General features: G+C 60.6%; 40 protein-coding genes (1 of these 40 running past the window's edge). 14 read left to right on the top strand and 26 right to left on the bottom strand.

Annotation, left to right across the window (positions count from 1 at the left end; genetic code table 11):
• Both fdxH and fdnG read right to left on the bottom strand, forming a co-directional pair.
• Positions 1–904, bottom strand: the 5' portion of a protein-coding gene (gene fdxH / locus JWU58_RS13090; RefSeq protein ID WP_206422122.1) for a formate dehydrogenase subunit beta. 32 nt of this gene lie to the left of the window's left edge; 904 of the gene's 936 nt are visible here — the first part of the coding sequence; its start codon is at positions 902–904; the stop codon falls past the left edge of the window.
• Positions 905–3970, bottom strand: coding sequence for a formate dehydrogenase-N subunit alpha (gene fdnG, locus JWU58_RS13085; protein WP_206422121.1), 3066 nt, complete (start codon positions 3968–3970; stop codon positions 905–907). It lies immediately after the preceding gene.
• 360 nt (positions 3971–4330) lie between these two features.
• Here fdnG and JWU58_RS13080 point away from each other — a divergent pair, with 360 nt between their 5' ends.
• The 5 genes from JWU58_RS13080 (at position 4331) to JWU58_RS13060 (ending at position 9134) form a co-directional block, all read left to right on the top strand.
• Entirely contained in the window at positions 4331–5485 is a 1155-nt protein-coding gene (locus JWU58_RS13080) for a MalY/PatB family protein (RefSeq protein WP_130909639.1), read from the top strand.
• A 229-nt stretch (positions 5486–5714) separates the two neighbouring features.
• A complete protein-coding gene (locus JWU58_RS13075) occupies positions 5715–6572 on the top strand; it encodes a glucose 1-dehydrogenase (protein WP_016774822.1) in 858 nt (285 codons plus the stop codon).
• 87 nt (positions 6573–6659) lie between these two features.
• A complete protein-coding gene (locus JWU58_RS13070; RefSeq protein ID WP_016774823.1) occupies positions 6660–7271 on the top strand; it encodes a Yip1 family protein in 612 nt (203 codons plus the stop codon).
• Positions 7272–7313: 42 nt separating this feature from the next.
• Positions 7314–8657 (top strand): cation:proton antiporter, encoded by a 1344-nt coding sequence (locus JWU58_RS13065; RefSeq protein WP_206422120.1) that lies wholly within the window; start codon positions 7314–7316, stop codon positions 8655–8657.
• Between the two features lie 27 nt (positions 8658–8684).
• Complete coding sequence (locus tag JWU58_RS13060; RefSeq protein ID WP_241196164.1) at positions 8685–9134, top strand: hypothetical protein; 450 nt, start codon at positions 8685–8687, stop codon at positions 9132–9134.
• Between the two features lie 251 nt (positions 9135–9385).
• On the opposite strand, the gene JWU58_RS13055 is transcribed toward JWU58_RS13060, so the two are convergent.
• The 4 genes from JWU58_RS13055 to JWU58_RS13040 all read right to left on the bottom strand — a co-directional run bounded on the left by JWU58_RS13055 (position 9386) and on the right by JWU58_RS13040 (position 15889).
• A complete protein-coding gene (locus JWU58_RS13055) occupies positions 9386–9919 on the bottom strand; it encodes a hypothetical protein (protein ID WP_016774826.1) in 534 nt (177 codons plus the stop codon).
• A 78-nt stretch (positions 9920–9997) separates the two neighbouring features.
• Positions 9998–11917 carry a hybrid sensor histidine kinase/response regulator gene (locus JWU58_RS13050; protein WP_206422119.1) on the bottom strand — a complete coding sequence of 640 codons (1920 nt, stop codon included), beginning with the start codon at positions 11915–11917 and terminating at the stop codon, positions 9998–10000.
• The gene (locus JWU58_RS13045) at positions 11910–14240 is read right to left on the bottom strand and encodes an ATP-dependent DNA helicase (protein WP_206422118.1); all 2331 of its coding nucleotides are present in this window, start codon (positions 14238–14240) and stop codon (positions 11910–11912) included. Before JWU58_RS13045 ends, JWU58_RS13050 begins: the two co-directional genes overlap by 8 nt.
• Positions 14237–15889 (bottom strand): VRR-NUC domain-containing protein, encoded by a 1653-nt coding sequence (locus JWU58_RS13040; protein WP_206422117.1) that lies wholly within the window; start codon positions 15887–15889, stop codon positions 14237–14239. The genes JWU58_RS13045 and JWU58_RS13040 overlap by 4 nt, the downstream gene beginning before the upstream one ends.
• 195 nt (positions 15890–16084) lie before the next feature.
• Between JWU58_RS13040 and JWU58_RS13035 the strand changes: the two genes are divergently transcribed.
• Positions 16085–16309 (top strand): YgdI/YgdR family lipoprotein, encoded by a 225-nt coding sequence (locus JWU58_RS13035; protein ID WP_016774830.1) that lies wholly within the window; start codon positions 16085–16087, stop codon positions 16307–16309.
• A gap of 230 nt (positions 16310–16539) precedes the next feature.
• Here JWU58_RS13035 and JWU58_RS13030 read toward each other — a convergent pair whose 3' ends face one another.
• The 12 genes from JWU58_RS13030 to JWU58_RS12975 form a co-directional block, all read right to left on the bottom strand.
• Positions 16540–18393, bottom strand: a complete 1854-nt coding sequence (locus JWU58_RS13030) for a polyurethane esterase (protein WP_206422180.1) — start codon at positions 18391–18393, stop codon at positions 16540–16542.
• A 322-nt stretch (positions 18394–18715) separates the two neighbouring features.
• The gene (locus JWU58_RS13025; protein ID WP_206422116.1) at positions 18716–21793 is read right to left on the bottom strand and encodes an autotransporter serine protease; all 3078 of its coding nucleotides are present in this window, start codon (positions 21791–21793) and stop codon (positions 18716–18718) included.
• A 458-nt stretch (positions 21794–22251) separates the two neighbouring features.
• Positions 22252–25203, bottom strand: coding sequence for an autotransporter serine peptidase EprS (gene eprS, locus JWU58_RS13020; RefSeq protein ID WP_206422115.1), 2952 nt, complete (start codon positions 25201–25203; stop codon positions 22252–22254).
• Positions 25204–25396: 193 nt separating this feature from the next.
• Complete coding sequence (locus tag JWU58_RS13015) at positions 25397–26767, bottom strand: TolC family outer membrane protein (protein WP_206422114.1); 1371 nt, start codon at positions 26765–26767, stop codon at positions 25397–25399.
• Between the two features lie 2 nt (positions 26768–26769).
• A complete protein-coding gene (locus JWU58_RS13010) occupies positions 26770–28119 on the bottom strand; it encodes an HlyD family type I secretion periplasmic adaptor subunit (protein ID WP_206422113.1) in 1350 nt (449 codons plus the stop codon).
• Positions 28116–29891, bottom strand: a complete 1776-nt coding sequence (locus tag JWU58_RS13005; protein ID WP_206422112.1) for a type I secretion system permease/ATPase — start codon at positions 29889–29891, stop codon at positions 28116–28118. Before JWU58_RS13005 ends, JWU58_RS13010 begins: the two co-directional genes overlap by 4 nt.
• 202 nt (positions 29892–30093) lie before the next feature.
• Positions 30094–30522, bottom strand: coding sequence for an AprI/Inh family metalloprotease inhibitor (locus JWU58_RS13000; RefSeq protein ID WP_163012695.1), 429 nt, complete (start codon positions 30520–30522; stop codon positions 30094–30096).
• Positions 30523–30612: 90 nt separating this feature from the next.
• Positions 30613–32058, bottom strand: a complete 1446-nt coding sequence (locus JWU58_RS12995) for a serralysin family metalloprotease (protein ID WP_206422111.1) — start codon at positions 32056–32058, stop codon at positions 30613–30615.
• 463 nt (positions 32059–32521) lie between these two features.
• Entirely contained in the window at positions 32522–33607 is a 1086-nt protein-coding gene (locus tag JWU58_RS12990; RefSeq protein ID WP_123442400.1) for a polyamine ABC transporter substrate-binding protein, read from the bottom strand.
• A gap of 55 nt (positions 33608–33662) precedes the next feature.
• Positions 33663–34007, bottom strand: a complete 345-nt coding sequence (locus JWU58_RS12985) for a cupin domain-containing protein (protein ID WP_024013066.1) — start codon at positions 34005–34007, stop codon at positions 33663–33665.
• A 31-nt stretch (positions 34008–34038) separates the two neighbouring features.
• On the bottom strand, positions 34039–35445 hold the full coding sequence (locus tag JWU58_RS12980; protein ID WP_206422110.1) for an NAD(P)/FAD-dependent oxidoreductase: 1407 nt from the start codon (positions 35443–35445) through the stop codon (positions 34039–34041).
• Positions 35446–35497: 52 nt separating this feature from the next.
• On the bottom strand, positions 35498–36310 hold the full coding sequence (locus tag JWU58_RS12975) for a helix-turn-helix domain-containing protein (RefSeq protein ID WP_206422109.1): 813 nt from the start codon (positions 36308–36310) through the stop codon (positions 35498–35500).
• 265 nt (positions 36311–36575) lie between these two features.
• On the opposite strand from JWU58_RS12975, the gene JWU58_RS12970 reads away from it, so the two are divergent.
• Entirely contained in the window at positions 36576–36848 is a 273-nt protein-coding gene (locus tag JWU58_RS12970) for a DUF1652 domain-containing protein (protein WP_038862172.1), read from the top strand.
• A gap of 49 nt (positions 36849–36897) precedes the next feature.
• On the opposite strand, the gene JWU58_RS12965 is transcribed toward JWU58_RS12970, so the two are convergent.
• The gene (locus tag JWU58_RS12965) at positions 36898–39372 is read right to left on the bottom strand and encodes a UvrD-helicase domain-containing protein (protein WP_206422108.1); all 2475 of its coding nucleotides are present in this window, start codon (positions 39370–39372) and stop codon (positions 36898–36900) included.
• A 257-nt stretch (positions 39373–39629) separates the two neighbouring features.
• Here JWU58_RS12965 and JWU58_RS12960 point away from each other — a divergent pair, with 257 nt between their 5' ends.
• Positions 39630–40325 (top strand): pirin family protein, encoded by a 696-nt coding sequence (locus JWU58_RS12960; protein WP_016774845.1) that lies wholly within the window; start codon positions 39630–39632, stop codon positions 40323–40325.
• Positions 40326–40378: 53 nt separating this feature from the next.
• Here JWU58_RS12960 and pgm read toward each other — a convergent pair whose 3' ends face one another.
• The 4 genes from pgm to JWU58_RS12940 all read right to left on the bottom strand — a co-directional run bounded on the left by pgm (position 40379) and on the right by JWU58_RS12940 (position 46623).
• Positions 40379–42025 (bottom strand): phosphoglucomutase (alpha-D-glucose-1,6-bisphosphate-dependent), encoded by a 1647-nt coding sequence (gene pgm, locus JWU58_RS12955; RefSeq protein WP_095180093.1) that lies wholly within the window; start codon positions 42023–42025, stop codon positions 40379–40381.
• A gap of 108 nt (positions 42026–42133) precedes the next feature.
• Positions 42134–43534, bottom strand: a complete 1401-nt coding sequence (locus JWU58_RS12950; protein WP_206422107.1) for an aminotransferase-like domain-containing protein — start codon at positions 43532–43534, stop codon at positions 42134–42136.
• Between the two features lie 49 nt (positions 43535–43583).
• Complete coding sequence (locus JWU58_RS12945) at positions 43584–45050, bottom strand: hypothetical protein (protein ID WP_206422106.1); 1467 nt, start codon at positions 45048–45050, stop codon at positions 43584–43586.
• A 550-nt stretch (positions 45051–45600) separates the two neighbouring features.
• Positions 45601–46623, bottom strand: coding sequence for a zinc-dependent alcohol dehydrogenase family protein (locus JWU58_RS12940; RefSeq protein WP_041480274.1), 1023 nt, complete (start codon positions 46621–46623; stop codon positions 45601–45603).
• Positions 46624–46893: 270 nt separating this feature from the next.
• Between JWU58_RS12940 and JWU58_RS12935 the strand changes: the two genes are divergently transcribed.
• The 3 genes from JWU58_RS12935 to JWU58_RS12925 all read left to right on the top strand — a co-directional run bounded on the left by JWU58_RS12935 (position 46894) and on the right by JWU58_RS12925 (position 48616).
• Positions 46894–47808 carry a LysR family transcriptional regulator gene (locus tag JWU58_RS12935; RefSeq protein ID WP_016774850.1) on the top strand — a complete coding sequence of 305 codons (915 nt, stop codon included), beginning with the start codon at positions 46894–46896 and terminating at the stop codon, positions 47806–47808.
• Positions 47809–47951: 143 nt separating this feature from the next.
• Entirely contained in the window at positions 47952–48242 is a 291-nt protein-coding gene (locus JWU58_RS12930) for a type II toxin-antitoxin system ParD family antitoxin (RefSeq protein ID WP_076562760.1), read from the top strand.
• A 2-nt stretch (positions 48243–48244) separates the two neighbouring features.
• The gene (locus JWU58_RS12925; protein ID WP_206422105.1) at positions 48245–48616 is read left to right on the top strand and encodes a type II toxin-antitoxin system RelE/ParE family toxin; all 372 of its coding nucleotides are present in this window, start codon (positions 48245–48247) and stop codon (positions 48614–48616) included.
• 83 nt (positions 48617–48699) lie between these two features.
• Here the strand turns inward: JWU58_RS12925 and JWU58_RS12920 are convergent, their stop codons facing one another.
• From JWU58_RS12920 to gcvA, 3 genes are all read right to left on the bottom strand, one after another.
• Positions 48700–49461, bottom strand: coding sequence for an SDR family oxidoreductase (locus tag JWU58_RS12920; protein WP_206422104.1), 762 nt, complete (start codon positions 49459–49461; stop codon positions 48700–48702).
• 29 nt (positions 49462–49490) lie between these two features.
• On the bottom strand, positions 49491–50318 hold the full coding sequence (locus JWU58_RS12915) for a DMT family transporter (protein ID WP_206422103.1): 828 nt from the start codon (positions 50316–50318) through the stop codon (positions 49491–49493).
• A gap of 75 nt (positions 50319–50393) precedes the next feature.
• Positions 50394–51299 carry a transcriptional regulator GcvA gene (gene gcvA, locus JWU58_RS12910; protein WP_206422102.1) on the bottom strand — a complete coding sequence of 302 codons (906 nt, stop codon included), beginning with the start codon at positions 51297–51299 and terminating at the stop codon, positions 50394–50396.
• A 370-nt stretch (positions 51300–51669) separates the two neighbouring features.
• On the opposite strand from gcvA, the gene mexE reads away from it, so the two are divergent.
• Genes mexE through JWU58_RS12895 form a run of 3 tightly spaced genes read left to right on the top strand, consistent with a single transcriptional unit; the run spans position 51670 to position 57548 of the window.
• The gene (gene mexE / locus JWU58_RS12905) at positions 51670–52923 is read left to right on the top strand and encodes a multidrug efflux RND transporter periplasmic adaptor subunit MexE (protein WP_024013077.1); all 1254 of its coding nucleotides are present in this window, start codon (positions 51670–51672) and stop codon (positions 52921–52923) included.
• A 15-nt stretch (positions 52924–52938) separates the two neighbouring features.
• Positions 52939–56130 carry an efflux RND transporter permease subunit gene (locus JWU58_RS12900; protein WP_024013078.1) on the top strand — a complete coding sequence of 1064 codons (3192 nt, stop codon included), beginning with the start codon at positions 52939–52941 and terminating at the stop codon, positions 56128–56130.
• Positions 56127–57548, top strand: a complete 1422-nt coding sequence (locus JWU58_RS12895; RefSeq protein WP_016774854.1) for an efflux transporter outer membrane subunit — start codon at positions 56127–56129, stop codon at positions 57546–57548. The genes JWU58_RS12900 and JWU58_RS12895 overlap by 4 nt, the downstream gene beginning before the upstream one ends.
• Positions 57549–57671: the final 123 nt, after the last annotated feature.

Below are 57671 nucleotides of genomic sequence, written 5' to 3'. Positions count from 1 at the left end.
TGTGCACCGCCGGGTCGACCACGTGCACCGAGGTATCGGGTGGCGCCGGATGCTCATCCTCCTCGACACGATTCGGGCCGATGCGCACGTAGTGGAAGAACCCGGCCAGCACCGCCGCGCCCATCGCCAGCAGGCCGAGGGGTTTGCTGATGCCTTTCCACAAACCCACCAGCGGACTGATCGCCGGATGGTCCGGCAAACCGGCGTAGATTTTCGGCGTGTCGGCGTGGTGCAGCACGTACATCACGTGGGTGCCGCCGACGCCTGCCGGGTCGTACAGACCGGCGTTTTCAAAGCCACGGCTTTTCAGATCGACGATACGTTCGGCGGCGTGTTCCTTCATGTCTTCCTTGGTGCCGAAAACGATGGCGCCGGTCGGGCAGGTTTTCACGCAGGCCGGCTCCAGTCCTACCGCGACCCGATCGGAACACAGGGTGCATTTGTAGGCCTTGTGATCCTTCTGCGAAATGCGCGGGATGTTGAACGGGCAACCGGTGATGCAATAGCCACAACCGATGCAGTGGTCCTGATCGAAATCGACGATGCCGTTGGCATGCTGAATGATCGCACCGGGGCTCGGGCACGCGGCCAGACAACCGGGTTCGGCGCAGTGCATGCAGCCGTCCTTGCGGATCAGCCATTCGAGGTTGCCGGCGTCGGTTTCGTGCTCGGTGAAGCGCATCAGCGTCCACGAATCCGCCGTCAGATCCTGCGGATTGTCGTAGGTGCCGTGGTTGTGGCCGACCTCGTCGCGCAGCTCGTTCCATTCCGAGCAGGCAACCTGGCAGGCCTTGCAACCAATGCATTTGGTGGTGTCGATCAGCTTGGCAACGCCCTGCTGAGTCCTCACCGACGGCGGCACGGTGGTGGTGGCCGAGCGGGCAATGATGTCTTGGCTGGCCATTCACAGTTTCTCCACGTTGACCAGGAATGACTTGGATTCCGGGGTCTGAGTGTTGCCATCGCCGAGGAACGGCACCAGGGTGTTGGTCAGGTAACCGTGACGCGTCAGGCCGGTGAAACCCCAGTGCAGCGGGATGCCGATCTGATGCACGACCTGGCCGTTGACCTGCAGCGGCCGGATCCGTTTGGTCACCACCGCCACCGCTTCGATAAAGCCGCGCTTGCAGCTGACCCGCACGCGATCACCGGCAGCAATGCCCTTCTCGTTCGCCAGCACTTCGCCGATTTCCACGAACTGCTCGGGCTGGGCAATCGCGTTCAACTTGCAGTGCTTGCTCCAGAAGTGGAAATGCTCGGTGAGCCGGTAACTGGTGCCGGCGTAGGGGAAGTCCTTGGCCTCGCCGAGGGTTTCCCAGACCGAATCAAAGATCCGCGCCGCCGGGTTGCTGGTGGCCTTCTTGTTCTGCGGGTGCAGCGGGTTGATGCCGATCGGCGTTTCGAACGGCTCGTAGTGCTCAGGGAATGGCCCTTCGTTCATCTTGTCGACGGCGAAGAACCGCGCAACGCCCTCGGGGTTCATGATGAACGGATTCATCCCTGCTTCCGGCGGCACGTCGGCCTTGTAGTCAGGGACGTCGGTGCCGGTCCAGGCCTTGCCGCTCCACCACACCAGCCGCTTTTTTGGGTCCCACGGTTTGCCCGCCGGGTCCGCCGAAGCACGGTTGTAGAGGATTCGCCGATTCGCCGGCCACGCCCACGCCCAGCCCTGATGTTGGTGCATGCCGAACGGGTCGGCATTGTCGCGACGGGCCATCTGATTGCCGGCCTCGGTCCAGCTGCCGGCGAAAATCCAGCAACCGGACGCGGTGCTGCCGTCATCCTTGAGCAAACCGAAGCCGGCCAGTTGCGTACCGGCCTTGACCGTGACGCCGCCGGCATCGGTGAAATCGCTGACAGCGCTGCCATTGATTTCCCGCGCCAGTTCTTCCGGCGAAGGCTCGTCGGGGATCTTGTACGGCCACGACAGTTTCAGCAGCGGATCAGGAAACTTGCCGCCCTCGCTCTGATAACGCTGGCGCAGGCGCAGGAACAGTTCGCTCATGATGCGAATGTCGGTCTGCGCTTCGCCGGGGCCGTCGGCGCCCTTCCAGTGCCATTGCAGCCAGCGGCTGCTGTTGACCAGCGAGCCGTCTTCCTCGGCAAAACAGGTGGTCGGCAGGCGAATGACTTCGGTCTGGATTTCAGCGGTCTTCACGTCGTTGTACGGCCCGACGTTTTGCCAGAACTCCGAGGTTTCCGTGGCGAGCGGGTCCATCACCACCAACCACTTGAGCTTGGCCAACGCGCCCATCACGCGGTTCTTGTCCGGCAACGCGGCGATCGGATTGAAGCCCTGACAGAAGTAGCCGTTGACCTTGCCCTGGCTCATCAGGTCGAACATTTTCAGCACGTCGTAGTTGGGGATGTCGAGCTTCGGCAAATGATCGAACAGCCAGTTGTTCTCGGCGGTGGCGTTGGCGCCGTACCAGGATTTCATCAGGCTGACGTGGAATTTGCTGTAGTTCTGCCAATACGAAAGCTGCCCCGGTCTTAGCGGAACCTGTGTGCGTTTGAAGATGAACTGACCGTAGTCCTGCTCGCTGTCGCTGGGCAGCGTGAGGTAGCCGGGCAAGGCGTTGGACAGCAGACCGAGGTCGGTCAGGCCCTGGATGTTCGAGTGCCCGCGCAGCGCATTGACGCCACCGCCGGGCATGCCGACGTTGCCCAACAGCAGCTGCACCATCGCCGCGCTGCGGATGATCTGCGCGCCGATCGAGTGCTGCGTCCAGCCGAGGGCATAGAGAATCGTCATGGTCTTGCCCGGTGTCGAGCAGGTGGCGATCTCTTCCCAGATTTTCTGCATCGCGTCGACCGGCATGCCGCAGATCTGGCTGGCCAGCTCAATGTTGTAGCGGCTGTAATGCTGCTTCATCAGTTGATAGACGCAGCGCGGGTCTTGCAGGGTCGGGTCGACGCGGACGAAACCGTCCTCGGCGAACTCGTAGCCCCAGCCGGACTTGTCGGTATAGCTGCGTTTTTCCGCGTCATAGCCGCTGAACAGGCCGTCTTCGAAGCCATAACCGGCTTTGACGATGAACGACACGTCGGTGTAATTGCGCACGTATTCGTGCTGGATCTTGTCCTCGGTCAGCAGGTAATTGATCAGCCCGCCCATGAAGGCGATGTCGGTGCCGGTGCGGATCGGCGCGTAATAGTCGGCCACCGAAGCGGTCCGGGTAAAACGCGGATCGACCACGATCAGCCGCGCGGCGTTGTGCGCCTTGGCCTCGGTCACCCATTTGAAGCCGCACGGATGCGCTTCTGCTGCGTTGCCGCCCATTACCAGGATCAGATTCGCGTTGGCGATATCGGTCCAGGTGTTGGTCATGGCACCACGGCCGTACGTCGGGGCAAGACTTGCCACCGTCGGGCCGTGTCAGACACGCGCCTGGTTATCGAACCCCAGCAGGCCGAGGCTGCGAATCACCTTCTGGGTGATGTAGCCGGCTTCGTTGGATGCCGCCGATGCCGCGAGGAAACCGGTGGTCAGCCAGCGATTTACCGTCTGCCCGTTGGCATTTTTCTCGATGAAGTTGGCGTCGCGGTCGGCTTTCATCAGGTCGGCGATGCGATCGAGGGCTTCGTCCCAGCCGATACGCGTCCATTCATTGCTGCCGGGCTTGCGCACCTGCGGATACTGCAAGCGGCCGGGGCTGTGAATGAAGTCGAGCAGGCCCGCGCCTTTCGGGCACAGCGTGCCGCGATTGACCGGGTGGTCGGCGTCGCCTTCGATGTGAATGATGTTTTGCGCCACGTTCTTGCCGGCATCGCCCTGGCTGTACATGATCAAACCGCAACCGACCGAGCAATACGGGCAGGTGTTGCGGGTTTCACGGGTGTGGGCGAGCTTGAAGTGACGCACCTGCTCGGCGAAGGCCGCCGTCGGGGCCATGCCCAACGCGCCCAGGCTTGAGCCTGCAAGGCCGATACCGGCGACCTTGAAGAACTGACGACGGCTGAGATCCATCGTGCACTCCTGATCAGGTGGAACCCGGTACTTGTGCCGGGCTTTATCTGGACAATCACGGTTGCGACGCCTTGGCGCCGACTTTTTCACTGTAGACAAAGACCTTGCCGATTGTGTGAAAACCGACCGTCGGGTGTTTCATCTGCAATCTCGAGGTGTTGATCGTTCCCACGCTCCGCGTGGGAATGCCTCAAGGGACGCTCCGCGTTCCACTGGGACGCAGAGCGTCCCGGGCTGCATTCCCACGCGGAGCGTGGGAACGATCAGTCAGATCGCTATTGCGAGCAGGCTCACTCCTACAGGGAACGAGTTGCGCATAGAATGTCCGGCAGAACCAATCCCGCCTTGACGAGACCGCGCATGACTTTCGATTTTGATCAGCTGTTCGACCGCCACCACACTGGCAGCACCAAGTGGAGCCGCTACCCGGCCGATGTGTTGCCGATGTGGGTCGCTGACATGGATTTTGCCGCGCCGCCGGTCATCGTCGAAGCCTTGCAACAGCGCCTGCTGCACCCGTTGCTCGGTTACAGCGTGGCCCAGGACAACCTGCGTGAAGCGATCGTCGCCGACCTGTGGAACAAGTATTCATGGCAGGTCAAACCGCAGGAGCTGATCTTCCTGCCGGGTGTGGAATCGGGCTTCAACATGGCGCTGAAGGCTTTGGTCCAGGCGCAGCAGAATGTCGTCGTGCAAGTGCCTAACTACCCGCCGCTGCGCCATGCGCCGGGGCATTGGGGCCTGAACAAGGTCGAGCTGGAATTCAACGCCCAGGCCGATGGCACCTACGCCACGCCATTGGACGCACTGCGCGAGTCGCTGAAAGGCGGCGGCGCCCTGCTGTTGAGCAACCCGCACAACCCGATCGGCAAGGTCTTCGCCCGCGAAGAATTGCAGGCAGTGGCGGATATCTGCGCAGCGCAGGACGCGTGGATCATCTCCGACGAGATTCACGCCGAACTGTGCTTCGACGGCCGCGTGCACATTCCCACCGCATCGCTGAGCCCCGAGATTTCCAAACGCACGATCACCCTGATGTCGGCGAGCAAGGCCTACAACATCGCCGGGCTCAAGACCTCGTTCATGATCATCCAGGACGCCGGTCTGCGCGAACGCGTCAACCACGCTCGCTGCGGCATGGTCGACAGCGTCAACCCGCTGGGCATGGAAGCCACCCGCGTCGCCTACAGCGAAGCCGCGCCGTGGCTCGCCGAACTGAAAACCTACCTGCAGGCCAACCGCGACTGGCTGGTAGACGCGGTGCGCACGCGCCTGCCGGGCGTGACCATCAATGTGCCGCAGGGCACGTATCTGGCGTGGCTCGATTGCACCGCGCTGGACCTGCCGGATCCGCAGCGGTTCTTCCTCGAACAGGGCAAGGTCGGCCTGAGCGCGGGATTGGATTTTGGCGACCGGCATCAGCAGTTTGTGCGTTTGAACTTCGGTTGCCCGAGGGCGTTGCTGGAAGAAGGGATTGCGCGTATGGAGCGGGCTTTGGCTAACCGCAATCTCTGATCCTGCCCCGAGATTCCCCTGTGTAAGTGATCCCCTGTGGGAGCGAGCCTGCTCGCGAAAGCGTACTGTCAGTCGACATATTTATCGTCTGACAGACGCTTTCGCGAGCAGGCTCGCTCCCACATTGGTTTTGCATAGCCAACCAAAATCCAGCGCAAATCCGATCGAACTCAAGGCAAAGCCACCGGGTCAACCCGGAACACTGGCCTTGAAATCAGGAGACCCTGTGATGACTGACTATCCAAAACCACCCTTCCCGAAACAAGCCCAACCGGTGCCCGGCTCGCAACGCAAGATGGAGCCGTATCCAGACTGCGGCGAGCAAAGTTACGTCGGTTCCGGCCGTCTGGCCGGCAAGATTGCGCTGATCACCGGCGCTGACAGCGGCATCGGTCGCGCAGTGGCGATTGCCTTCGCCCGTGAAGGCGCCGATGTCGCCGTGGCTTACCTGAATGAACACGAAGACGCCAAGGAAACCGCACGCTGGGTCGAGCAGGCCGGGCGTCAGTGCATCCTGCTGCCGGGCGATATCGCCGAGAAAGCGCAGTGCCAAGCGCTGGTCGACAAGACTGTCGAGCGCTTTGGCCGCATCGACATTCTGGTCAACAACGCCGCGTTCCAGATGACCCATGAAAACTTTGAAGAAATCCCCGATGACGAATGGGTGATGACCTTCGACGTGAATATCACTGCCATGTTCAGGATCTGCCAGGCGGCGATCAAACACATGCGCCCCGGTTCGTCGATCATCAACACCAGCTCGGTCAACTCGGACATGCCCAAGCCGACCCTGCTGGCCTACGCCACCACCAAAGGCGCGATCGCCAACTTCACCGGTGGCCTGGCGCAGATGCTCGGACCGAAGGAAATTCGCGTCAACAGCGTCGCACCCGGCCCGATCTGGACGCCGCTGATCGTCTCGACCATGCCCGATGAAGAAGTGCAGAACTTCGGCGGCAGCACCCCGCTCGGCCGTCCCGGCCAACCGGTGGAAGTCGCGCCGATTTACGTGCTGCTGGCCTCCGACGAAGCCAGCTACATCACCGGCCAGCGCTACGGCGTGACCGGCGGCAAACCGATGCTGTAACCGTGCAGCAGAAAAACTGAACCCGAGCGGCATGGCATCTCTCCATACCTGTATGCGCCTACGGGCCAACAGGAACAGGAGGTTGTCATGTCCGCCCCCCTCGTCAGACTCTTCACCCAACCCAACTTCGCCTGGACCGATATCCGCCGCGAAGAAGAAACCCATCCCCGCCACTATCTCGCGCATCTGCTGCTGCTCGCGCTGATTCCGGCCGTGTGCCTGTTCATCGGCACCACCCAGGTCGGCTGGAGCCTCGCCGTGGGTGAAAACGTGCGATTGAGCACGGCCAGCGCCTTGCAACTGAGCGTGTTGCTGTACGTGACGATCGTCGCGGGTGTCGCGATTATCGGCGGGTTTATCAGATGGATGTCGCGATCATTCGATGCGCGGCCAACGCTCAATCAATGCATCGGTTTTGCCGCCTACACGGTGACGCCGTTTTTCCTCGCCGGGATTGCCGGGCTGTACCCGAGCCGCTGGCTGGCGATTCTGGTGCTCGGCGCCGCGTCGATCTATTCGACGTTTCTGCTGTTCGTCGGCTTGCCGACCTTCATGCATGAGCGCAAGGAGCAAGGCCTGCTGTATTCGGCGTGCGTGTGGGGCGTCGGCCTGCTGGTGCTGGTGACCATGCTGGTGTCGATGATTCTGCTGTGGTTCAACGTGCTCATCCCCGAGTACCTGCGCACGACCGTGAGCTGACCCGGTGCGCCTGCCCTTGGAAATTCGCTGCTGTGAGCCGTCATGAGTTTCGGCGTATGGGTCGCGGTGCTCGGCGCCGTGCTGCTGACGCTGGCCCTGACCTCCTCATGGTTGCGTTGGATGCCGGTCACCACCTCGGCGGTGTGCCTGCTGCTGGGCATCGCCATCGGCCCCAGCGGCCTCGACCTGCTGCAATTGCCGCTGGAAGAATCGTCGTTGTGGATGGAGCACCTGACGGAAGTCGCGGTGCTGTTTTCCTTGTTCGTCTGCGGTTTGAAATTGCGCCTGCCGCTGGGCAACAAGACCTGGCGCATCGCTTTTGGTCTGGCCGGGCCGGTGATGATTCTGACGATTATCGGCGTGTGTCTGCTGTTGCACTGGGGCCTGCAATTGCCGTGGGGGCCTTCCCTGCTGATCGGCGCGATTCTGGCTCCGACCGACCCGGTGCTCGCCGCACTGGTGCAGGTCAATGATGCCCAGGACGTCGACAGCGTACGTTTCGGCCTCTCCGGAGAGGCCGGGCTCAACGATGGCGTGGCTTTCCCTTTCGTGATTCTCGGTCTGCTTTTGCTGCACGGTGACGGAAGTGCTGGCGAATGGCAGCACTGGGTGGTTCGCAGCCTTTTGTGGGCGGTGCCGGCGGGTTTGCTCACCGGTTACTGGATGGGGCGCGGCATCGGCCGCATCGCCCTGCTGCTGCGCATTCACAACGAGGACAGCACCCTCGGCCCCAACGATTACCTGACCCTCGCGCTGATCGCGCTGTCCTACGTGGTCGCCGACGCCATTGGCGGCTACGGCTTTCTCGCGGTCTTCGCTGCTGGCCTTGGGCTGCGTCAGGAGGAAGTCAAATCCACGGGCATCACCCAGGCACCTGCCGAGCATCTGGTGCAGCCGGTGGTCGGTCATCAGAACGTCGAACCGCAGAACGCCGTGCATGGCGACACGGAGAAGCTGGAAGACAGCCAGGTCGCGGCCGGGATCATGATGGGTGACATGTTGGCGTTCGGCAGTCTGGTCGAGCGGGCGATGGAAGTATTTCTGGTAACCCTGCTTGGTGTTGTGCTGATTGCCCACTGGGACTGGCGGGCGTTGTGGATCGGCGCCGTGCTGTTTTGCCTGATCCGCCCGCTGAGCGTGGCACTGATGCCATGGGGCAATTTGCTCAACGGACCGCAGCGTTTGTTGATCGGCTGGTTTGGCATACGCGGCATCGGCAGCCTGTTCTATCTGTTCTTCGCCTTGAACCACGGTCTGGATTCAGACGTGGCCAAGGTCTGTACCGACATCACTTTGTCAGTAGTGGCCCTGAGCATTCTGCTGCATGGCATCAGCACACAACCGATGCTGGCGCGCTATGAACGCCTGAAGCAACGAAAAAGCTGATTCTTCGGCCGCTGCGCTTGGCTGGAAATGATCGAAGATTTTTCTGCAAAAAAATGGATCGCCGGGCGCGACCCAAGGGTCACAACTTTAACCGCGCCAATCATCAGCGCGGCCCGGCAGGTTAGGTTCCCCTGCGGTGAACAGCCTATTAAACGGAACCCCGACACAAACAAGGTCACGGTCATGAACGAATGCTCGACTCCTGCGCAAATCAAGGCTTGCAGAGCACTGGCTCTGGAACGCAATCGTCAACTGTTCGAAGAAGCCCACGAACTGAACCGAGCGGCCAACGCGCTGCTGGAACAGACGCCGACCGACTTCGAACGCTTTGAGCAATACCGGGCACTGCGCAAGAAAGCCGATGCGAAATTTGAAGATGCGATTGATCATCTGTGTGTGCTGAATGAGGATTTTCCGCCGATTCCGGCGGCGGTGCAGAATGCTGTAACTGCGCGGCGTGAGCTGGAAACTGCGTAATAAAAGTCAAAAGCCCCTCACCCTAGCCCTCTCCCGAAGGGAGAGGGGACTGACCGAGGTGTTCTCACGTGCTACACCGACCTGGCATACCGCGCCGAATGTAGATTTTGAAAAGCATGAAGATCGGCTCCCTTTCCCCCCTCGCCCCCTTGGGGGCGGTCCGACGTTTCGGGAGGGCTGGGGTGAGGGGGTAAGATCTCACAGACACCACAAAATCCAGCGCCTGTCCCCTGCCTCCTGACCAATCCACCTCAAGGATTGGTCACCTGAATAAACACCGCATACACCCCCAACATCACCCAGAACGTGGCAAAAATCCACGGCGTGCGCACCGAGAACAGCAGCGACTTGCGATAGCCCTTGTGGCTGGATTCCATCTCACTGAACAGTGGTGATTCGTCATACGCCGCGCCCATTACCGGCTCGCTGTGCAGCAACTGGCTCTGTTTGAAGTGCCAGTGATCGATGATGTCGTATGCCGCACGAATCCCCGGCCAGGCATTCAATGAACTGAGCACCCCGAGCAGCGCGAGAAACGGCGGAACGACGAGGGTGAACATCTTGCCCCACTCCGGATTGAGGTTAGCCATGCACGAGGCAAAAGCGATCACCAGAAACGACTGCGCCGCCAGGTAGGCGTCGGTGCGGTTGGCGAGGATGCTGGTTTCGTACTGGATTTCCCGGCGATAGAAATCCAGGCGCTCCTTGGGTGAGCCAAACATCTTGGCGTCGTGTTCGGCCAAGGCTTCTTCAACAGCGCTTGGCTGGGTCAATATGCGAGACAAGAGACGTGCCCTCCAAAAGTGAACAAGACTTTTGGAAAGGCACGCGTCAGCACTAGTTCAGCCGGATCGACCAGCGCGTCACTTCATCGATTGAGCGATGATCTGCACCAGACTCGCTTGGGTGAACGGTTTCGGCAGACGCGGCAGTTGAGCGGCAAAACCCTCCAGGCGTTCGGCATATCCAGTGGCGAGAATGATCGGCAGATCCGGCTTGAGCATGCGCAAGGCATGGGCCAGTTGCGCGCCGCTCATTTTTGGCATGGCCATGTCGGTGATCACCAGATCAATGACTTCGCCCTGATCGAACAGCGCCAGCGCCTGGGCGCCGGAGGTCGCGCCGATAACGCGGTGGCCGAGGTCTTCCAGCAGCAGGCTGGTGCTGGTCAGCACCAGCGAATCGTCATCGACCACCAGCACGCTGAGTCGCGGTACTGCGATCGGCGCTGCGTTGCTGTACGCCGGGCGACTGGCCGTACGCTCAAGCGCTACCGGAATCCACAGCTCGGCCGCCGTGCCCTGGCCCTTCTCGCTTTTCAGAATAAAGCGCCCGCCCAACTGCTCGATGAAGCCGTGCACCATCGACAAGCCGAGCCCGGTACCTTTGCCCAAGCCCTTGGTGGTGAAGAACGGATCACGGGCGCAGGCCAGCGTGGTTTCGTCCATGCCTTCGCCGCTGTCGATCAGGCTCAGGCACACGTAGCGCCCCGCCGCGAGGGTCGAATGAGTTTGTTCCAGCACCACTTCGGCTTGCGCCTGAATGATCACCGTGCCGCCGTCGGGCATGGCATCGCGGGCATTGGTGGCGAGATTGAGGATCGCCAGTTCCAATTGGTTGCTGTCGGCCAGCACTGGCTGCAGGTCGTCGTGAAAGCGTGTTTCGATACGAATCCCCGGTCCCAGCGAACTGCGCAGCAGCCCGGTGATGCCTTGCACCAGTTGCGGGATATCCACCGATTCGGTCTTCAGTTCCTGGCGCCGGGCGAAGGCCAGCATGCGCTGGGTCAGCGACACACCGCGCAAGGCGCCTTGGGTGGCGTTTTCCAGCAGTCGAGCGATTTTCGGCGCGTCGCCGATGCGTTTCTGCACGATCTCGAGGTTGCCGAGAATCACCGTCAGCAGGTTGTTGAAGTCATGAGCGATACCGCCGCTGAGTTGGCCGATCGCCTGCATCTTCTGCGCCTGGAACAACGCCTCGCGGGTCTTTTCCAGGGCCTGCTGCGCTTCGTGGGCCTCGGTGACATCGCGGGTGATCTTGGCGAAGCCGAGCAACGCGCCGGTGTCGCCGCGAATCGCATCGACCACTACGTGGGCAAGAAAGCGCGTGCCGTCCTTGCGCATCCGCCAGCTGCGGTTCTCAAAGCGGCCTTCGCGGGTGGCAATCTCCAGCGAACGCTGCGGCTCGCCGAGTTCGCGGTCTTCGGGGGTGTAGAAAATCGAAAAATGCTGGCCGATGATTTCTTCCGGCAAATAGCCCTTGATGCGCTGCGCGCCCTGGTTCCAGTTGCTGACGCAGCCTTCGGGGCTGAGCATGTAGATCGCGTAGTCAGTGACGCCCTGCACCAGCAGGCGGAACTGCTGTTCGCTTTGCTTGAGGGTTTCCTCGGCCATTTTGCGGTCGGTGAGGTCGCGGGTGATCTTGGCGAACCCGAGCAGTTCGCCGTTGGGGTCGATGATCGGATCGATCACCACGTGCGACCAGAAGTGCGTGCCGTCCTTGCGCACGCGCCAGCCCTCGCCTTCGAAGCGACCCTCACGGATCGCTGTGTCCAGCGCCCGTTGCGGCATACCGTTGGCGCGGTCTTCCGGGGTATAGAAGCGCGAGAAGTGCTCGCCGATGATTTCCGCTTCTTCATAACCTTTGAAGCGTTTGGCGCCGGAGTTCCAACTGGTGATGGTACCGTCGGGGTCGATCATGTAGATCGCATAGTCGACAACCGCGTCGATCAGCAGCCGGAAACGGCTGTCTTCGATCGCTGCGGTTCTGTTGTTCTCACTCATCACACTCACCAGCCACTGTCATGGGCTGAAGTATGCGTGAATCCGTCGATTTGAAAAGCGCCGGTTCGCTTTTGATCGCCCACCAGCGTGGCAGCAGTTGCTGGATGCGGCTTTCGGCAAAGCGGTCGTCGATGAGCATGACCGTGCCGCGATCCTCGCGGGTGCGAATCACCCGCCCGGCGGCTTGTACGACTTTTTGCATGCCCGGGTACAGATAGGTGTAGTCGTAGCCGGCGCCAAAAATGGCGGCCATGCGCCGTTTCATCTGCTCGTTGACCGGGTTGAGCTGCGCCAGCCCCAGCGTGGCGATGAACGCACCGATCAACCGCGCACCGGGCAAATCGATGCCCTCGCCAAACGCGCCGCCCAACACCGCAAACCCGACGCCCTGGCTGTCGGCGCTGAACTGGTCCAGAAACGCCTGCCGCGCGCCCTCGGCCATGCCCCGCGATTGCAGCCACTGAGTGATGCGCGGATGGCGCTCGGCCAATAAGGTCGCGACCTGTTGCAGGTAATCGAAACTGCTGAAGAACGCCAGATAGTTGCCCGGGCGCTCGCTGAACTGGCGGGCGATCAGTTCGACGATCGGCTCCAGCGAGGCCTGGCGATGGTTAAAACGCGTGGAGATCTGGCTGACGATGTGCACCTGCAACTGCTCGGCGCTGAACGGCGATTCGACGTCGATGCACACCGTGTCGGCGGGCGTGCCGAGCAGGTCGGCGTAGTAGTTGCGCGGGCTCAGCGTGGCCGAGAACAGCACACTGCTGCGCGCCGCTGTCAGGCGCGGGCCGATGAACGCCGCCGGCACCACATTGCGCAGGCACAGTTGCGAGAGTGGACGCTTGCGGTCGAGGTCGCGTTTGCTGATATCGAACAGGTAATGCTCGTCGTACAGCTCGGCGACCCGGGCAAATTGCAGCAAGTCGAAATAGAAGTTCTGCAGACCGCTGTCGAGGCCTTGCGGATGTTCGTTGAGGTAATCGCCAATGGCCGCGCAACACAGCGAGATGGCGTGCAGGAACTTGTCCGGCGCCTTGTCGTAGGCCTGATAGGCCGCCAGTTGCGGCGCATGCAGCGCGTTCCATTCGCGGTTGACCCGTTGCAGGGAATTCTTCAACGCTGCGGGCGCGGTTTTGCGCACGCTGGCGAGGGTGAACTGGTCGAGGCTGGCGCTGTACATCTGCCGGCCGCGCTCGACCAGGTTGTGCGCCTCGTCGGCGAGCACCGCGACTTTCCACTGATTGAGCTGGGCCAGACCGAACAGCAGCGCGCTGAAGTCGAAGTAATAGTTGTAGTCGGCAACCACTACATCCGCCCAACGGGCCATTTCCTGACTCAGGTAGTACGGGCACACGCTGTGCTGCGCGGCGACTTCGCGCATCGCCGCCTGATCGAGCAGGTTGATGCGGCTGGCCGCTTCGCGGGCGGCCGGCAAGCGATCATAAAAACCTTGGGCCAACGGGCAGGATTCGCCATGACAGGCTTTGTCCGGGTGTTCGCAGGCCTTGTCGCGAGCAACCATTTCCATCACCCGCAGCGGCAAGTCCGGCGTTTGCCTGAACAACACCTGGCTGGCATCGAGCGCCAGTTTGCGTCCGGGTGTCTTGGCGGTGAGAAAGAACACCTTGTCCAACTGCTGCGGCGCCAGGGCCTTGAGCATCGGGAACAGCGTGCCAAGGGTTTTGCCGATGCCGGTCGGCGCCTGGGCCATGAGGCAGCGGCCGGTGCTGACGGCTTTGAACACTGATTCGGCCAGATGCCGTTGGCCGGGACGAAAATCCGCGTGCGGGAACGGCAGTTGTTGCGCGGCCAGATTGCGCGCTTCGCGATGGGCCATTTCCTGCTCGGCCCATTGCAGGAACAAAGCGCACTGCTGCGCGAAAAACCCCTGAAGCGACTCGGCGCTGTGGGATTCAACCAGGCAGGTTTCCTTTTCGCTGACGACGTCGAAATACACCAGCGCCAGATTGATCTGCTGCAATTGCAGTTTCTGGCACATCAACCAGCCGTAGATTTTCGCCTGCGCCCAGTGCAACTGGCGGTGATTGGCCGGTTGCTTGCTCAAGTCGCCGCGATAGGTTTTGACTTCTTCCAGGCAGTTTTGCGCCGGGTCGTAACCGTCCGCCCTGCCCTTGACCTTCAGCTCGCCGAATTCGCCTTGCAGCGCCACTTCGCTCTGGTACTGTTCGCTGCGTCGCGAGGCCACGGTGCGATGGCCGACGATGCCTTCCAGCGCGGTCGGTGACGGGGTGAAGCGCAGGTCGAGGTCGCCGGTCTTGGCGGTGAACTCGCACAGTGCACGCACGGCAACGCTGTAGCTCAAGCGCTCTGCTCCGCCCATTGCACGTAACACACGGCCACCGGCATTTGATGCTCGTGGCAGAACTCCAGCCAGCGCAGCTGATTGTCCTGCAAGCGGTCGCCGGGGCCTTTGACTTCGATCATGCGGTAGGTCTTGTGCTGCGGCCAGAACTGGATCAGGTCCGGCATGCCGGCACGGTTGGCCTTGATGTCGAGCAGCAATCGGTTGAACCAGTGTTTCAGGTGTTCGGCGGGCAGACAGGCCAGCGCCTGCTCCAGCAAGTCTTCATTGAGCGCGCCCCAGAACACGAACGGCGACTGGATGCCCCACTTGTCGACGAAGCGCTGGCGAATCGTCTCGGCGTAGCGGCCATTATCGAGTTCGCCCAAACAGGCCTGGAACAGCTCGGCGCGGCGCTCGAGGAAGTCCTCGCTGAGCAGATCGACCGGACCGCGCTGGAACGGGTGGAAAAACGCACCCGGCAACGGCGCGAAGATCGCCGGCCAGCACAACAGGCCGAACAGCGAATTGATCAGGCTGTTCTCGACGTAATGCACCGGGCCGTCATCGGCGTGCAAGTGCGCTTGCACATGAAACTCCACCGACCGCGCCGGATCGAGGCGCGGCAAGTGCAAATCGAGGCGCTCGACCTCTCTGGCCTTGGCACGCTTGAGCGGCGGGCCACCGAGTTTGCGCCGCAGGCGCGGGACGATGCGCTGCAAGCCTTGCTGCTCGGCCGCACTTTGCGGGGCCTGTTCGGCCAGCGTGCCGAGTTCCAACGCCAGCGCGTATTCGTCGCAGCGTTCGAGCACGCGGATCATCCGCAGTCGTGCGCCCGGGTAGGCGCAGTCGCGGTAAACACTCAGGGCCAGGGCAAAGTCGCCGATGCGCTCGGCGTACTGGCCGATCTGGAACAACGCCTTGGCTTGTCGGCGGCGCAGCCACGGGTTGTCGAATTGCACGGCGTTGATCTCTTCGACGATCTCTTCCAGCGCTTCGCCGGCCTCGAAACGCAACTGGCATTGATGCAGGAACAGGCAGGCGTCGACGTCTTCGCGACTGCGCAGACCTCGGGAATCGGCACAGAACTCGACTTTTTCATAAGTGAAGATGCCCAGGTCGGCCAGCACGAACTCCGACCAGTCCTGATACAGATTGCCGAAGAACATCAGGCGCAGGCGATCGCACAGGTCCATCAGGGTCAGGCTGAACAGCCGATCAGCCAGTTGCGGCGCCCAGACGCGCAGGGGCTGCGCCTCGCTGAACTGTTCGGCCAGCACGGGCAGCCATTCATCCTTGCGCCCTTTCGGCTGTTCGATAAAGGCGCCGAACGCTTGCAAGAGCTCGGCCTTGAGCAAGACATCGAACAGTTCTGCCAGTGTCAAATCCGCGTGTTCATCGAGCCAGCCGTGGTCGAGCAACGGCCGCGCCGCCTCGGCAATGTCGCCGATTTCCAGATAGTTGAGTTTGCTCGCGCGAAAGTGAATGCCCTTGCGCATGACCATGCGCACCAGCAATCCCTGCGAGGCTTGCGGCAGCGTATTGAAGTCGCGGATGAAGCCGTGTTCGCTTGCGCTCATCACATCGGCATAGCGAAGCCCAAGCCAATCAAGCACTTGCCGGAAGTTGTTGAGGTAATAGAACGGATCGTCGAGAGGGTTGGAGGTCACGGGAATTCAAAGCCACGGCAAGCGAACACTGGTTATGCGTACAGATAACAGCTCAGCCCTGCCCGGCGCAAACGGAAAAAGATCAATGGCATTTTTTCGCGCCGCCATCGAACTTTTCCGCCGCTGCTGGCACCAACCGCGTTACAGGGCCGACAATGCCCGCAATCACATTCAAGCAAGGAGTCAGAGGTGGGTATGAAAATCAAGATGCTGGGCATTCCTGTAGCGGTCGCCGCCCTGTTGGCGCTGGGCGGCTGTTCGACCCAGACCGTGGTGACGTTGCAGAACGGCACCCAGTACCTGACCGAGGACATGCCGAAGACCGAGACCGAGGACGGTTTCTATGAGTTCGAGGACATTTCCGGCGCCAAGGTCAAGGTTCGCGCTGATGAAGTCGCGACCGTGCGCAAGGAAGACTGACTTGGCCTGAATGATCGTTCCCATGCGCAGCAAAGGAATGCCTCCACGGACGCTCCGCGTTCGGCTCTTGAGTGGGACGCAGAGCGTCCCGGGCTGCATTCCCACGCGGAGCGTGGGAACGATCACATCGCAGCCTTCGGCAGCTCCTACTGGAGGATGTGTGAACGACGCAGATCCCGTGTGGGAGCGAGCTTGCTCGCGAAGGGGCCGGCGAAGGCCCCACACCAACCTCAGGCGATAACAACCCCGTCGGCGCTCAAGCTCCCAAGCGCCACCCCTACCAACGTCACCGAATCCCCACCAAACGTCAGCACAGTGTCCTGCCCGACGGCCGATGCATGGGCTCGCAAATCATCCCCCGGCAACACGCCCTGCACGCCAAGAAACACCAGTTTGTCATCGGCCGTGTAGCCAACCACACGATCCTGGCCAAACGCGCCATTGAACAGAAACGTATCCGCCCCGCCGCCCGATTCCATCAGGTCATTGCCCGCACCACCGACAAATACGTCATTGCCCGCGCCGCCGAGCAAATGATCATTGCCCTCCAGCCCGAACAGCCAGTCACCGCCGGCATGCGCCTTGAGCATGTCAGCACCGGCCGTTCCTCTAACGCTCGATTCATAAGCGGTGAGGTTACTGCCGACTTTCAACCCCGTGGCCGTGACGCTGTGCAGCACGTCGTCCTTGAACACGCCCCAGAGAAAACCCGGCTCTTTGCTGACGATGCTGCCAATGTCACGGATGATGCTGATCCCGCCGTTGGCATCGCGGATGTACAGGTGGCCAGCGCCGTCGTTGGCAAAATCAAAGCTCTTTACCGTCTGCTGCAAGTCGAGGGTGTTGCTGCCCTGCCCACCCAGAATGATGTTGTAGCCGCCGCTGTCGCGGAAGCTGTCATTGCCGGCGCGGCCTTCCAAATAGTCATTGCCGCTGCCGCCCTGGATCAGGTCGTTGCCGTCACTGCCAATAATGAACGTGCTGCCCTTGTGGGGTTCGGCATTGCGGTTGAGGTCCTGCACCCAAGTGCTGGCCCGCGCCGGGTCGGACAGGTTGGCGACGATGATCGTCGAGTCGCGGCTGGTCAGGTCGTAGAACTTCGATTCCAGCACGCGGGTCATGCCGTCGCCGTAGCCAGTGGGCAGGTGCGAAATCCACGTCGGGATATTCAGGATCGAATACGGCAGCACGTTCCAGGCGTTCGAGGCGTAGTGATCGTTGAAGCTGACGATGTTATCGGTGGTCGAGGCATGCGGCGCGTCGTGCACGCCCACCGAAGCGCTGCTGAAGGTCGAACCGTCGAGGGCGCGAAACACCGGGTCGTTTTCGTAGCCGATATTCAGCACCTTGTCGCCGCTGCTCTGCGTCGGCGAGGCGTAGGCGATGTAGTTGGCGTCGGCGAAGAAGCCGCCCCACTTGCCAGCGCTCAAGTCAGCCATGCTGTTCACCGCCAGACCGCCCAGGCTATGACCGCTGACCAGCACGTCCTTGCCGCTGAGGCCGTTGGCCCGGGCGAATGCGACGACATCGTTGAGCAGATTGCCGAAGGCTTCGCCGACGTAGTTTTTTGCGTAATCGGCCGGGCCGAACGCGGCGAGCAGATCGGTGATCACGTCGCCAATCGAATCACCGATGAGGATTTCGCGCGGGCCGCTGGTGCCGCGAAAGGCAATCCCCAGTTCGGTGAGGTGACCCTGAGCGTCGTACTTGCCGAGGATTTCCACTTGCGCGCTGGTGTAGCCGGCCTTCTCGCCGAAGAACGTCCCGCGTGCATCGGTCTTGCCGTCGTAGCCCAATTGCGCAGCGCTGATCGGCGTCCAGCCGGCCTTTTGCACGGCCTCGAGGGCGAGTTTTTCCGAATCGGGATTCCACGGGATACCGGGGATCACCCCTTGCGAATCGGTGCCGCCAATCAGCGCGGTAACCAGCGTCGCCGGCAGACCGAGGCCGAAGCCGTTGTGCTGGTAGCCAGCGGCGAAGCCGTTATCGAGGTTGTGATAGGAATACAGCGTGATCGCCATGGCATCGCTGAACAGCGCCGCGGAATCGGCTGTGCCGACGTTCTTGTAGTCGTATACACCCATTGCCATTGCCTCTCTTGTTGTGGGAATTGTCAGAGATAGCTCACAGCCAGAGCACGGGGCTCTGGAGCATTCGTTACATCTTGCACAGCCTCTGTAGGAACTGCCGAAGGCTGCGATCTTGTGGGACGCAGAGCGTCCCCGGCTGCATTCCCACGCAGAGCGTGGGAACGATCATGTGTACGCCGTACCTGTGGGAGCGAGCAGGCTCGCTCCCACATTTGGATCTTCTGCACATTTGGATTTTTGTACTCGAACAATCCCATGTGCAGCGTTACTTTCTCTTTGAAAAACCGGCAGCCCGCGAGGCGCTGCCGGTTACGCCTCAGAACTGCCAGTCGAGGGTCAGACCGACGCCGTGATCTTTCTCGTTCGAGCCGATCAGGCCGTTGTAGTCGAGGTTGACCCGCACGTCGCGATTGAGTGCCAGCCCGGCGCGCACGCCGACCACGGCAGCGTCACGATCCATCGACACGCTCTGCACGGTGAAGGCGCTGTCGCCGTTGGCGAAGGCCAGATGGCTGTTGGCATCAACGCTGCTCAGGTTGTGCTGCCAGCCGAGGCTGGCGCCCAGTTCCAGCTGATGCTTGTCCGACACGGCAAAACTGCGCTTGGCGCGCACGCCGAGGGTCGACAGCACCACGTCGCGGTTGTCTTCACCACCCTTCAGCGCGGCAGCGTCACCCTTCTCGGTGAAGCTGTCGGTGTTGAGGTGCACGTAGGACAGATTGGCGAACGGCTCCAGGTTCAACGGTTGCAGGCCCAGATCGTAAGCGGCCTCGGTGAACAGTTGCGCGGTGGTCGCGTCACGTTTGGTTTTCTGTTTGCCGCTGACGTCGCCGAACTGCAGATCACGTTTCACATCGATACGATGCCAGCTGTAGGCGCCGCCGACGGTCAGGCGCAACGCGTCGATTTCATGGCCCAGATACGCACCCAAGTGGTAGCTGTCGACCGAGGCCGACGAATGCGTGCCGCTGCCCATGCTCAACGAGCTGTCGCTGTAACCAGTGACGAAACCGAGACGGGTATCTTCAGCAATCAGACCGTCGACGCCAGCCAGCAGCCCGCCGATGGAACTGTTGGAATCGGCATTGTCGTGTCCGCCATCGCTTTCACCCCACGACCCCAGCACCTTGATCCAGACGTTGCTGCGTTCATCAGTCGGCGCATCGGCGTTGAACAGATCACGCTCACGCAGGCGCTCGCCGACGGCTTCGCGCAGGTAGCGGCTGTCGTTGATCAGCAGCGTGCCGATGGCCGGGTGAATCTCGCCGGACAACTGTTGAAAGGCCTGCTGCGCCGACGCCGCGTTGGGCGACAGCAACAGGGTTTCGAACAGCGCATTGCCCGCACCTAAACGCTCGGCCGCCGCACCGACGGCGCGCTGGTTCGGCGTCAGACCGACGCTGGCGAACGATGCCTCATTGCGCCCGACCGCCAGCTGAATGCCGCCCGCCGAGTAATCCAGAGTGCCGCCAAGGAAGGCGTAATTCGGCAAGACCTGACCGAAGCGCCCTTCAATGCCACCTGCCGCTTGCAGGATGTTGTAGCGGGTACCGAGCAGGCTTTGCACTTCGCCGGTGCTGACCAAGGTCGGGCTGTTTTCCAGCGACAGGCTCACCGTGGCACCGTTGATGACCGCTTTGCCGCCCGCGACGATCTGGTCGCTGCTGGTCGGCGACAGCTCTACGGCGTAGGTCGAACCCGGCGCGAAGGTCACGTCCCCCGCCACATTCAGGGTGCCAATGGAATTGCCCGGTGCCACCGTACCGCCGCTGTTCACCGCCAGCGCGCCGATGCGGCCATTGCCGCCGAGGATGCCGCCGTTGTTGACGGTGACCGCCGATTGCAGCGAGCCGTTGATGGCCAGACGGCCCTGGTTGACCAGGGTCGGGCCGCTGTAAGTGTTGTTGCCGGTCAGCACCAGGGTGCCGATGCCTTGCTTGGTCAGACCGCCGTGGCCGCCGATGTCGTTGCGCCAGGTGTCGAGGCCGCACGTGATGTCGCTGCACACCCGCTCGGTCGGTTTGCCCTGATCGATGATCGCGCCGATGCCCGGCAGATCGGCGACAAATTGGCCAGAGCCGTAAGCACCCTGCACGCGGAATTCCTCGGGAATGTCCTGCTCGGTGACGAACATCGCCGGCCCATCGATGGCCTTGCGCAGGTTGATCATGCCCCAGCCGTACAAGGCGTCGATGCCCGGTGCGCCGAGGTCGGTCGCAGTGGTGCGCAACACGCTGGCGACCTGATCGCCGGACATATACGGGAAGCGCTCCATCAACACCGCGATGGAACCGGCCACATGTGGCGCGGCCATCGAGGTGCCGTTGTAGTTTTTGTAGCCGGTGGTCAAGTTGTCGGCGTTGGTGCCTTCGATGATCGAGCTGTAGATCTTGGTGCCCGGCGCCGACACGCAGTAACTGGCGGTGTAGCCGCAACGCGAGGAGAACGTGCTGATCACGTACGGATTGGCGCTGGCGGCGTCCGGGTTCTGCTGCAATGCGGCGACGGTGATCCAGTTCGGCGCGATGTCCGGAACGAAATAACCGAGGCCGGCAATGGCATCCGGGTTGTTCAGGTTGTAGTCGTTGCCGGCGGCAAAAATAGTGACGATGCCGCTGCGTGCGGCGGCAATCGCGCCGTCGTAGGCGCCGCCGGGTTTGGTGCCGAGCAAGGTGCGGATTTCGTTGAACTGCAACTGCGCGTCGTTGACGGTGAAGTGCGGATACGCCGGATCGCGGCCGCCGAGGTCGAAGCGGTCGGTGATGCCGATGCCCCAGCTGTTGTTGATGATCCGCGCACCGCTGGCGATCAGCGCATCCCAACCGGCCTTGTACACCGCGCCGTCGTTGCCACGCACGATGCCATCTTCGGGGCCTGGGTCGCCGTTGTCAGCGCTGATGATCTGCGCCCCGAACGCGACGCCGTGCATCACCCCGCCGTCGCGACTGCCCGCCGCGATACCGCCGACGTGGGTACCGTGGGCGCCGAGCTTGCCGTCGGAGCCGACCGAGGGCGAACCGTCATAGCGAAACGCGTCGCCGGCTTTCACCGGGATATACGGGTCGGTGTATTCGCGGATACCGCTGGTGACCAGAGTGACGACTTTGTTACTGCCAGAGAACTCCGGATGCGCGGCGTAGACCGGCTGATCGAAGATGCCCAGTTTCACGCCTTTGCCGGTGTAGCCGGCGGCGTAGGCGTAATCCGCGCCGATCGCGCCCAGGCCCCAGTCCGCCTTGAATTCATTACTGCGCCAGCTCGACGGATCGCCGCTGCGGCCGTTCTCAACGTAAGGCGCTGCCTGTGCCATCGCACTGGCACAGAGCATGGCGACTGTCAGGGTTTTCAGGGCAAAGCGGCCACCCGATTGCGCGGGGGTATTGTTGTTATCCATCCACGACCTTCCTTAGTGATGTTGCGAAAAATCCGGTTGCCTTGATCGTTCCCACGCTCTGCGTGGGAATGCCTCTAGGGACGCTCCGCGTTCCAATGGGACGCAGAGCGTCCCGGGCTGCATTCCTTTGCTGCGCGTGGGAACGATCAACAAAGGTTTTGCGACTGCTGCGCAGTCGAGCGGGGATAAATCCCCTCGCCACAGTGGCTCAAACCCATGCAATCAGAACTGCCAGTTCAGGCTCAGCCCTACGCCATGCAGCTTCTCGCGGCTGGCGTTGCCTTGATCGTTCCCACGCTCTGCGTGGGAATGCCTCTAGGGACGCTCCGCGTTCCAATGGGACGCAGAGCGTCCCGGGCTTCATTCCTTTGCTGCGCGTGGGAACGATCAACACAGGTTTTTGCTGCGCAGTCGAGCGGGGATAAATCCCCTCGCCACAGTGGCTCAAACCTATGGAATCAGAACTGCCAGTTCAGGCTCAGCCCTACGCCATGCAGCTTCTCGCGGCTGGCCAGTTGGCCGTTGTAATCGAGGTTGACCCGCACGTCCTTGCTCAAGGCCAGACTGGCCTGCACCCCGACCAATGCGGCATCACGCACCAGCGCCGAGCTCTCCACTGAGTACGGCGTGCCGCCGCTGGCAAAACGCAAATGCTGCTCTGATTCAATATCGCTGAGGCTGTGCTGCCAGCCGAGACGGGCGCTGACGTCCAGCGCTTGCTGGCTGGAAAGGTGGAAGGTTTTGCTCGCCCGTACGCCCAAGGTGCTCAACACCGCATCGCGCTGATCGCCAGCGCTTTTCAGCGCAGCGGCATCGCCCTTTTCGGTAAAGCCCTCCGTGTCGAGATGCAGGTAGGTCAGGTTGGCGAACGGTTCCAGCGCCAACGGTTGCAGCTGCAAGCGATACGCCGCCTCGGCGAAGACTTGGGTGGTGTTCGCGTCGACTTTGGCTTTCTGCTTGGCGCTGACGTCGTCGTATTGCAGATCGCGCTTCACATCGCCGCGATGCCAGCTGTAGGCCGCGCCAGTGCTCAAGCGCCACGCGCCGATGGCGTGCCCCGCGTAAGCGCCAAGGTGGTAGCTGTCGACTGTTGCCAAGGAATGCGTGCCCGAGCCCATGTTCAAGGAGCTGTCGCTGTAGCCGGTGACCAGACCGATGCGGGTCTGCTCGTCCAGCGCGCCGTCGACACCGGCCAGCAGACCGCCGATCGAGGTGTGGTAGCCGGCCGTGTCGTGGCCCGAATCCGTGCTGCCCCAAGCGCCGAGGGCTTTGATCCAGCCGTTGCTGCGGGTCGCCGAGTCATCGTGCAGCCGCTCGCCGAGCGCATCACGCAACTGGCGGCTGTCGTTGATCAGCATTGTCCCCAGCGCTGGATAAATCTCGCCGCTCAGTTGCTGGAAGGCTTGCTGCGCCGAGGCTTGATTCGGTGCACGAAGCACACTTTCGTAAACCGAATTGCCGGCGCCCAGACCTTCGACTGCCGCCGCCACCGAGCGCTGGTTCGGCGTTTGCCCGACGCTGGAGAAGCTTGTGGCATTGCGCTGGATATTCAGCTGAATGCCGGTTGCGGCGTAGTCGAGGGCGTCGCCGATGAACAGGTAGTTCGGCACTACTGCAGCGAACTGCCCCTGCACGCCGCCGGCCGCTTGCAGGATGTTGTACTGGCGACCGAGCAGGCTTTGCGCTTCGGCGCTGCTGAGCAAGGTCGGGCTGTTTTCCAGCGCCAGGCTGACGCTGGCGCCGCTGACGGTTGCCGTGCCGCCGGCGACGATGCGGTCACTGCTGGTGGGCGATAGCTCGACGGCGTAGGTCGAGCCGGGGGCGAGTGTCACATCACCAGCGACGTTCAAGGTGCCGATGGAATTGCCCGGTGCGACCCGGCCACCGCTGTTGGCGGTCAACGCGCCGATGCGTCCGGAGCCGCCAAGGGTGCCGCTGTTGTTGACGGTGACCGCTGAGGTCAGCGAACCGTTCACGGTCAGCAGACCGCCGTTGACGGTCGTCGGACCGCGATAGGTGTTTGCGCCACTGAGCAGCAATTGCCCGGCGCCGGACTTGATCAGGCTGCCCTCGTACACCCGGTTCGCCGCTGCCGCATCACGCAGCATGCCGACGGCGTAATCGGTCTGCTCCTGCTGACTGGCGCTGGCCGGCACACCGTTCTGCCAGCCTTTGTCCTGCAGGGTTTGCTGCCAGGCGCTATGCTCGGCGAGGTCTTCGCGCTGGCGCTGGATCAGCGCCTTGTCGGAGATGTCATTGCTCCAGACATCGCGCTGCCCTGCCCCCAGATTGGCATCGAACGCACCGAGCAATTGCCCCGGCCCGCGCATCGCCCGGTCGAGGTTGGCGACGCCCCAGCCGACGCGCTCGTTCGGTGCGTTGGTGACCGAGCCATCGAGCTGGGTGGCGGTGGTCAGCAGCACTTCGAGCGCCTGCTGGTTGTTCATGTACGGATAGCGTTCCATCACCAGCGCCAAGGCGCCGGTCGCGTGCGGTGCCGCCATCGAGGTGCCGGACTTGATCGCATAACCGCCGCCGGGAATGGTGCTGTCGACCTTCGCCCCCGGTGTGGTGATGCACCAGTATTTGGCAATCCCGCACTGGTTGTACTTCTGCTGATTGCTCTGATCGAGCCCGGACACCGCCAGCCAGTGACCTTCCAGATCCGGCTGAAAGTACGGCAGCGCCGAGCGCACGCTGGCGTTCGGGTAACCGCTGTTGCCGGCGCTGAAGACATTGATCACACCGCGCCGCGAAACGTCGGCAGCGGCGTCGAGCCAGGTGCCATTGTTCCAGTGCTGCGCGTAGGCGGCGTGCAGATCCGCGAGAGTGCGATAGCTGACATCCGGCGGCTGGCTGCCCCAACTGTTATTGATCGCCCGCACCCCGGCATCGGCGAGGCTGTCGTAGACAGCTTTGAAATAACGCGGATCAGGGCCGGGGCCGAAAAGGAAACTGTCGTTCTTGTTGGTGTTGCCGACGTAGATTTGCGCGTTGTAAGCCACGCCGTGCATGCCGCTGCCATCACGGGCAGCGCCCATGGTCCCGACCACGTGGGTGCCGTGGGAATCGTTGTTCGGGTTGAGCGTGCCGTCGACGTTGAACGCTGAGCCATCGACGTAGCTGCCGCTGGCGGTTACCGGGTGATAACGGTCGGCGGAGAATTCGGGGTGAGCGGCATCGAAACCGGAATCGAGCGCGCCGATCTTCACGCCCTTGCCGGTGATGCCGGCTGCGTAGGCCTGATCGGCCTGCATGCGTTGCAGACCCCAGTCACGCAAGAACTCGGCGCTGCGCCAACTGGATGGATCGCCGGGCTGGCCGTGTTCGAGGTATTGGGCGTGAGCCTGGTTTGCAGAAATCACAAGCAACAGCGTGCCGACCGAGATCGGCTTGATGCGTACGTCCATGTTCATCACTCTCGTTTTTGTTGTTTTGTTCAGGGCTGAATTGCGGTGTCGCCCGTTCCCCTCACCCCAGCCCTCTCCCCGAGGAGAGGGAGCCGATTTGTGTTGATGTCAAAACCTGCGTCCAGCTCGGTGGTTCAGGTCGATGCAGCTATCGCAAGCCACTCGGTCAGTCCCCTCTCCCTCTGGGAGAGGGTCAGGGTGAGGGCTGTTGCGCGACCACAAATGCTTCGTCCACCCGCGCCAGATCCTGCTCATTCAGCGTCCCGGCGTAGTAATGCAATTTGGTCCAGGCCATCAGATAGTCGTAGCGTGCCTGGGCCAGGTCGCGGCGGGTGGTGAACAGTTGCTGCTCGGCGTTCAACGCGTCGAGATTGGTGCGTTCGCCGCCCAGAATGCTTTGTCGGGTCGAGACCACCAGCGCCTCGGCCGACTTCAGGGCCTTCTGATAAGCGCGCAATTTGCTCACCCCGGACAGGCAGGCGCTGAACTGGCGGCGCAGTTCGATCAAGGTTTCGCGGGTTTTGCCATCCAGCTCGTATTCGGCCTGTTCCATGGTGCGGCTGGCCTGACGCGTCGACGCCGATACCCCGCCGCCGGCGTACAGCGGCACGCTGACTTCCAGGCCGATGGTGTTGGTTTCGTAGCGCTGGTTATAGGTGTTGCCGCTTTCCGACTCGTTGTCGCGCATCGAGGCATAAGCACTGACTTTCGGCAGATGCCCGGCGCGGTTGCGCTCGACTTCGTAGCGCGCCACTTCCACGGCCTGACGCTGCGAAGCGAGGTTCGGGTTGTTGCTGATCGCCAGTTCATGCCAGGTGTCGAAGTTGGCCGGTTGCAGGGTGAAGGTCTGAAATTGCTGACCAAGCGGCGCCAGATCGCCGATGTCCACCGCCGGCACGCCCACCAGCGCGCCCAGCTCGCGCAAAGCGGCATCCTGCTCGTTGCGCGCTTCGATCTCCTCGGCAGTCGCCAGCTCATAGCGCGACTCGGCTTCGAGAATATCGGTGCGCGTGCCCTCGCCCTGCTTGAACATGTGTTCGTTCTGCTGGAACTGCTGTTCGTAGGCCTTCTTCTTCGCCTGGGCGATGTCGATCTGATCCTGGGCGAACAAGGCTTTGGTGTAGTTATCCAGCACGCGCACCAACAGTTCCTGACTCTTGCCGCGAAACGCTTCGTCGGCAAACAACGACTGCGCCACGCCTTTGCGATACGCCGCGTAAGCCTCGTAATCGAGCAGCGGTTGCTGCACCGTGAGCGCCGAGCCGTAACTGTTGTAGTTGCGCTCATCAGTTCGATTGCGCGCACGATCATCCAGAGACGTCGCCTTGGAAGAGTTGCGCCCCTTGTTGTAGGTGTAACCGATCCGTGGCAGCAGCCCGGCGCGGCCAATTACGCGGTTTTCCAGGCCGGCATCGCGCTCCTTGATTGCACCGAGGAACACCGGATCGTTGCGCAACGCCTGTTCGTAAATCTCGAATGGCCCCATGGCCGCGACTGCCGCGTGACTCGCGAGCAGCGTCATTGCGGCCCCCAGCATGCAAAGCTTTTTCATACAGCCGAACATCCTTATTCCTCGGTCAACGCAGAACCGGCGCGATCCAGAAGCGGTTTGAACAGGTAGTTGAGGAGTGAACGCTCACCGGTGCGCACGAACATTTCCGCCGGCATGCCGGGCTTGATCACCAGACCGTTGAGCTTTTCCATCGCCTGATCACTGACGCTGCTGCGCAACACGTAATACGGCACGCCAGTTTTCTCATCGACCATCTGGTCAGCGGAGATCAGGCTGACTTCGCCGGGCACGCGCGGGGTTTTGCTCTGGTTGAACGCGGTAAACAGAATGTCCACCGGCAAATGCGTGCCGACCTTGTCGATCAGGTTGATTGGCAAGTGCCCTTCCACTTCCAGGGTGGTGCCTTGCGGAACGATCTCCAGCAGGGTTTCGCCCTGACGCACCACAGCGCCTTCGGTGTGCACACCGAGGTTGACTGCCACGCCATCGGCGGTGGCGAGGATCTCGCTGTGTTGCAGGTCGAAACCGGCGGAGGTCAGCTGTTCGGACAGCGTCACGCTTTTCAACTGCGCATCGGCCAGTTGCGTGCGCACTTCCTTCTGGTATTCCTCGCCGTGCTGCTGCAACTTCAGGCGCGATTCAAGAATGCCCTGCTCCACACGGCCACTTTCACCGGTGTTTTCCGCCAGCTGCTGCTGCACTTGCGACAGTTGCCGCTGGTAGTCCATCAAGCGGTTGCGCGGGATGTAGCCGTTGTCGGCCAGTGGTTGCAGGTTGCTCAATTGTTGCTGCAAGGAACTGGCCTGGGCATTGAGGTCGCTGCGCGCGCGGCGCATGCCGGCCAGTTGCGCGGTGGCGCCTTCGATGTTGGCGCGCAGTGCCGCTTGTTCCCGGGAGAACGCTTCGCGGCGGCTGCTGAACAGTTGGCGCTGGCCTTCCAGCACCAGCGCCAGGCGCGGGTCCGGGTCGTTGCTCAGTTCGGCCGGAAAGGTCACTTGTTTGAGGTTGTCGCGCTCGGCCTGCCAGCGCGCGAGGCTGGCCCAAGCCATGCGGTACTGCGCCTGCAGCGATTGCACATCGGCAGCCACTTGCGTCTGGTCAAGGCGGAACAACGGCTGGCCCTGCTTCACGATCTCGCCTTCGCGCACCAGAATACGGCTGACCACGCCGCTGCTCATCGACTGCACAGCCTTGCGTTTGCCCGACACCACCACGGTGCCCTGCACCGGAATGCCCTGATCCAGCGGCGCCAATGCCGCCCAGGTGAAGAAACTGCCAGCGCCGACGATGGCCAGAATCCAGCCCAGGCGTGCGAAGAATTTCGCATCGCGTTCCGGGCGCTCGGTGAGGTAGGCGTGTTCCATGTTCGCTTCGTTTTCAGTGTTCATGCTGGCGCTGCTCATACACCCGAATTCCTTGTCGTGGGCTGATACTGCCGGCTCATGCTGAGCCCGCCCGGTGCTTGTGCGGCTTTTTCGCGTTGCTGTTCCTGCTGACCGGAAAGTGCCTTGAGCACATCCTGACTCGGGCCGAACGCCTGCAAACGACCATCGTTGAGCACGAGCAATTTGTCAGCCTGAGCCAGCACCGAAGAACGGTGCGTCACCAGAATCACCGTGGTGCCTTGCGCCTTGAGTTGCGCAATGGCGCTGGCCAATGCCGCTTCGCCGACGGTGTCGAGGTTGGAATTGGGTTCATCGAGCACCACCAGACTTGGCGTGCCGTACAGCGCGCGGGCCAGGGCCACGCGTTGCTTCTGGCCGCCGGACAAGCCGCTGCCGTCCTCGCCCAGTTGCGTGTCGTAACCTTGCGGCAAACGCAGGATCATTTCGTGAACGCCGGCCTGTTGCGCGGCAGCTACGACTTTTTGCGGATCGGCTTCGCTGAAGCGCGCAATGTTCTCGGCGATGCTGCCGCTGAACAATTCGATGTCTTGCGGCAGGTAACCGATGTAAGGACCAAGCTGATCGCGGTTCCAGCGATGAATATCAGCGCCGTCGAGGCGCACGGTGCCGCCCAGCACCGGCCACACGCCGACCAGCACTCGAGCCAGCGTCGACTTGCCGGAACCAGACGCGCCGAGCACACCCAGCACTTCACCAGCACTCAGATTGAAATTGACCATGTGCAAAGTGGCTGCACGCTGCCCGGGCGGGCCGGCGCTGACTTGTTCGAAGGTAATCTGGCCTTTTGGTGCCGGCAGTGCCATCGCCTCGTCGCTGGGCGGAAACGCCTGCAACAGCGCATCGAGACGGCGGTAAGCCAGCTTCGCCCCGCTCCACTGTTTCCAAACGGCGATCAGCTGATCAATCGGGCTCAGCACGCGGCCCATCAGGATCGAACCGGCGATCATCATCCCCGCCGTCATGTCGCCCTTGATCACCAGCAACGCGCCCAGGCCCAGCACCAGGGATTGCAGGCACAGGCGCAGGGTCTTGCTCAGTGAACTGATCACCGCGCCGGTGTCGCTGGCCTGGTTCTGCAAGCCGAGGAAGCGCGAATGCACCCCGAACCAGCGCTTGCGCAGCGAGCCGAGCATGCCCATCGCCTGAATGGTTTCGGCGTTGTGCAAGTGGCTGGTGGCCAACTGGCTGGACTGCTGGGAAAAACCGGCGGCCTCGCCGAGGGGCTTTTTGGTCATGTATTCGTTGAGGCACGCCAGCGCGATCAGCAGCAACGCGCCCGCCGTCGCCAACACGCCGAGCCAGACGTTGAACAGGTAGATGACAAACAGATAAACCGGGAACCACGGCGCATCGAAGAAGGCGAACAGCGCCGGGCCGGTGACGAACTGGCGAATGTGGGTCAGGTCGCCAAGCGACTGCCCGGCGTTACCCTCGCCCTTGAACAGGTTGCGCTCGAACGCGGCCTGATAGACGCGCAGATTGAAGCGACGCTCCAGCTGGCTGCCGATGCGGATGACGATAAAGCTGCGGATCACTTCCAGCAGCCCGATAAAGGCGAAGAAACCGACCACCATCAACGACAGCATTGCCAGGGTGGTTTCGTTCTGCGACGACAATACTCGATCGTAAACTTGCAGCATGTAGATCGACGGCACCAGCATCAACACGTTGATCAGCGCGGTGAAACAACCGACGCTGATCAGAATGCTTTTATAGTCGCCCAATGCCTTGATTAACGGAGCGGTGGCAGGAGACTTCGCCATCTTCATTGATTCTTCCTGAACAGTATTCATCGCGCCTGCGGGGCGAGACTTCAATTAATTAAGCGACCCTCCCGGAATACACTTCCGTGGCGCCCATTTAAATTTTCATAACAACTAGCGCTGATTGATGCAGTGCAGTTGATTTTATTTACCTTGCTTATAACCATGCGACGAATCGCTATAGCTATATTGGTTTGTAAAAGGCAGATCAGTTATTGGGCGCCGTACGTTCCAGCGTGACGATCAGCCCGGACTTCAAAGTCGCCAGATATAACCCGTCACGTTGTCGGCTGAAAAACTGGATTCTTGAGCCTTCGTTACCGGTGATCGACAAGCCGTCAGGATCAGGAAACCAGCCGATCGGAGCTTGCTCGAGCCATGCACCCAGACAGTCTGCGCCCTGGCCAACGGTCTTGTTGGCGAGCAGTTCGACACTACAAGTATTCGAGGGCTTGTCCTGGAGCTTTTGCGCTCGCAGGTCATCGACTGTGCTGGACAGTGTTGCCTGCCACTTTCCGGCAAACACGGAAGGTTCTTCAAGTCTGAGGCTGCTTGCCATCGCTGTTGCTCCTGAAATCGTAACGAGCGCCGCTGAAAGCCACGCCGATGCCGTGTAGGTAAAAGCTCTGTAGGTCATGGGAAATTTCGCTCCAGCCTGTAGCGTTGCGTACGACGCCTACCGATGCAAGTGAAGAAAGCGACGCCAGGGCGCCGCTTTCCCTTCACATCACGCCACGATGTCGCTGGTCGCTGCCTGGCCCACGGTGCTGACGATAAAGTCAGCCACGCCATGCCCGGAGAAATCCACCGACAACAGGCTGTTACCGCCCGACGAGGTCAGCACGGCATCACCGGCAGAACCGGTGAAGCTGTTGACGAAGTGCAGGCCCGCGCCGTTGGTGATGCCGGTCAGGTCGATTTTGTCCAGACCGCTGACGAAATCGAGGATCTGATCGATCGCACCCGGCTTGGAATCCGAGCTGGCGGCGAACACGAAAGTGTCCGAACCAGAACCGCCCCACAGTTTGTCAGCACCACCAGCGCCGTACAGGATGTCGTTGCCGGCACCGCCCTTCAGTTCGTTGGCTACGCTGTTGCCGATCAACAGATCGCTGCCCGAACCACCAATCGCGTTCTCGATGATCGCGCCCTTGGCAATCGACACGTTGCCGACCAGACCGCCCACGTCGGAGAAAGAAGCGTCATTGAGGTTGATCTTCTGGTTTTGGGTGAAACCGGAGAAGTCCAGAGTGTCCTTGCCGCCGGCATCCCACACCGAGAACACCACTTTGTCGCTCGACGACGATGCGCTGAGGAAATCACGGCCGGCATTGGAATTGAAGCCGTAGGTGGTATCACCAGTGCGGGTGCTGGTGTTGGCGCCGTAGAGCTTCTGGATCGCGGCGATGTCGTCCATCAGCGGGCCGGACGAGTAGGCTTCGACGCCGCCCTTGCTGAAGTTCTGGTTGGTGTTGCTCTCGCTCCAGTAACTCATGACGCTGTAGCCACGGGTGTCTTGGCCATAAGTCGCATCGTTGTAGGTCGGGTTGCCATTGCCGGCGTTGTAGTCGCCGGGGTGCGCAAGGCCCAGGGTGTGGCCGATTTCGTGGGTCAGGGTCTGACGACCGTAGTTGTTCAGATCCGGGTTCTTGTTCTGCGTGTAACCGCTGTTGATCAAGTACCACGAGGTGCCGTCATAACCAGCGCCGGTCCCCGGCAGATAGGCAAACGCCGCAGCGCCATTCTGGCCACCGCTGTAGTTACCGAAGGTCATGTGCCCGTCGCCGCCCGAGGCTCTCTCGGTGAAGGTGACATTGGCCACGTCGGCCCAGGACTGCATGGCGAGCTTGGCCTGAGCCTGTTGCTGCGCGCTGAACTGGCTGAACCCGCTGATGCCGTGCTTGTTCATGGTGCTGTTCGAGGCCGAGGTCAGGAACGTGTAGGTCAGTTCGATCTTGCCGCTGCCGTCCTTGTCCTGGTAGGCAGCGCCGTCACGCAGCAATTGCGTAGCCGCCTGATCGACGGTGTACGAGGGTTTGCCATTGACCGTGAGGTTGCCGCCACGGTCGTACTGATGGCTGAAGCTATTGATCTGGTTGTACGCCGAGCTGAACGCGGCCAGCTGGAAAGCCTGTTCGGCGGAATCAACAGCATTGGTTTTAACTTTCGACATAAACACACTTCCTTGTTTAGCAATGGAACAGTTTTTGTCCGACAGGACGATCTTTGGCGAGATCGTCCTATCACTCGCCCAATGAAGGCGTAACGAACCTGACACAATTGGAAATCTGTCGTAAAGAGTTTTTTTGCGATCCAATTTGGTGGTATCGGAAAACTGCCGTAAACAAAGCGTGCGGGGAGAAAAGATTGTTTTTAGTTGCGGCGAGGGTGGAAATTGTCTGACGATTTTCTATTTAAATATTAAATATCGGTAAGTTTGAATTTGTTGGGCAAGTCACACTTTCAGTCAGCGGTGCCAGTGCTTTGATATCAACTATCCTGATTCATTGAATAACGAATGTGAGAGCGAGCCTGCTCGCGAAGGCGCCAAGCCAGTCAACATAAGTGTCGAATGACAAACCGCTTCGCGAGCAGGCTCGCTCCCACAGGGGTCTTGTATGTTGGCCTGAAAAAACTCAGCTACCGGTGCGAATCTTGTTCCAAACCCGTGTCCGGATCCGGTCGATATTCAACGGCATCGCCTCCAGCGCAAACAGCTTGCCCATCATTTCCGGGCTCGGGTAAACCTTGGTGTCGTTCTTGATCGCCGGGTCGATCAGTTTGTCGGCTTGTTCGTTGCCATTGGCGTAATGCACGTAATTGGTGATGCCGGCCATGACATCGGGGCGCAGCAGGTAGTTCATGAAGGCGTAGCCGGCCTTTTCGTCTGGTGCGTCGGCGGGCATGGCGACCATGTCGAACCAGATCGCCGCGCCCTCCTTGGGAATCGCATAACCGATCTCGACGCCGTTCTTGGCTTCCTTGGCGCGGTTCTCCGCTTGCAGGATGTCGCCGGAAAAGCCCACCGCTACGCAGATGTCGCCGTTGGCCAGGTCACTGGTGTACTTCGAAGAATGGAAGTAACTGACGTAGGGCCGCACTTTCATCAGCAAAGCTTCGGCTTTTTTGTAGTCTTCGGGATTCTTGCTGTGGTGCGGCAGGCCCAGGTAGTTAAGCGCCGCCGGGAGCAGTTCCGGGCCGTTGTCGAGGATCGCCACGCCGCACTTCTGCAGTTTTTCCATGTATTCGGGCTTGAAGATCAGATCCCAGGAATCCACCGGTGCGTTGTCGCCCAGCACCGCTTTGACCTTGGCAATGTTGTAGCCGATACCGGTGCTGCCCCACAGATAAGGGAAACCGTGCTCGTTGTTCGGGTCATTGGTCTGCAAGGCCTTGAGCAGCGCCGGGTTGAGATTCTTCCAGTTCGGCAACTGACTCTTGTCGAGTTTCTTCAGCGCCCCACCCTGAATCTGCCGCGCCATGAAGTGGTTCGACGGAAAAACCACGTCGTAACCGGATTTACCGGTCATCAGCTTGCCGTCGAGGGTTTCGTTGCTGTCGTAGACGTCGTAGGTGACGCCGATGCCCGTGTCTTTCTGGAAATTCTTCGTGGTGTCCGGGGCGATGTAGTCGGACCAGTTGTAGACCTTGACCGTCTCGGCCGCGTGACTGACGGAAGCGGCCAGCAGCAGCGGCGCCAATGCGAGGGTTTTCTGGATCATGAGGCGATTCCTGTATGGGCTTTTTTTGTTGGCAGGCAATCAAAGGATCAAACAATCAGAAAATCAGCACGTAGCTCTTGCGCACGGTTTCCTGGATGTCCCAGATCCCGAGCGTGTTGGCTGGCAACATCAGTGCGTCGCCGCCTTGTATGTGCAGGGTTTCGCCGCCACCGTCGGGGGTGAAGGTGCAGCGCCCGGAAATGAAATGGCAGAACTCCTGCGCGGTGATCTGCCGCCGCCAGCGGCCCGGGGTGCATTCCCAGACGCCGGTTTCGACACCGTCGTCGCGCTCGACACTGGTGGTCGAGGCAATTGCGACGGGTTCGCCGAGGGGCACGGCGACCGGGTTGGATTCTTCGAGCTCAAGCGTGGCGGTGTTCTTGAATTGGGTGATGCTCATGGCGTGACCTGTTTATTGAGGGAAACGGCGTTCAGTGCATGAAACCTTCCATGAACCCGGCGACCCGGCTGGCGAGCTTGCGCCGCCAGGGCGCGGTCGCGGGATTGGCCAGGGTCTGGTCTTCGTGCACGAAACTTTTGATGATCGCGTTGTAGCCGAGCCAGCGGCATGGCTCTGGCTCCCAGGCACGCAGCGCATGAATGCCACCGTCGGGCAGGACCCACGGTTGTTGGGTCAGCTCGCTGTCGCGCTCAAGAATCAGATCGGCCAGCGTCCGGCCGCCGAGATTGCTGGCACCGACGCCCTCGCCGCCATAACCGCCCGATAGCGCGATGCCGTTGGCGCGGTCGCAAAGCATGTGCGGCTTGAAATGCCGCGACATGCCAAGGTTGCCGCCCCAGGCGTGGGTGATCTGCACATTTTTCAGCTGCGGGAACAGTTCGCCGAACAGATAGCGGCGCAATTCGACTTCATCGCGGGTCAGGTTGAAGTCATGGCGCAGCTTGCCGGCGAACTGATACCCGCCACGGGCGCCGAAGATCAGACGATTGTCGGCACTGCGCTGGCCATAGGTGACCTGGCGGCTGAATTCACTGAAGGCCTGGCCGCGATTGAGGCCGATTTCGTCCCAGGTCGCAGCGGACAGCGGTTCCGTGGCGACAATCAGGCTTTGCACCGGCAATTGATAACGACCAAGTGGTGGCAAGGTCACCGAATAACCTTCCACCGCCGGGACGATCCAACGGCTGCGCACGCTGGCCTTGGCGGTACGCAGACTGCCGGGTTGCCAGTGAGTGACCGGGCTGTTTTCGTAGATTTTCACGCCCATGTTCTGCACGGTCCGCGCCAGACCACGGACCAGTTTCGCCGGGTGAATGGTCGCGACATGGGGGGCGAAGATGCCGCCGTAGGGCTTGGCCACGCGGATCTGCTGGGCCAGCTGCTCGGGACTGAGCCAGCGGTAGTCGTTATCGGTAAGGCCTTGGGCGTGCAGCTTGCTCAGGTAATCGCGCAGAACGGCTTCCTGCTCTGGGTAGCGCGCGGCACAATAAAGCACCCCGCCCTTACGGTAATCGCAGTCGATGCCTTCGCGTTCGAGGACGATCTCCACTTCATCGGGGATGCTGTGCAGCAGATCAAACGACGCCCGCCGTTGCTGCGGCGATAAGCCTGCGAGCAAGTGATCTTCGCCCAGCAAATTACCCATCAGCCAGCCGCCATTGCGTCCGGATGCACCGAACCCGGCGGTTTGCGCCTCGACGATGGCGATATCCAGGCCGGGCGCCTGTTTTTTCAGGTAGTACGCCGTCCACAGTCCGGTGTAACCGGCGCCGATAATCGCCACGTCGACGTCCAGGTCCCGCTCAAGCGCAGGCCGCGCCAGCAGCGGCTCATCGAGCTGATCCATCCACAAACTGATCGTGCGCCACGCCGACATGCCAGACTCCGCCACTGAAAACTTTCGATGGCGTCGATCCTAGTGGCTGCCTTCAGTGGATGTCTTGCGCGCGTGCCCGCAGAGAAATTTGTTTGGCGTAGGCCTTGGGCGACTGGCCGGTGTGTTCGCGAAAGCATTTGTAGAACGCTGACAGCGAATTGAAGCCGGCGGCAAACGCCAGCTCGTCGACACGCAACGGCGGCGTAGCGCTGTCCAGCGCACGCAGCAAATGCTGCAGGCGCGCCTGATTGACGTAGCGATAAAAGCTTTGCCCGAGCACCTGATTGAGTAGATAGGAAATCTGATTGCGGCTGTACCCGCACTCCTTCGCCACCCGTTGCAGGTCAAGCTCAGGGTCCAGATAGGGCTGCTGCTTTTCGAAATACTGCTGCAGGTCTTCGGCCATGAAACTCAGTTGCCGCGGTGACAGACCTAGCCTGCTGACCGCCGGACGGCTTGGCGCGGAGCTACCGACGGCTTGAGTACGCACCAGCGAGGCGTACTCGTTGACGCGCCAGATCAAGCCGTCCTTGACCGTGATCGCTTCGCTGGAACGAAACGACACCAGGCCGTCGCCGCCGCGCAAGGTCACCTCGTACTGAATGAACGCGGTGTTGCCATCCACCCGGATTCGGTCGCAATGTTCGAGCAGTTCGTCGGATTCTCGCGGCATGCTCACGCGCACGTATTCGCGTAACTCATCCAGACCGAGCACCCGGTTCTGAAAGAAATCGTTGTACTGGATATCGGCGTGATAAAGCGCCATGACGCTGTCCAGATCCCGGTGTTTCCAGCTCAGGTGATAGCGCATGACCGTGGCGGCCGTGGCCTGGGTCTGTTCTGGGCCGTCGTCATCGGCGTGCATAAGAGGCTCGGCGAAAAAGAACCGAGCTTGCCCAACTTCCTCTGCCGCTTCAATGAAAAATCCATGGTGGCGTTTTGGCGATAATCGCTGAGCCAGTGACTTACATCAAAAAATGCGAATCAATCGCTAAACGGACTGAAAAAACTCACAGTTTTTTCACACACGGATGCTACTTTTAAAGCTCAAGCACTGGTTGAGCCAATGAAGGCTCTTCCCACCTAACATGAGCAAAAGGAAGCGCTCGATGAAGCAGGCGGGCAACACCATGAATAAAGGGTTCAGCAAAGTCACCTTTCCAAACGCTTGCCAGCTGATGCGCTGGCATTTTCATCCCATGGGTTTCGAAGCGACGATGGATGCGCCGGGCAGCATGATCGCCCGTCTTTTCGATCGGGCCAGCGGCGAAACCATGATCGCCATCGCCGGCATTCCCTGCGCAACGGTGATGAACGCGGCGGACGTCGAGCGCATGATCGAAGCCATCGAGGATGAGCTGGAAGCCTTCACTCCTCCGGAATCTCTCAAGAACTACGCATAACCACCTGATTCAAAACAAAAAGCCCGCAGCGATGCGGGCTTTTTATTGGTCAGGCGCTGGTCTTTTCGCGTCGATGGTCGACGAAGAAGGGTTTGCCCTTGGCGACTCGATCCGACGCCCTCGGCATGTTTACCGCCTGGCTGTCTTGCGGTTCGACGTACCAATAGCAATGGCTGACGGCGCGCGTGATACCGACGTAGGCAAGGCGCAGGATTTCGTCCTTTTGCGCAGTGTCGTACGGCTCGCTGTCGCCGGTTTTACCCAATCCCGCCATGCGATAGACCTGATTCTTGTACGGAGAACTGGTCAGATGCTGGCAATCGCCAAGCAGAAATACCGCATCAGCCTGCAAGCCTTTGGCGCTGTGATAGGTCAGTTGCTTCAGCTGCCGCGCGTCGTAGGGCAAGCTCGAATCTACATTAAGTACAGGCTGAATATGCTGCTCTATCAATAACTTATCGCTGCTTTTTCGATAAAGCATCAAGATTGAATCGCCGCGCCGATAATGCTCGGCCAAGCGCTGACCCAATGCTTCATCATCCCGCTCAAGCAAGTTGACCGGGTGAAGCGGCTTGGGCTCACCACTGGCCTTGGCCTTCTTGCCTGCGATTGCCGGCGCTGCACGGACGATGTGTTCGGCGGCGTCGATGATGTGCTGATGGCTGCGGTAGTTGTCACTGAGCATCACTCTTGTGGTGCTCGGTGAAGGAAATTCCTTGTTGAACTCCATGAAGTAGCTCGGCGAGCTGCCGCGCCAGCCGTAAATCGACTGCCAGTCATCACCGACACACAGCAGCGATGAACGCTGTGCCCCTCGCCCGATGTGCATGGCCGGGCCACGGCTACGGATTTCATTGAGGCTGGCGCGAATCCACGAAACGATCTGCGGCGATACGTCCTGGAATTCGTCGATCATCAAATGCGCCATCGGCCGCAGCAGCTCGTCGCTAAGCAGCTTGAGGTTTTCCGGCGAGTGCTCGCTGAACAACGCGAACATGCGGTTGTAGGTCATCACTGGCGGTTTCTGATCCAGCAGGTGATCTTCAAATGCGCGCCAGAACAGGCTCAGGGCCTCAAAGAAAAAACGATCAGGATCGTCCTTGGCGAAGCTCATCCGACTGACCGCGTCCGGTACATCCAGGCCGAGGTTTTCGATAAAGCCTGCTGCGGCGACAAAACAATCCAGCAATGGCGCCGATGCCAGCTCGCCTTTGACCTTGTAATCGAAGCCGGGACCGGCGCTGGCATCTCCGGCCAACGTCGCAAGAACGCGCCTGGATGACTCGTAACTATCAAGCCATATCAATGGCTTACGACAGAAAGCTTGAAACAGGGTGCGCTTGACCGCCCACTCTGCACGGACGCTCAGCTTGGCGTTGGGTCGGGTCAGCTGGGCGTTTTCCCTGGGATCAAAGCCGAGCACCACCCAAGCATCGAGGCTGGGAATATAGCCATGAGCGTGGAACTGCGAGCCATTTATTTCGAAGGCCTGCCGATTCGGTTCGATGCCTTTGATCGGCCATGCCCCTGCGCGAAACCACAGATCCTCGATGACATCGCAGAGCTCTTCATCGCGCTTGGCTGCCAGTTCGGTGACCGCCATGCGTTTCTGCACATCGGGGTGATCGCGTTCCAGTTCCTTCAACTGTAATCCGGCACGGGACAGCGGCTGGATCAACTGGCGGAAACGCTCATCGTCGTTGAACAGGCGGTGATAACAAGCATTAAGTTGCTGGCGCTGCGCGTCATTGATACGCAGGTCAAACGGATTGCTGTCGACCTCCTCTGCGCCGCTTTGCGGGCGATCGCTGAGGTTCTCGAAGGCCTGCAAACGCTCGAAACCCGGCAGGCTGCGCACCATCGGCAGGATGCGTGAGTGGAAGGTTCTGACCAGCTCGCGGGCCTGCTTGAGGTTCAGCGGCTGCCCCCACAGCGTGAAGATTTCGATTAGCTTGTTGATGAAGTCCTTACGCGATTCGCGGGTGAAGGTCACCACGGTCATCGAATCCAGCTCAAAACCCAGATAATGGCTAAGCAACAGAATGCGCAGCACCAGCGTGGTCGATTTGCCGGCGCCGGCACCGGCCACCACCGAGGTGGACGGCGTATCGCTGAAGATCATCTTCCACTGCGCAGCGCTGGGCTGGGCGTGGGCCGGAAGCAAACGGGCGACGTCAGCCTTGATGCGCTTCTTCAGTTCCGCCGTCAGCGGCAGGCGCCAGTCATCGAACAGGTGGTTATCGACGCTGGGCGGCCGATGCTCGGTGTTGCGGCTGTCGCGAATCAGCAGAACCTGGCGGCCTTCCTCCAAACCCTCAAGCTTGCCCTCCTTGAAACCGTATTCGACGCCGGCGGTGTGTCCGCTGCGAAATCCGTCAGCTTGCCCGTGCAGCCACGATGCCCGGTGCTGGGCGCGCAATTTTGTCAGACCGTGACCAAAGAATCGCGCGGCCAGACGTTTGAACCAGGGCATCTCGGCCAGTGGACGAAGTTCAGGGGGAAGATCGGGGATGTGTTGCGCCACGCTGACGGACTCCAGGGTGTGAGGCTGTGGCGGCTATGGTGTCTGGATTTGCCGTCGAGTTCTAGCGAAATGCTTACAGGTCATCGGTTTAGGCGACGAATTGAAAGTCGGATGAGACGATGTCGAGGCGCCTTCTTATCAAATAACCTGATCATGATGCGGCAGTTTTTGCGCTTTTTATCGATGATTGCCTGATAGATGATCGCCGTCATCAACCACGGGGCCCGCCCCCTGACGACCCTTATTAGGAGACGATCATGCTTGAACTCAGACCCTTCAGCTCGCTGGGCGGCGCCCATCATGGCTGGCTGGACGCGCATCACCACTTTTCCTTTGCCGAATACTACGATCCGCAGCGGATGAGCTGGGGCAACTTGCGTGTGTGGAACGACGACATCATCGCCGCAGGCACCGGTTTCCCGCAGCATCCGCACCGCGACATGGAAATCATCACTTACGTGCGAGAAGGTGCCATCACGCACCAGGACAACCTCGGCAACAAGGGCCGCACCGAAGCCGGCGACGTACAAGTGATGAGCGCCGGCACCGGCATCGCTCACAGCGAATACAACCTGGAAGACAAGGAAACCAAGATCTTCCAGATCTGGATTCTGCCGACCGAAACCGGTGCGCCGCCGTCGTGGGGAGCCAAGCCGTTTCCCAAAGGCGAGCGCGAGGGTTTTGTGACGCTGGCCAGCGGCAAGGACGGCGACGATGAGAGCCTGCACATTCGTGCCAATGCGCGTCTGGTGGCGGCGAACATCAAGGCCGGTGAAACCGCTGAATACCGACTGGATGAAGGGCGTCGCGCCTATCTGGTGCCGGCCACCGGCGTGATCGAGGTCAACGGGCTGCGCGCGCAGGCGCGTGACGGCGTGGCGGTGGCCCATGAGCAAGTGCTGACGGTCACGGCGATCGAGGACAGCGAAATCGTACTGGTCGACCTGGCTTGATCTGCAGGCAATAAAAAAGGGCAACCAGTACGGTTGCCCTTTTCATGTGCGCATCATTTGCTGGAAATGGCGCCGTCTACCAGAGTTTGCGCCTCGGCCACCAGTTGCTTGAGGTGGTCGTCGCCGAGGAAGCTCTCGGCGTAGATCTTGTAGATGTCTTCAGTGCCCGACGGACGTGCGGCGAACCAGCCGTTTTCGGTCATGACTTTCAGACCGCCGATGGCCTGATCGTTGCCCGGTGCGTGGCTGAGTATGCTCTGGATCTTTTCGCCCGCCAGCTCGGTCGAGGTGACCTGTTCCGGCGCCAGCTTGCTCAGCAGTGCCTTTTGCTCAGGGTTGGCCTTGGCGTCGACGCGTACCGAGAACGGTTCGCCCAGTTCGTCGGTCAGGGCGCGGTAGGCCTGGCTTGGATCGCGCCCGGTGCGCGCGGTCATTTCGGCGGCGAGCAAGGCTGGAATCAGGCCATCCTTGTCGGTGCTCCATACGCCGCCGTCCTTGCGCAAGAACGACGCGCCAGCACTCTCTTCACCGCCAAAACCCAGCGAGCCATCGAACAGGCCATCGGCGAACCATTTGAAACCGACCGGCACTTCGTACAGGCGACGGCCCAGGCGCTTGGCCACGCGGTCGATCAAACCGCTGCTGACCACGGTTTTGCCGACAGCGGCATCAGCGCGCCATTGCGGACGGTTCTGGAACAGGTAGTCGATGGATACCGCCAGATAGTTGTTCGGCGCGAGCAAACCACCGGACGGCGTGACGATACCGTGGCGGTCGTGGTCCGGATCGCAGGCGAATGCCACGTCGAAACGCTCTTTCAGGCCAATCAGGCCCTGCATCGCGTGGCTGGACGACGGGTCCATACGGATTTGGCCGTCCCAGTCGACGGTCATGAAACGGAACGTTGAATCGACCTGTTTATTCACCACTTCCAGGTCGAGACGGTAGTGTTCGGCGATGGCCGACCAGTAGCGCACCCCTGCTCCGCCCAACGGATCGACACCGAGACGCAGCTTGGCATCACGGATGGCGTCAAAGTCGATGACGTTGATCAGGTCGGCGACATAGGTGTTCAGGTAATCATGGCGATGGGTCGTGCTGGCCTTGAGCGCCTGCTCGTAGCTGATGCGTTTGACCCCGGCCAGTTTGTTCGCCAGCAGCTCGTTGGCCTTGGCTTCGATCCACTTGGTGATGTGGGTATCGGCCGGGCCACCGTTGGTTGGGTTGTATTTGTAGCCACCGCTCTGTGGCGGGTTGTGCGACGGCGTGATGACGATACCGTCCGCCAGGCCAGAGGTACGGCCGCGGTTGTAGCAGAGAATGGCGTGGGAAACTGCCGGGGTCGGCGTGTACTCGTCGCCTTCAGCGATCATCACGGTGACGCCGTTGGCGGCGAGGACTTCCAGTGCGCTGGCGCCGGCCGGGGTCGACAATGCATGGGTGTCGATGCCGACGAACAGCGGGCCGGTGATGCCCTGGGCTTCGCGATACAGGCAGATCGCCTGGCTGATGGCCAGAACATGCCATTCGTTGAAACTCAAATCGAACGAACTGCCGCGGTGGCCGGAGGTGCCGAACGCCACTCGCTGGGTAGAAATCGATGCATCAGGCTGGCCGGTGTAATAGGCCGTAACCAGTCGCGGGATATCGACCAACAGTTCTGCCGGTGCCGGTTTGCCCGCAAAAGGACTGAGTGTCATGCAAAAACCTCTGAAATCGGAGTGGTTCAGGAAATGCAGCGCAGTTTACTGGCAGTTTGACCACTGTGCGACGGGATGTATCCGAAACTCGCCCGATGTTTTTTAACGTTATTGGCCGGGTGAGAGGCGCAAGGCATCGCCGAGCAAGCCGATGACACTCGGCAGATCCCGCTCGCCGTGGTGCAACGCGCTTATCCGCAGATGATCCGCATGCAGACCTTGCAGGCTGAACAGCTCGCCGGGGGCCACGATGATCTGTTGCTTGAGCAGGCGACGGAACACATTCGCCATATCGACCGGCCGTAACGAACGCACCCACACCGTCGCCCCGCCCTGCGGCTCGACTATCTGCAGCGTATCGCCCAAACGTTCGTGCAGAACCTGGATCAACACGGCTCGCCGCTCACCCAGCATTCGCCGCAGCACAGATAAATGCTGATCAAGCCGCCCGCCATTCAACAACCGGGCAATCGCCTTTTGGCGGATCGGCGACAAGCGAAATGCGCGCAGCAGAAAATGGCGTTGCAGCGCCTCACGCCAGTGACGCGACAGGACAAAGCCGAATGGCGCTTCAGCGCCGATGAATTTCTCGAAAGTGGAAAACACCAGCAGACGCTCAGGATCAAGCCAACTGCGCAAACGCTGTGAATCATTGCGCTCGTCAAACTCGCTGTAGCAGTCGTTTTCCAGTACCCAGACGCCATGTTGATTGAGCAACTGCGCGGCGGCCTGCTGACGCTCATGGGTGAAACCCTTGCCGTGGGGCATGCTCAACACTGAAGACAAAAGAACCAGACGTACTGGCTCGTTCTCCAGCAGCGATTGCAGTACCGACAGGTCAAGCACGCCTTCGGCCAGCAATGGCCATTCGATCACGCGCACCCCGCACGACTCGAGCAGACGCAATATCACCCAGTCGCACGGTGATTCGACAATTACGCTGGCGTGACGCAATTCAAGCACCGAAATCAGAATTTCCAGGACCCCGCGCAGATCAGCACCGATATAGATGTCATCGGCATGCCAGAAATGCTCTGTCGAACTCGTGTACCGCGCTGCCAGGGCTACCCGCAACTCCAGCTCTCCGCAAGGTTGCACGAATGTCTGTAGCTGACGCGGATATTGGCGCAGAAGCTCACGTTCCAGCGTCAACAACGGGCTGTCCAGCGGTTGCAGCGAGGCCGGTTCGTCGGCGCTCAACACACACATTCCGGGACGTCTGGCGTTGACGTACACGGTCTCCAGCAGATCATTGCCGTTGCCGGGCGCATCCATGCTGAACAGCGCTTGCGCGTAATACCCTGACTTGGCTATCGAATAGACTCGACCTTCCTTCTCCAGAAGCGAATAGGCGTACTGCACCGTTGAAATGGAGACATTCAATCGATCCGCCAGTTGTCGCAAGGAAGGCATGCGTACCGCCGCACCACCTCCGGCGTCATCAATCAGCGTGGTCAGATATCGATAAACTGCCTGATAAACAAAGTCGTTGTCCCGCGCGCTTTTCACACCCTCATTTCCGTAGATATCGGTTCACCACCCAGGCTCCGGCTCACCGTCAGCGTTCCGTCGACCGCTCGAACGGCGCAGCCGAACGCGCCTCATCCGAAGCCGAACTCTCCGAGGCCAATTGAGTGGGCGCATGAATCTGCACAGGGCCCGTCGCATAGAGGCGGATCACCAACCTGACTGGCAACCCGCTCACTTCCGTTATCCACTTCAAAACCTGCTCCGGCGCGTGCAAGCCTTGCATGGCGCGGTGCAGATCAGGCATGGCGACCAGCATGCCGGGATGACAGTTGCGCAGGAACCGCTCGAGACCTTTGCCGTTGTCGATGAACGGTGCAAACAGCAGGCACACCAGCTGCGTTTCGCTCAATCCGAAACCATTGATGAGGTAGTCCTCGGCAAGCGCCCGCAGCTGCTCTGGCCCGCCGGCATTGTCATAGCTGGCCAGCAAGTGCTCGCAGACAGATTCGGCGACCTGTTTTCGCCGCATGTCGGCCAGCGTGTGACGAACATAATCGTCGATACCCGCCTCATAGGCGCGCCCCTCGATGAAGCGTGCGTACAAACCTCGCACGTGCGCCGAGATCAGAGGGTCAGCGAATACCGCTTCGCCCTGGTACAGCGCCAGGTCGTCAGGTTCATAACCGAGAAATTCGCCCAGCAGCGGCCAGCGATCCTCGATTTTGCCGACCATCATGTCGTTGATGTCGATAAAACTGGTGCGCCGGCAGGCTTCGAACTCACCTTCCGGACGCCACGCTATCCGGTCATCATCTGCGCGCAGCTCGCGGTAAAAATCATCACCGAGCCCGTCGAGCAGCGGAAAAAGCGCTTCGAATCCCGCACTGGCCAGTTCTGGACCGGTTATTGCCACTCGCTGCATTGCACGGTTCAGGCCTTCGAGGAAATGCTGCTGACTGCCTTTGGTTTCAGTGCTGATCATGGCGTCGACACCATTGTTCCAGCGGGCGATCTGGCTGTAGTACTCGGCCGTCGCCAGATAGGCGTCATCCCATAATTCAGGCGTTTCCAGCCAGGTGCGACAGTGCCCGACCAGCAGCAGATTGACGCGACTGGCCTCACGCCCTTCGTTGCTCACAGGCGTGCGATGGTCGAACGGCAGCACTTCGCGGTTATCGACCATCAGCACCTCGACCCGCGGATCGTCATAAAGAAACAGTGCGCTGTAGCTGCGATGCAGGTTTTGCAGGGCGAGCGGGCTGTCGCCACTCCAGCGCAGGGACGCCACGCGCAACTGGAAGGTCGCCGGAGCACGTCCGGCAATGGTCAACTGCGCAGCCCGGAGCAAGGCCAGGGTGTAGCAGCCGTCACGCAGGCCGGACTGAGGCACCAGCACCTTGAATTGCCCAATGTTTTCCATGCCGCCAGCGGCCACCACCAGGCGCTGTATCAGCAACTGCAATGCCGTGCGCTCGGCTCGGGAAAAGAAACTCAGCAGACGCTGCAATACTTGCTGATAGACATAGTTCATTGCCTGATCATGGATCGTGCTCATCGGTATTTACCCGGTATCAAAAGTTTCATGCCGCGCAGACATGACAATGGGCGCGCGGCAATTGGATCAATAAGTAATAGACGCTGAAATGCTAACACTTACAAAGTTGTAGTTATTTGAAACACTTCACCTGAATAAAGCCATCCAGATGCCAATCGTCACGCTCAACCACCCGTATTCATTGGGCTTTCGCCATTCGCAAATGATCTGAGGAAACTTCCCACAACGTCCCACGACAAATCATTACAAGAAAAGGAGAAGCAACTTCCGAAACGCCCTACAGCAATTAAACAGAAATTGACGAAGCCAGCCGAGCCAGCCATTTGATATTGCCTTGGACAAATTGAATGCACAGCCATAGCTCATTCCTTGAGATGAAAGTAATCATTCAATTATCAGTGCTTATAGTGTGATTAGAAGATACAGATCGAAGGCAAAAACCAGTTCAGTTGCTGAAGGGCCGATGCTTCGATATCGGGAAGGGTTTACTGACAGCGGAGGATCTAAACAGAAAAGAGTCCGTGGCGGCCACGGACTCTGATGAGCGGATTTACGCGGTTTCCACTTGCAGGGCCACTCGCTCGCGGCATGGGCATTCGTCCATGTAGCGATGCGCTTCGACGAACTCGTTGAACGGGAATACACGCGTCTTGAGCGGCAGGAGCACGCGGTCAGCGGTCAACTGGTTGATGTCACGCAAAGCACGCTGCAGAGCGACGTGGTCCTGGACAATGCCCAGCTCCGGCTTGCCGGTGAAGTTGCCGATGCAGTGCACAAAGAACTGGATGTTCTTCTGAAACGCCGCACACGCCGGGAACGGGGTCTGGTTACCACCTTGCAAGCCGTACAGCACCAGACTGCCGCGTGGTGCCAGCACATCGCCGAGCAACGACATCTGCGGGCCGCCAAGACCATCGAACACCACATCGACGCCGCGGTTGTCGGTGATCTTGTTGATGCGCATCAACAGATCTTCCTCTTCGGTGACGATGACCTTCTCCGCACCGAGGGACAGCAGGTACTCCCGCTCCTCCGCCGATTTGGTCGCGGCGATCACTCGCACACCCAGCGCTTTGCCCAATTGCACAAACGACGGGCCGGCGCAGTGGCTGGCGTCAGTCACCAGCGCAAATTGACCGGGTTTGACCCGTGCCAGATCGGCATAAGCGAAGTAGGCGATCAGCAGCGGCGTGTAATGCACGCTCGCTTCGATCGGGCTGAGCACATCGGGATAACGGGTCAGCGCGGTGCGCGGCAGAACGATCGACTCGCCATAAACCGGATAGTCGTTCGGGCTTTCCGCTGGAAAGCTGGCCACTTTGTCGCCGACGGACAGATCGTCGACATCAGCGCCCACCGCAGTGACCACGCCAGCCATTTCATGACCGAGGCCCGAAGGCAGACGTGCCTGGGACGACGCCAGATTCTGGCGCCACAGGGTGTCGTACCAACTGATGCCGATTGCCTCGACACGCACCTGCACTTCGCCAGGACCTGGCTGAGCAGCCGCATGCTCTTCGCATTTGAGCACCTCGGCCGGACCAAACTTGTGAAAACGGATCGTGCGGGACATCGCAAACCTCGTCAAAGTAACCTCTAATGCCATGAACTCTATCTGGGCTTTGGACCCAAGACCATCAGTGGCTATTAATAGTCGACATGCCTGTCATTGATTCCGCATCAAGGGCGGCATTGGCAAATTCCATGAAAAAAGGCCTGCCACCGTCGCAGTAAAGCTGAATTTTCCGGTGCAGAGTACCAGCCTTTCCCCGTAAGATTCATGCCGGCCATTGTTCTCATATGGTCGCCCTCGTCAAGTTTGATGACTCTGCCAGGACTCCAGATGAATCGTAATGACCTGCGTCGTGTCGACCTGAACCTGCTGATCGTGTTCGAAACATTGATGCACGAACGCAGTGTGACTCGGGCCGCGGAAAAATTGTTCCTCGGCCAACCGGCTATCAGTGCGGCCTTGTCGCGCCTGCGCAGCCTGTTTGACGATCCCTTGTTTGTCCGCACCGGCCGCAGCATGGAGCCGTCCGCCCGCGCGGTGGAAATCTTCGCCCTGCTCTCGCCCGCCCTTGATTCGATCTCGACCGCCGTCAGTCGTGCCGCCGATTTCGATCCGGCGACCAGCACGTCGGTGTTCCGCATTGGATTATCCGACGACGTCGAATTCGCCCTGCTGCCCATGCTGCTCAAGCGCCTGCGCGCCGAAGCACCAGGCATCGTCCTCGTCGTGCGGCGGGTCAACTACATCTTGATGCCTGGCCTGCTCGCCTCCGGCGAGATTTCCATCGGCGTCAGCTACACCACCGACCTGCCGGCCAACGCCAAGCGCAAGGTCCTGCGCCGCAGTGCACCGAAGCTGCTGCGCGCCGACACCGTGCCGGGGCCGCTGAGCCTGGACGACTACTGCGCCCGACCGCACGCACTGGTGTCGTTCGCTGGCGACCTCAGTGGTTTTGTCGATGAAGAACTGGAAAAACTCGGACGCAAACGGCACGTGGTGCTGGCAGTGCCGCAGTTCAACGGACTGGGCACGCTGCTGGCGGGCACCGATATCGTCGCGACCGTGCCGGATTACACGGCTGAGGCACTGACGGCGGCTGGCGGTTTGCGGGCTGAAGATCCACCGCTGCCGACGCGTACGTTTGAACTGCACATGGCTTGGCGTGGCTCGCAGGATAACGACCCGGGAGAGCGGTGGTTGAGGTCGCGGATTCAGATGTTTTTTGGAGATCCGGATAGTCTTTAGGTATCGTCGGCTAGGGTGCGTTATCGGAAGTACCGTAGAACGCACCCCGTCGGAATCAGATCCCGATTCAATATCCGGGCGGGCAAATTGGCATAATATGCCAATGTTCGTAAGTACCGGTTTGGCCAGCACTGGAGATAATTATGGCGACCCGAAACGTAGTGCTCACTCCACACCAGGAACAGGTTATTCATGACCTTGTCCAGTCAGGCCGGTATCAGAATGCCAGTGAGGTAATGCGCGAAGGCTTGCGGCTGTTGGAGCAGCGCGTCGCCGAAGATACCGCCAAAATCGAGGCACTGCGTCAGGCGACCTCGATCGGCATCATGGATCTTGAGCGTGGGCGTTTTACTCAGGTGAACGAAGGGGATCTGGAACATTACCTTGAAGGCTTGAGCCAGGAGGCTACCCTCCCCGCGCGCGAGAAACACTGAGGATGCCGCGATATCGGATTTCCAACCCCGCGCGCGCCGACATTGTCGACATACTCAGACTCTCCCATACCCAGTTCGGCGACCAGGCCCGCCAGCGCTACCAAGCGCTGATCCTTGCAGCGCTCCAAGCGCTGGCCGACAAGCCTTATCGCATTGGCAGCCATGACCGCGATGAGCTTGCACCAGGCCTCCGCAGCTATCACCTCATCTATTCGCGCCAGCAGGCGAAACCCACTCATGGAACGGTCAAGAGCCCGCGCCATATCGTGTTCTATCGCGTGGCAAATGACGACGTGATCGAGGTCGTCAGACTCCTTCATGACGCCATGGAAGCGCATTTGCACTTGCCTGCGGCTGAACGACCGACCCCATGACCTGACTGGCCAAGAACAGGAAAATCAGGCGCCCCCTCTGAATCTGGACCCTGAAAGCCCTTTAGCCTCTTTCCCGACCCGAATCACTTGCCGCCAGTCACATCCAGAAAAGTCCCGGTGACAAACGAGGCCTCCGCGCTGGCCAGCCACAAGATGGCCCGCGCCACCTCTTCCGGCTGACCGCCCCGCCCCATGGGGATAGTGTCCTTCACGCGATCCACCCGCCCCGGCTCGCCGCCGCTGGCGTGCATGTCGGTATAGATGTGCCCCGGGCGAATGCAGTTGACCCGAATACCCTCGCGCGCGACTTCTTTGGCAAAGCCGACGGTGAAAGTTTCCAGCGCGCCTTTCGATGCTGCGTAGTCAACGTATTCATTCGGGCTGCCCAAGCGCGCCGAGGCAGAAGAAACGTTGATCACTGCCCCACCTGTGCCGCCGTGCCGATAAGCCATGCGCTTCACCGCTTGCTGCGCGCACAGGATCGGTCCCAGAGCATTGACCGCGAAGATGCGCTGCATGCGTTCAAAGCTCAGGTCCTCCATGCGTGACTGTTTTGCCAGAACGCCAGCGTTATTGACCAGAACATCGATCCGTCCAAATGAGCGATCGAGCGCCGAGAACAGTTCAGCAACCTGCTCGGGGTCAGCACTGTCAGCACGCAGCGCGAGGCCCTTGCGCCCCAACGCTTCGATATCCGCCACCACCTCAAGAGCGGCGGACTCGTTGGCAACGTAGCTGATGGCAACGTCGTAGCCTTGCGCGGCAGCGAATCGGGCGGTGGCGGCGCCGACTCCGCGACTGCCGCCGGTGATCAGAATCAGCGGGGCCTGCGAAACGTTATCCATGCGACGTTCTCCTGAGCAGTTGGGCTGTGTCAGCCGATGATGATGGCGCCGCTGGCGATGACCACGCACGCCAGCATCCTGCGGACGGTGAGCTTTTCACCGAGGAACAAATAGCCGAGCAATGCGGCAAACAACACGCTGGTTTCGCGCAAGGCCGACACCGCGCCCAGTGGCGCTTCGTTCATCGCGTAGATAACGATTGCGTAGGCCAGCAACGAGACCAGTCCGCCGACCGCAGCGGTCAGCATTCCGGGCCGTACGGAAAACAGACTGCGAGCATCGCGCAGGCCGATATACACCAGCGGCATCAGCACGCCCCACAGTGCGCTCATCCAAACCGTGTAAGCCAGAGGCGCCCCCGACAGTCTGGCGCCAATGCCATCGACCATGCTGTAGGCAGCGATGAAACAACCGGTGCCCAGCGCATACGGCAGGCTCGGCACCGACAGGCTGCGCCCGCGAAAGGCCAGGGAAATGATTCCGCCGGATACCAGACCGATGCCGAGCAGCTCAGCGGGAGTAATGGTTTCGCCGGCAAACAGCGCGGCGCCAAGGGTGATCAGCGCCGGTGACGAGCCGCGGGAAATCGGATAGATCTGCCCAAGGTCGCCGACCCGATAGCTGCGCACCAGGAACAGGTTGTAGCCGACATGCAGCAGTGCCGAGAGCAGCGCATACCCCCAGCTCTCAGGTGCAGGCGCGGCCATGAAAAAGGTGGCAATGAGGCAGACGATGGCGATGGCCACGCACATTATTGTCATCGACCAGAGCCGATCGGCACCGCCGCGCAGCAGCGCGTTCCAGCTGGCGTGCAGGAGCGCGGCGAACAGAACGAGGAGTACGAGATGGATTGGCATGCGGCATTTTAGTCATCGCCGCAGCCCACATTACAGAGAAGTCTCTTCATCCAGTCATGAGCAATACCTCATGACTCAGTGCTGCGCGCCCTGCACTTTCAACGCCTCACTGAGCAACCACTCGCGAAATTTGAGGATATGCGGCTGGGCTTCGATGCCTTTGGGACAGACGAAATAATAGGCAAGCGGCGATGTGAACGGCACATCGAACAGCCTCAGCAAGCGGCCGTCGCCGATTTCATTTTCGACATGCCCGCTGCGCACCAGCGCCACACCCTGGCCGAGCAATGCAGCTTCGACAGTCATGTTGGTGTCGCCAAACCTTACGCTTTCGCGCAGCGGCGAAAATGCCAGCCCGACGGACTCAAACCACACCTCCCATTTCGGCGCCAACTCGGCGCCGTCGCGAATCAGCAACGGCAACTGCAGCAAATCGGCGGGAGCGCCCGGCATGCCGACACGCTGCAGCATCTCGGGGCTGGCCACGGGAAACACTTGCTCCCCAAACAGAAACTCCGAATACAGACCGGGATTATTGCCCTTGCCCAAACGAATGGCGACATCAGCTTCGCCGCTGGCGAAATGGATGATCTTGTCCGTGGTATCCAGCGACACCAACAGCTCCGGGTGCAGGCGCGACAGGTTCGGCAAGCGTGGCAGCAGCCACTTCAACGCGAACGAATAGGTGGTGCTGACGGTCAGGCGAACCCTGTCCTTTTGCTCGCGCAGATCCTCCAGCGTTGCTTCAAGGCTCATGAAAAACTCGCGCACGATCGGCGCCAGCGTCGCCCCCGCTGTTGTAAGGCGTAACGCCTTGCCGCGCTCGAACAATTGCAAGCCCCAAAGTTCTTCAAGGTGCCGGAGCTGATGACTGACGGCGCTTTGGGTTACGTGCAGTTCTAGAGCGGCAGCCGTGAACGTCGGGTGCCGAGTGGCCACTTCGAAAGCCCGCAGGGTCGCGGTCGGGGGCAGGTCTCGCATAAAAATGATCCGGGGACGGTAAATATCAGAGCATGAGGTTACGCTCATGTTAGAGCGAAACTCCCTTGATTGCCCGTTCCGCGACATTGGCGTATTGCTCCGGCAAGTGGGCGAGGTGCTGATAACAGCGAGGCATTTAATCGCCGGATAATCCTCCGCGCGCAGCTTCGGTCGCAATCATTGCAGATCAAGCAACACAGAATTGCCTTCAGGCCGATTGATAGCCCCCTAACGAAAGGTGCATGCTAGAGGGCTGCCTCGGCTCTTATATCATTCCGAATGATAGTTACCTTTGCTTCATTCGATTCGTGCCATCACACCCGCGCCGAGCATCATCCGCCCATCTTCAATACTTCGGCGGATTGCATCCATGGAACAATCACTCAAACATTTGCGCTTCCCGTTGGCCATGCTGGCCGTACTGGTGATGAGCGCCTGCGGCAAAACTCCGGAGACTGCCGGTGCCCCGCCCGCTGCCAAAGTCAGCGTGGCCAAGGTGCTGGAACAACCGGTCAACGAGTGGGACGAATTTACCGGGCGCCTCGAAGCGCCGGAAACCGTTGAAATCCGCCCACGGGTTTCGGGCCAGATCGATCAGGTCGCGTTCACCGAAGGCGCGTTGGTCAAGAAAGGCGACCTGCTGTTCCAGATCGACCCGCGTCCGTTCCAGGCTGAGGTACGCCGCCTCGAAGCTCTGGTTGCTCAAGCCCGCGCCACCGCCACTCGCAGCGAAAACGAAGCCGCTCGCGGTGAACGTCTGCGTGCCAGCAATGCCATTTCCGCTGAACTGGCCGACTCGCGCACCAGCGCCGCCCAAGAAGCCCGCGCCGCCGTTGGTGCCCTGCAGGCACAACTGGACCTGGCCAAACTGAACCTGAGCTTCACCCGCGTGACCGCACCGATCAGCGGCCGCGTCAGCCGCGCCGAAATCACTGCCGGCAACCTGGTGACCGCCGACACCACCGCGCTGACCAGCGTCGTCTCAACCGACAAGGTCTACGCCTACTTCGACGCCGACGAACGCGTGTTCCTCAAATACACCCAACTGGCCCGCAACGGTCAGCGCGGCGCAACCACGCCGGTGTACATGGGCCTGTCCAACGAAGACGGCAACCCGCACCTCGGCCAGATGAACTTCGTCGACAACCAGGTCAATCCGAAAACCGGCACCATCCGTGGTCGCGCAGTCTTCGACAACGCTGACGGCACCTACACCCCGGGCTTGTACGCACGGCTGAAACTGGTCGGCAGCGGCACCTACAACGCCATGCTGATCAATGACGAAGCCGTGGGCACTGACCTGGGCAAGAAGTTCGTGCTGGTGATGGATGGCGACAACAAGACCGCCTACCGCGCCGTCGAACTCGGTCCGAAGATCGAAGGCCTGCGCATCGTCCGCAACGGTCTGAACAAGGACGACACGATCATCGTCAAGGGTCTGCAACGGGTTCGTCCTGGCTCACCGGTCACCCCTGAAGTGATTCCGATGGCCAGCGAGCAGACCCTCGCCGCCCTCGCTCAACAACGTCAAGCGCTGGAAGCCAGCAACCTGCCCAAAGTTGCCCCTGCCAAGGGCGCATCGGGTTCGGCTGCGAAGCTGGCCGCTACGACCCCACGCGGTTAAGGGACGACAACTCCGATGAATTTTTCCCAATTCTTCATTTCCCGGCCGATCTTCGCAGCGGTGCTGTCGCTGTTGATCCTGATCGCCGGTGCGATCTCGCTGTTCCAGTTGCCGATCAGCGAATACCCGGAAGTCGTGCCGCCGACCGTGGTCGTGCGCGCCAACTTCCCGGGCGCTAACCCCAAAGTCATCGGTGAAACCGTGGCCGCTCCGCTGGAGCAAGCCATCACCGGCGTCGAGAACATGCTGTACATGTCCTCGCAATCGACCGCTGACGGCAAGATCACCCTGACCATTACCTTCGCCCTGGGCACTGACCTGGACAACGCGCAGGTGCAGGTGCAGAACCGGGTGACCCGGACCGAGCCGAAGCTTCCCGAGGAAGTGACGCGTATCGGTATCACCGTCGACAAGGCTTCGCCAGACCTGACCATGGTTGTGCACTTGACCTCACCGGACAAGCGCTACGACATGCTCTACCTGTCCAACTACGCAATCCTCAACATCAAGGATGAGCTGGCTCGCCTGGGTGGTGTCGGTGACGTGCAGTTGTTTGGTATGGGCGACTACTCGCTGCGCGTCTGGCTTGATCCGAACAAGACCGCTTCGCGCAATCTGACCGCGACCGATGTGGTGACCGCGATTCGCGAGCAGAACCGTCAGGTCGCCGCCGGTCAACTGGGCGCGCCCCCTGCCCCGACCGCGCAAAGCTTCCAGCTGTCGGTCAACACTCAAGGCCGTCTGGTTTCCGAGGAAGAGTTCGAGAACATCGTCATTCGTGCAGGCGACGACGGTGAGATCACTCGCCTGAAGGACATTGCGCGCATTGAACTGGGTTCCAGCCAATACGCCTTGCGCTCGCTGCTGAACAATCAGCCGGCGGTGGCAATCCCGATCTTCCAGCGTCCCGGTTCCAACGCCATCGACATTTCCAACGAAGTGCGCGGCAAGATGGAAGAGCTGAAGAAAGGCTTCCCGCAGGGCATGGATTACAGCATCGTGTATGACCCGACGATCTTCGTCCGTGGCTCGATCGAAGCGGTGGTTCACACCCTGTTCGAAGCGCTGATCCTTGTGGTGCTGGTGGTGATTCTGTTCCTGCAGACCTGGCGCGCCTCGATCATCCCGTTGGTGGCGGTACCGGTATCGTTGATCGGTACGTTTGCGGTCATGCACCTGTTCGGCTTCTCGCTCAACGCCCTGTCGCTGTTCGGCCTGGTGCTGGCCATCGGTATCGTGGTGGACGACGCCATCGTCGTGGTGGAGAACGTCGAACGGAACATCGAACTCGGACTGACGCCGGTCGAAGCGACCAAGCGCGCCATGCGTGAAGTGACCGGGCCGATCGTGGCCACGGCACTGGTGCTGTGTGCCGTGTTCATTCCGGCGGCATTCATTTCCGGCCTCACCGGGCAGTTCTACAAACAGTTCGCACTGACCATCGCGATCTCGACAGTGATCTCGGCGTTCAACTCGCTGACCTTGTCGCCAGCGCTGGCTGCTGTGTTGCTGAAGAGTCACGACGCGCCGAAAGACCGCTTCTCGAAAGTGCTCGACAGAATCTTCGGTGGCTGGCTGTTCCGTCCGTTCAACCGTTTCTTCGACCGTGCCAGTCATGGCTACGTCGGCACCGTGCGCCGGGTTATCCGCAGCAGCGGCATTGCCCTGCTCGTGTATGCAGGCCTGATGGTGCTGACCTTCTTCGGTTTCTCCAGCACGCCGACCGGTTTCGTACCCGGCCAGGACAAGCAATACCTGGTGGCCTTCGCGCAATTGCCGGATGCCGCGAGCCTGGATCGCACCGAAGACGTGATCAAGCGCATGTCCGACCTCGCGCTGAAACAGCCGGGCGTGGAAAGCGCCGTAGCGTTCCCGGGCCTGTCGATCAACGGTTTCACCAACAGCCCGAACGCCGGCATCGTCTTCGTGACGCTGAAACCGTTCGACGAGCGTAAAGACCCGAGCATGTCCGCCGGTGCGATTGCCGGCGCCTTGAACGGCCAGTACGCGAACATTCAGGAAGCGTACATGGCGATATTCCCGCCACCGCCGGTACAAGGCCTGGGCACCATTGGTGGTTTCCGCCTGCAGATCGAAGACCGGGGCAACCTCGGCTACGACGAGCTGTACAAAGAAACTATGAACATCATCAACAAGAGCCACAACGTGCCGGAACTGGCCGGCCTGTTCACCAGCTACACGGTGAATGTGCCGCAGGTCGATGCCGCCATCGACCGCGAAAAAGCCAAGACCCATGGCGTGGCCGTCAGCGACATCTTCGACACCCTGCAGATCTACTTGGGTTCGCTGTATGCCAACGACTTCAACCGCTTCGGGCGCACCTATCAGGTCAACGTTCAGGCCGAACAGCAGTTCCGTCTTGAATCCGATCAGATTGGTCAGCTGAAAGTACGCAACAACAAAGGCGAAATGATTCCGCTGGCGACCTTCATCAAGGTCAGCGACACCTCGGGACCGGATCGCGTGATGCACTACAACGGCTTCATCACCGCTGAAATCAACGGTGCCGCAGCCCCGGGCTATAGCTCTGGCCAGGCAGAAAAAGCCATCGAGAAACTGCTCAAGGAAGAACTTCCGAACGGCATGACCTACGAATGGACCGACCTGACCTACCAGCAGATTCTGTCTGGCAACACCGCGCTGTTCGTGTTCCCGCTCTGCGTACTGCTGGCGTTCCTGGTGCTCGCCGCACAATACGAAAGCTGGAGCCTGCCACTGGCGGTGATCCTGATCGTACCGATGACCCTGCTGTCGGCCATTACCGGTGTGATCATCTCCGGCGGTGACAACAACATCTTCACCCAGATCGGCTTGATCGTACTGGTGGGACTTGCCTGTAAAAACGCGATTCTCATCGTCGAGTTCGCCAAGGATAAACAGGAAGAAGGCCTCGACCCGCTCGCAGCGGTACTGGAAGCCTGCCGCCTGCGTCTGCGGCCGATTCTGATGACCTCGTTCGCGTTCATCATGGGTGTGGTGCCACTGGTGTTCTCCAGCGGAGCCGGTGCCGAGATGCGTCACGCCATGGGTGTGGCGGTGTTCTCCGGGATGCTCGGGGTGACCTTCTTCGGTCTGCTGCTGACGCCAGTGTTCTACGTACTGATCCGTAACTTTGTCGAACGCGGCGAGCAGCGCAAAGCAGCCAAGGCGCACACTCTTCAAAAGCCACTGGAGGCGCAACAATGAGTCTGAAAGTCTTCCTGCCGAGTCTGCTGGTGCTGGCCCTCAGCGCCTGCGCCGTCGGCCCCGACTACAAGACCCCAGCTACGGAGGCGGCCAATATCACCACTGCCACCGACGGCGCCGCCGGGCAAAAGAACTTCGACCGTTCGAAATTCGAAGGCATCTGGTGGCAGCAATTCGACGATCCGACCCTGAACCAGTTGGTGAGCCAGTCGCTGCAAGGTAACCGTGAACTGCGCGTGGCGTTCGCCCGCTGGAAAGCCGCCCGGGCGATCCGCGACGACGCCAGCAACGACGCGATGCCTACCATCACCAGCCGCGCCAGCAGTGACTTGGGCAAGGGCCAGATTCCCGGCCAGACCACCGACCGGGTCAATAGCGAGCGCTATGACCTCGGTCTGGACATGGCCTGGGAGCTCGACCTGTTCGGCCGCATCCAGCGCAATCTGGAAGCCAGTGATGCCGACCAGCAGGCCGCCGAAGCCGATCTGTATCAGCTGCAAGTCACCATGATTGCCGAACTGGTCGATGCCTACGGTCAACTGCGCGGCGCCCAGCTGCGAGAAAAAATCGCCGTGGCCAACCTGAACAACCAGCAGGAGTCGCGCAAGATCACCATCAGCCTGCGTGACGCCGGTGTCGGTGATCAGCTTGATGTCGAGCGCGCCGATGCGCGTCTGGCCAACGTCGAAGCCACCGTGCCGCAGTTGCAGGCGGAACAGGTTCGGCAGAAAAACCGTATCGCCACCCTGCTCGGCGAACGCCCGGACAAACTGACCGTCGACCTGAGCCCGAAAGATCTGCCGGCCATCGCCAAGGCGCTGCCGATCGGTGATCCGGGTGAACTGCTGCAACGTCGTCCGGACATCCTCAGCGCCGAGCGGCAATTGGCTTCGGCCACTGCGCGCATCGGCGTGGCCAAAGCCGACCTGTTCCCCCGGGTCAGCCTCAGCGGCTTCCTCGGGTGGACGGCCGGACGTGGCTCGCAGATCGGTTCCTCGGCAGCCAACGCCTGGGCACTCGGCCCGAGCATCACCTGGGCTGCGTTTGACCTCGGCAGCGTCCGCGCCCGTTTGCGCGGCGCCGATGCTGACGCCGAAGGCGCGCTGGCCAACTACGAGCAACAGGTGCTGCTGGCGCTGGAAGAATCGGAAAACGCCTTCAGCGATTACGGCAAGCGTCAGCAACGTTTGATCTCGCTGATCCGTCAGAGCGAATCGAGTCGCAAGGCTGCCGATCTGGCAGAAATCCGTTATCGCGAAGGCACCACCGATTTCCTCGTCCTGCTCGACGCCCAGCGTGAGCGCCTGAACGCCGAAGACACTCAGGCCCAGGCCGAAGTCGAGCTGTATCGCGGCATCGTCGCAATCTACAAGGCCCTCGGCGGTGGCTGGCAACCTGAGACAGTTGCCAGCAAGTAAAGATTGTTAAAGAGCTCCTTTGGTTGGCCGCAACCAACCAAATTTTTTGCCCCGCGTATCATTCGGTCGCGGGGTTTTTTTATGCCTTTGTGCAGCACAAGGTTTCTTGTTGATCGTACCCAC

Origin of the sequence: Pseudomonas atacamensis, from assembly GCF_017167965.1 — a bacterium.
GTDB classification, from domain to species: Bacteria; Pseudomonadota; Gammaproteobacteria; order Pseudomonadales; family Pseudomonadaceae; genus Aquipseudomonas; species Aquipseudomonas atacamensis.
Note: the sequence above shows the minus strand (reverse complement) of the source record. Positions and strands in the feature narration are given on the sequence as shown.

Excerpts from the sequence above, each read along its gene's own strand:
- JWU58_RS12925 (WP_206422105.1), top strand. The coding sequence starts at position 48,245 with ATGCCGCGATATCGGATTTCCAACCCCGCGCGCGCCGACATTGTCGAC.
- JWU58_RS12895 (WP_016774854.1), top strand. The coding sequence starts at position 56,127 with ATGAGTCTGAAAGTCTTCCTGCCGAGTCTGCTGGTGCTGGCCCTCAGC.
- JWU58_RS12915 (WP_206422103.1), bottom strand. The coding sequence starts at position 50,318 with ATGCCAATCCATCTCGTACTCCTCGTTCTGTTCGCCGCGCTCCTGCAC.
- JWU58_RS13075 (WP_016774822.1), top strand. The coding sequence starts at position 5,715 with ATGACTGACTATCCAAAACCACCCTTCCCGAAACAAGCCCAACCGGTG.
- JWU58_RS13025 (WP_206422116.1), bottom strand. The coding sequence starts at position 21,793 with ATGGATAACAACAATACCCCCGCGCAATCGGGTGGCCGCTTTGCCCTG.
- JWU58_RS12975 (WP_206422109.1), bottom strand. The coding sequence starts at position 36,310 with ATGCACGCCGATGACGACGGCCCAGAACAGACCCAGGCCACGGCCGCC.
- JWU58_RS13000 (WP_163012695.1), bottom strand. The coding sequence starts at position 30,522 with ATGACCTACAGAGCTTTTACCTACACGGCATCGGCGTGGCTTTCAGCG.
- JWU58_RS13010 (WP_206422113.1), bottom strand. The coding sequence starts at position 28,119 with ATGAGCAGCGCCAGCATGAACACTGAAAACGAAGCGAACATGGAACAC.
- JWU58_RS12920 (WP_206422104.1), bottom strand. The coding sequence starts at position 49,461 with ATGGATAACGTTTCGCAGGCCCCGCTGATTCTGATCACCGGCGGCAGT.
- JWU58_RS13060 (WP_241196164.1), top strand. The coding sequence starts at position 8,685 with ATGATCGAAGATTTTTCTGCAAAAAAATGGATCGCCGGGCGCGACCCA.
- eprS (WP_206422115.1), bottom strand. The coding sequence starts at position 25,203 with ATGGACGTACGCATCAAGCCGATCTCGGTCGGCACGCTGTTGCTTGTG.
- JWU58_RS13005 (WP_206422112.1), bottom strand. The coding sequence starts at position 29,891 with ATGAAGATGGCGAAGTCTCCTGCCACCGCTCCGTTAATCAAGGCATTG.
- JWU58_RS13030 (WP_206422180.1), bottom strand. The coding sequence starts at position 18,393 with ATGGGTGTATACGACTACAAGAACGTCGGCACAGCCGATTCCGCGGCG.
- JWU58_RS12995 (WP_206422111.1), bottom strand. The coding sequence starts at position 32,058 with ATGTCGAAAGTTAAAACCAATGCTGTTGATTCCGCCGAACAGGCTTTC.
- JWU58_RS12930 (WP_076562760.1), top strand. The coding sequence starts at position 47,952 with ATGGCGACCCGAAACGTAGTGCTCACTCCACACCAGGAACAGGTTATT.
- JWU58_RS12980 (WP_206422110.1), bottom strand. The coding sequence starts at position 35,445 with ATGTCGGCGTGGCGCACGATCAGTTTGTGGATGGATCAGCTCGATGAG.
- JWU58_RS12935 (WP_016774850.1), top strand. The coding sequence starts at position 46,894 with ATGAATCGTAATGACCTGCGTCGTGTCGACCTGAACCTGCTGATCGTG.
- JWU58_RS12960 (WP_016774845.1), top strand. The coding sequence starts at position 39,630 with ATGCTTGAACTCAGACCCTTCAGCTCGCTGGGCGGCGCCCATCATGGC.
- pgm (WP_095180093.1), bottom strand. The coding sequence starts at position 42,025 with ATGACACTCAGTCCTTTTGCGGGCAAACCGGCACCGGCAGAACTGTTG.
- JWU58_RS13080 (WP_130909639.1), top strand. The coding sequence starts at position 4,331 with ATGACTTTCGATTTTGATCAGCTGTTCGACCGCCACCACACTGGCAGC.
- JWU58_RS12990 (WP_123442400.1), bottom strand. The coding sequence starts at position 33,607 with ATGATCCAGAAAACCCTCGCATTGGCGCCGCTGCTGCTGGCCGCTTCC.
- JWU58_RS13035 (WP_016774830.1), top strand. The coding sequence starts at position 16,085 with ATGAAAATCAAGATGCTGGGCATTCCTGTAGCGGTCGCCGCCCTGTTG.
- JWU58_RS12970 (WP_038862172.1), top strand. The coding sequence starts at position 36,576 with ATGAATAAAGGGTTCAGCAAAGTCACCTTTCCAAACGCTTGCCAGCTG.
- JWU58_RS12940 (WP_041480274.1), bottom strand. The coding sequence starts at position 46,623 with ATGTCCCGCACGATCCGTTTTCACAAGTTTGGTCCGGCCGAGGTGCTC.
- JWU58_RS13050 (WP_206422119.1), bottom strand. The coding sequence starts at position 11,917 with ATGAGTGAGAACAACAGAACCGCAGCGATCGAAGACAGCCGTTTCCGG.
- JWU58_RS13070 (WP_016774823.1), top strand. The coding sequence starts at position 6,660 with ATGTCCGCCCCCCTCGTCAGACTCTTCACCCAACCCAACTTCGCCTGG.
- JWU58_RS13065 (WP_206422120.1), top strand. The coding sequence starts at position 7,314 with ATGAGTTTCGGCGTATGGGTCGCGGTGCTCGGCGCCGTGCTGCTGACG.
- JWU58_RS12985 (WP_024013066.1), bottom strand. The coding sequence starts at position 34,007 with ATGAGCATCACCCAATTCAAGAACACCGCCACGCTTGAGCTCGAAGAA.
- JWU58_RS12900 (WP_024013078.1), top strand. The coding sequence starts at position 52,939 with ATGAATTTTTCCCAATTCTTCATTTCCCGGCCGATCTTCGCAGCGGTG.
- JWU58_RS13015 (WP_206422114.1), bottom strand. The coding sequence starts at position 26,767 with ATGTTCGGCTGTATGAAAAAGCTTTGCATGCTGGGGGCCGCAATGACG.
- mexE (WP_024013077.1), top strand. The coding sequence starts at position 51,670 with ATGGAACAATCACTCAAACATTTGCGCTTCCCGTTGGCCATGCTGGCC.
- JWU58_RS12945 (WP_206422106.1), bottom strand. The coding sequence starts at position 45,050 with ATGAGCACGATCCATGATCAGGCAATGAACTATGTCTATCAGCAAGTA.
- gcvA (WP_206422102.1), bottom strand. The coding sequence starts at position 51,299 with ATGCGAGACCTGCCCCCGACCGCGACCCTGCGGGCTTTCGAAGTGGCC.